The 57,471-nt window shown below is 60.6% G+C and carries 49 protein-coding genes and 1 pseudogene (1 of these 50 only partly in view); 21 read left to right on the top strand and 29 right to left on the bottom strand.

Going from position 1 to position 57,471, the window contains the following annotated elements; all coding sequences use genetic code 11:
* The 4 genes from ACIGDJ_RS11080 to speB all read right to left on the bottom strand — a co-directional run.
* Window positions 1-895, bottom strand: partial view of a sodium:solute symporter gene (locus ACIGDJ_RS11080; protein ID WP_101158584.1) — the 5' portion only. Its footprint begins 485 nt before the window's first position; 895 of the gene's 1,380 nt are visible here — the first part of the coding sequence; its start codon is at window positions 893-895; its stop codon lies off the left edge, out of view.
* A gap of 153 nt (window positions 896-1,048) precedes the next feature.
* Window positions 1,049-2,551: a cytosine permease gene (locus ACIGDJ_RS11075; protein ID WP_312996545.1), complete on the bottom strand. Its 1,503-nt coding sequence runs from the start codon at window positions 2,549-2,551 to the stop codon at window positions 1,049-1,051.
* Between the two features lie 51 nt (window positions 2,552-2,602).
* Window positions 2,603-3,025 (bottom strand): YybH family protein, encoded by a 423-nt coding sequence (locus ACIGDJ_RS11070; protein WP_397478389.1) that lies wholly within the window; start codon window positions 3,023-3,025, stop codon window positions 2,603-2,605.
* A 10-nt stretch (window positions 3,026-3,035) separates the two neighbouring features.
* A complete protein-coding gene (gene speB / locus ACIGDJ_RS11065) occupies window positions 3,036-3,986 on the bottom strand; it encodes an agmatinase (protein ID WP_101158587.1) in 951 nt (316 codons plus the stop codon).
* Between the two features lie 302 nt (window positions 3,987-4,288).
* Here speB and ACIGDJ_RS11060 point away from each other — a divergent pair, with 302 nt between their 5' ends.
* Window positions 4,289-5,182 carry a LysR family transcriptional regulator gene (locus tag ACIGDJ_RS11060; RefSeq protein WP_007956593.1) on the top strand — a complete coding sequence of 298 codons (894 nt, stop codon included), beginning with the start codon at window positions 4,289-4,291 and terminating at the stop codon, window positions 5,180-5,182.
* 6 nt (window positions 5,183-5,188) lie between these two features.
* The gene (locus tag ACIGDJ_RS11055; RefSeq protein ID WP_397478388.1) at window positions 5,189-5,785 is read left to right on the top strand and encodes a tRNA-uridine aminocarboxypropyltransferase; all 597 of its coding nucleotides are present in this window, start codon (window positions 5,189-5,191) and stop codon (window positions 5,783-5,785) included.
* A gap of 121 nt (window positions 5,786-5,906) precedes the next feature.
* On the opposite strand, the gene ACIGDJ_RS11050 is transcribed toward ACIGDJ_RS11055, so the two are convergent.
* The 3 genes from ACIGDJ_RS11050 to ACIGDJ_RS11040 all read right to left on the bottom strand — a co-directional run bounded on the left by ACIGDJ_RS11050 (window position 5,907) and on the right by ACIGDJ_RS11040 (window position 10,975).
* A complete protein-coding gene (locus tag ACIGDJ_RS11050; protein WP_101158589.1) occupies window positions 5,907-7,268 on the bottom strand; it encodes an HlyD family type I secretion periplasmic adaptor subunit in 1,362 nt (453 codons plus the stop codon).
* A 10-nt stretch (window positions 7,269-7,278) separates the two neighbouring features.
* On the bottom strand, window positions 7,279-9,438 hold the full coding sequence (locus ACIGDJ_RS11045) for a type I secretion system permease/ATPase (protein ID WP_397478387.1): 2,160 nt from the start codon (window positions 9,436-9,438) through the stop codon (window positions 7,279-7,281).
* A 178-nt stretch (window positions 9,439-9,616) separates the two neighbouring features.
* Window positions 9,617-10,975, bottom strand: coding sequence for a TolC family outer membrane protein (locus ACIGDJ_RS11040; RefSeq protein WP_039761048.1), 1,359 nt, complete (start codon window positions 10,973-10,975; stop codon window positions 9,617-9,619).
* A 530-nt stretch (window positions 10,976-11,505) separates the two neighbouring features.
* Here ACIGDJ_RS11040 and ACIGDJ_RS11035 point away from each other — a divergent pair.
* Window positions 11,506-19,362, top strand: coding sequence for a retention module-containing protein (locus ACIGDJ_RS11035; protein WP_397478386.1), 7,857 nt, complete (start codon window positions 11,506-11,508; stop codon window positions 19,360-19,362).
* Window positions 19,363-19,658: 296 nt separating this feature from the next.
* Here the strand turns inward: ACIGDJ_RS11035 and ACIGDJ_RS11030 are convergent, their stop codons facing one another.
* Complete coding sequence (locus ACIGDJ_RS11030) at window positions 19,659-20,054, bottom strand: YbaN family protein (RefSeq protein ID WP_312996593.1); 396 nt, start codon at window positions 20,052-20,054, stop codon at window positions 19,659-19,661.
* Window positions 20,055-20,064: 10 nt separating this feature from the next.
* Entirely contained in the window at window positions 20,065-20,652 is a 588-nt protein-coding gene (locus tag ACIGDJ_RS11025; RefSeq protein WP_101158594.1) for a YecA family protein, read from the bottom strand.
* Window positions 20,653-21,056: 404 nt separating this feature from the next.
* On the opposite strand from ACIGDJ_RS11025, the gene recQ reads away from it, so the two are divergent.
* The 3 genes from recQ to ACIGDJ_RS11010 all read left to right on the top strand — a co-directional run bounded on the left by recQ (window position 21,057) and on the right by ACIGDJ_RS11010 (window position 25,683).
* The gene (recQ, locus tag ACIGDJ_RS11020; RefSeq protein ID WP_397478385.1) at window positions 21,057-23,186 is read left to right on the top strand and encodes a DNA helicase RecQ; all 2,130 of its coding nucleotides are present in this window, start codon (window positions 21,057-21,059) and stop codon (window positions 23,184-23,186) included.
* Window positions 23,187-23,318: 132 nt separating this feature from the next.
* Entirely contained in the window at window positions 23,319-23,753 is a 435-nt protein-coding gene (locus ACIGDJ_RS11015; RefSeq protein ID WP_016771142.1) for a MarR family transcriptional regulator, read from the top strand.
* Between the two features lie 127 nt (window positions 23,754-23,880).
* The gene (locus ACIGDJ_RS11010) at window positions 23,881-25,683 is read left to right on the top strand and encodes a FimV/HubP family polar landmark protein (protein WP_397478384.1); all 1,803 of its coding nucleotides are present in this window, start codon (window positions 23,881-23,883) and stop codon (window positions 25,681-25,683) included.
* 103 nt (window positions 25,684-25,786) lie between these two features.
* Here the strand turns inward: ACIGDJ_RS11010 and ACIGDJ_RS11005 are convergent, their stop codons facing one another.
* Window positions 25,787-27,976 carry a patatin-like phospholipase family protein gene (locus ACIGDJ_RS11005; protein ID WP_101158596.1) on the bottom strand — a complete coding sequence of 730 codons (2,190 nt, stop codon included), beginning with the start codon at window positions 27,974-27,976 and terminating at the stop codon, window positions 25,787-25,789.
* 71 nt (window positions 27,977-28,047) lie between these two features.
* Here ACIGDJ_RS11005 and ACIGDJ_RS11000 point away from each other — a divergent pair, with 71 nt between their 5' ends.
* Window positions 28,048-28,335, top strand: coding sequence for a SelT/SelW/SelH family protein (locus ACIGDJ_RS11000; RefSeq protein ID WP_312996602.1), 288 nt, complete (start codon window positions 28,048-28,050; stop codon window positions 28,333-28,335).
* Here ACIGDJ_RS11000 and ACIGDJ_RS10995 read toward each other — a convergent pair.
* Together ACIGDJ_RS10995 and ACIGDJ_RS10990 are read right to left on the bottom strand one after the other, a co-directional pair.
* Window positions 28,329-29,222: a DMT family transporter gene (locus tag ACIGDJ_RS10995; protein ID WP_312996604.1), complete on the bottom strand. Its 894-nt coding sequence runs from the start codon at window positions 29,220-29,222 to the stop codon at window positions 28,329-28,331. The two genes, ACIGDJ_RS11000 and ACIGDJ_RS10995, sit on opposite strands and share 7 nt — an antisense overlap.
* 73 nt (window positions 29,223-29,295) lie before the next feature.
* A complete protein-coding gene (locus ACIGDJ_RS10990) occupies window positions 29,296-30,060 on the bottom strand; it encodes an AraC family transcriptional regulator (protein WP_397478383.1) in 765 nt (254 codons plus the stop codon).
* Between the two features lie 135 nt (window positions 30,061-30,195).
* Here ACIGDJ_RS10990 and ACIGDJ_RS10985 point away from each other — a divergent pair, with 135 nt between their 5' ends.
* Complete coding sequence (locus tag ACIGDJ_RS10985; RefSeq protein ID WP_397478382.1) at window positions 30,196-31,011, top strand: UDP-2,3-diacylglucosamine diphosphatase; 816 nt, start codon at window positions 30,196-30,198, stop codon at window positions 31,009-31,011.
* A 124-nt stretch (window positions 31,012-31,135) separates the two neighbouring features.
* Here ACIGDJ_RS10985 and ACIGDJ_RS10980 read toward each other — a convergent pair whose 3' ends face one another.
* Both ACIGDJ_RS10980 and ACIGDJ_RS10975 read right to left on the bottom strand, forming a co-directional pair.
* Complete coding sequence (locus tag ACIGDJ_RS10980; protein ID WP_397478381.1) at window positions 31,136-31,726, bottom strand: HD domain-containing protein; 591 nt, start codon at window positions 31,724-31,726, stop codon at window positions 31,136-31,138.
* A gap of 14 nt (window positions 31,727-31,740) precedes the next feature.
* Window positions 31,741-32,052, bottom strand: a complete 312-nt coding sequence (locus ACIGDJ_RS10975; RefSeq protein ID WP_101158602.1) for a DUF962 domain-containing protein — start codon at window positions 32,050-32,052, stop codon at window positions 31,741-31,743.
* Between the two features lie 165 nt (window positions 32,053-32,217).
* Between ACIGDJ_RS10975 and ACIGDJ_RS10970 the strand changes: the two genes are divergently transcribed.
* Window positions 32,218-33,279 (top strand): AraC family transcriptional regulator, encoded by a 1,062-nt coding sequence (locus ACIGDJ_RS10970; RefSeq protein WP_397478380.1) that lies wholly within the window; start codon window positions 32,218-32,220, stop codon window positions 33,277-33,279.
* On the opposite strand, the gene ACIGDJ_RS10965 is transcribed toward ACIGDJ_RS10970, so the two are convergent.
* Window positions 33,236-34,690: a TrkH family potassium uptake protein gene (locus ACIGDJ_RS10965; RefSeq protein WP_101158604.1), complete on the bottom strand. Its 1,455-nt coding sequence runs from the start codon at window positions 34,688-34,690 to the stop codon at window positions 33,236-33,238. The two genes, ACIGDJ_RS10970 and ACIGDJ_RS10965, sit on opposite strands and share 44 nt — an antisense overlap.
* 121 nt (window positions 34,691-34,811) lie before the next feature.
* On the opposite strand from ACIGDJ_RS10965, the gene ACIGDJ_RS10960 reads away from it, so the two are divergent.
* Window positions 34,812-35,378 carry a nitroreductase family protein gene (locus ACIGDJ_RS10960; RefSeq protein ID WP_101158605.1) on the top strand — a complete coding sequence of 189 codons (567 nt, stop codon included), beginning with the start codon at window positions 34,812-34,814 and terminating at the stop codon, window positions 35,376-35,378.
* A gap of 111 nt (window positions 35,379-35,489) precedes the next feature.
* Here ACIGDJ_RS10960 and ACIGDJ_RS10955 read toward each other — a convergent pair whose 3' ends face one another.
* Both ACIGDJ_RS10955 and ACIGDJ_RS10950 read right to left on the bottom strand, forming a co-directional pair.
* Complete coding sequence (locus ACIGDJ_RS10955) at window positions 35,490-36,830, bottom strand: ATP-binding protein (protein WP_397478379.1); 1,341 nt, start codon at window positions 36,828-36,830, stop codon at window positions 35,490-35,492.
* A gap of 176 nt (window positions 36,831-37,006) precedes the next feature.
* Entirely contained in the window at window positions 37,007-37,459 is a 453-nt protein-coding gene (locus ACIGDJ_RS10950) for a Spy/CpxP family protein refolding chaperone (protein WP_101158607.1), read from the bottom strand.
* A gap of 262 nt (window positions 37,460-37,721) precedes the next feature.
* On the opposite strand from ACIGDJ_RS10950, the gene ACIGDJ_RS10945 reads away from it, so the two are divergent.
* Window positions 37,722-38,195 (top strand): hypothetical protein, encoded by a 474-nt coding sequence (locus ACIGDJ_RS10945; protein ID WP_397478378.1) that lies wholly within the window; start codon window positions 37,722-37,724, stop codon window positions 38,193-38,195.
* A gap of 106 nt (window positions 38,196-38,301) precedes the next feature.
* Here the strand turns inward: ACIGDJ_RS10945 and ACIGDJ_RS10940 are convergent, their stop codons facing one another.
* From ACIGDJ_RS10940 to ACIGDJ_RS10925, 4 genes are all read right to left on the bottom strand, one after another.
* Complete coding sequence (locus ACIGDJ_RS10940) at window positions 38,302-38,979, bottom strand: response regulator transcription factor (protein ID WP_101158609.1); 678 nt, start codon at window positions 38,977-38,979, stop codon at window positions 38,302-38,304.
* Between the two features lie 7 nt (window positions 38,980-38,986).
* Entirely contained in the window at window positions 38,987-39,397 is a 411-nt protein-coding gene (locus tag ACIGDJ_RS10935; RefSeq protein ID WP_101158610.1) for a translation initiation factor 2, read from the bottom strand.
* 109 nt (window positions 39,398-39,506) lie between these two features.
* Window positions 39,507-39,806 (bottom strand): YciI family protein, encoded by a 300-nt coding sequence (locus ACIGDJ_RS10930; protein WP_016771127.1) that lies wholly within the window; start codon window positions 39,804-39,806, stop codon window positions 39,507-39,509.
* Between the two features lies 1 nt (window position 39,807).
* On the bottom strand, window positions 39,808-40,404 hold the full coding sequence (locus ACIGDJ_RS10925) for a septation protein A (protein WP_101158611.1): 597 nt from the start codon (window positions 40,402-40,404) through the stop codon (window positions 39,808-39,810).
* 87 nt (window positions 40,405-40,491) lie between these two features.
* Between ACIGDJ_RS10925 and ACIGDJ_RS10920 the strand changes: the two genes are divergently transcribed.
* From ACIGDJ_RS10920 to ACIGDJ_RS10890, 7 genes are all read left to right on the top strand, one after another.
* A complete protein-coding gene (locus ACIGDJ_RS10920) occupies window positions 40,492-41,355 on the top strand; it encodes a PHP domain-containing protein (RefSeq protein ID WP_101158612.1) in 864 nt (287 codons plus the stop codon).
* Window positions 41,356-41,368: 13 nt separating this feature from the next.
* Window positions 41,369-41,998 (top strand): L-threonylcarbamoyladenylate synthase, encoded by a 630-nt coding sequence (locus ACIGDJ_RS10915; RefSeq protein ID WP_397478377.1) that lies wholly within the window; start codon window positions 41,369-41,371, stop codon window positions 41,996-41,998.
* Window positions 41,999-42,121: 123 nt separating this feature from the next.
* A complete protein-coding gene (locus ACIGDJ_RS10910; protein WP_172828192.1) occupies window positions 42,122-42,820 on the top strand; it encodes a ScpA family protein in 699 nt (232 codons plus the stop codon).
* Between the two features lie 11 nt (window positions 42,821-42,831).
* Complete coding sequence (gene scpB, locus ACIGDJ_RS10905; RefSeq protein WP_101158613.1) at window positions 42,832-43,785, top strand: SMC-Scp complex subunit ScpB; 954 nt, start codon at window positions 42,832-42,834, stop codon at window positions 43,783-43,785.
* Between the two features lie 124 nt (window positions 43,786-43,909).
* On the top strand, window positions 43,910-44,101 hold the full coding sequence (locus ACIGDJ_RS10900) for a DUF1289 domain-containing protein (RefSeq protein ID WP_101158614.1): 192 nt from the start codon (window positions 43,910-43,912) through the stop codon (window positions 44,099-44,101).
* 142 nt (window positions 44,102-44,243) lie between these two features.
* Window positions 44,244-45,464 carry a 23S rRNA pseudouridine(2605) synthase RluB gene (rluB, locus tag ACIGDJ_RS10895; RefSeq protein WP_312996657.1) on the top strand — a complete coding sequence of 407 codons (1,221 nt, stop codon included), beginning with the start codon at window positions 44,244-44,246 and terminating at the stop codon, window positions 45,462-45,464.
* 817 nt (window positions 45,465-46,281) lie between these two features.
* Window positions 46,282-47,703, top strand: coding sequence for an amino acid permease (locus ACIGDJ_RS10890; protein ID WP_101158615.1), 1,422 nt, complete (start codon window positions 46,282-46,284; stop codon window positions 47,701-47,703).
* A gap of 524 nt (window positions 47,704-48,227) precedes the next feature.
* Here ACIGDJ_RS10890 and ACIGDJ_RS10885 read toward each other — a convergent pair.
* Window positions 48,228-48,947 (bottom strand): annotated as a pseudogene (locus ACIGDJ_RS10885) (DUF4225 domain-containing protein).
* Complete coding sequence (locus tag ACIGDJ_RS10880; protein WP_101158617.1) at window positions 48,944-49,429, bottom strand: Hcp family type VI secretion system effector; 486 nt, start codon at window positions 49,427-49,429, stop codon at window positions 48,944-48,946. The pseudogene ACIGDJ_RS10885 and the gene ACIGDJ_RS10880 overlap by 4 nt, the downstream one beginning before the upstream one ends.
* Before the next feature lie 203 nt (window positions 49,430-49,632).
* On the opposite strand from ACIGDJ_RS10880, the gene arfB reads away from it, so the two are divergent.
* The gene (arfB, locus tag ACIGDJ_RS10875; RefSeq protein WP_016771119.1) at window positions 49,633-50,046 is read left to right on the top strand and encodes an alternative ribosome rescue aminoacyl-tRNA hydrolase ArfB; all 414 of its coding nucleotides are present in this window, start codon (window positions 49,633-49,635) and stop codon (window positions 50,044-50,046) included.
* On the opposite strand, the gene ACIGDJ_RS10870 is transcribed toward arfB, so the two are convergent.
* From ACIGDJ_RS10870 to phhA, 6 genes are all read right to left on the bottom strand, one after another.
* Window positions 50,043-51,239: an MFS transporter gene (locus tag ACIGDJ_RS10870; protein ID WP_312996691.1), complete on the bottom strand. Its 1,197-nt coding sequence runs from the start codon at window positions 51,237-51,239 to the stop codon at window positions 50,043-50,045. The two genes, arfB and ACIGDJ_RS10870, sit on opposite strands and share 4 nt — an antisense overlap.
* A 103-nt stretch (window positions 51,240-51,342) precedes the next feature.
* A complete protein-coding gene (locus ACIGDJ_RS10865) occupies window positions 51,343-51,525 on the bottom strand; it encodes a hypothetical protein (protein WP_312997032.1) in 183 nt (60 codons plus the stop codon).
* Between the two features lie 70 nt (window positions 51,526-51,595).
* Window positions 51,596-51,727, bottom strand: coding sequence for a hypothetical protein (locus tag ACIGDJ_RS10860; protein WP_258450101.1), 132 nt, complete (start codon window positions 51,725-51,727; stop codon window positions 51,596-51,598).
* A 285-nt stretch (window positions 51,728-52,012) separates the two neighbouring features.
* A complete protein-coding gene (locus ACIGDJ_RS10855) occupies window positions 52,013-53,206 on the bottom strand; it encodes an amino acid aminotransferase (protein WP_397478376.1) in 1,194 nt (397 codons plus the stop codon).
* Window positions 53,206-53,562 carry a 4a-hydroxytetrahydrobiopterin dehydratase gene (locus ACIGDJ_RS10850; protein ID WP_397478375.1) on the bottom strand — a complete coding sequence of 119 codons (357 nt, stop codon included), beginning with the start codon at window positions 53,560-53,562 and terminating at the stop codon, window positions 53,206-53,208. Before ACIGDJ_RS10850 ends, ACIGDJ_RS10855 begins: the two co-directional genes overlap by 1 nt.
* Window positions 53,563-53,677: 115 nt before the next feature.
* Entirely contained in the window at window positions 53,678-54,469 is a 792-nt protein-coding gene (gene phhA, locus ACIGDJ_RS10845) for a phenylalanine 4-monooxygenase (protein ID WP_016771114.1), read from the bottom strand.
* A gap of 407 nt (window positions 54,470-54,876) precedes the next feature.
* Between phhA and ACIGDJ_RS10840 the strand changes: the two genes are divergently transcribed.
* A complete protein-coding gene (locus ACIGDJ_RS10840) occupies window positions 54,877-56,439 on the top strand; it encodes a sigma-54-dependent transcriptional regulator (protein WP_397478374.1) in 1,563 nt (520 codons plus the stop codon).
* Between the two features lie 272 nt (window positions 56,440-56,711).
* Entirely contained in the window at window positions 56,712-57,452 is a 741-nt protein-coding gene (locus ACIGDJ_RS10835) for a flagellar basal body rod protein FlgF (RefSeq protein WP_039761110.1), read from the top strand.
* Window positions 57,453-57,471: the final 19 nt, after the last annotated feature.

Genomic DNA, 57,471 nt, shown 5'->3' with positions numbered 1-57,471 from the left:
CTTTGACGATGGCGGCGAAGGCGTTGTTGACGTTGTCCAGATCCGGAATCAGCACATGCGCGGCCATGCCGATCAGCGCGCAAACCAGACCGTAGATGATGCAGTAGATCCCGGCCGAGGTGCCGGCGTACCTGGCGACCTTCTCGCTTTTGGCAGTGAACACGCGCTGCCAGATGTCCTGGCCGATGAGGATGCCGAAGAAGTAGATCATGAAGTAGGTGATGATCGTGTCCCAGCCGATGCTGGTGAAGTTGAAGCTGGCCGCCGGCAATTGCGCGACCAGTTGATCCCAGCCACCGACGCGGTACAGGCAAATCGGCAACAGCAGGAACATCAGGCCGACGGTCTGGATGCCGAACTGGACGATGTCGGTCAGGGTCAGCGACCACATGCCGCCAATCGTCGAATAGATCACCACGATACCGCCGCCCAGCAACACCGAAATCCAGAACGGCAGGCCGAACAACACTTGCAGCACGGTGCCGATCGCCAGGATCGAGGTCACGCCGATCATCAACGCGTAAGCAAGCATGATGGTTGCGCTGGCGGTGCGGGCCATCGGGTTGTAGCGCTTTTCCAGCACCTGGGTGACGGTGAATACCTTCAGCTTCAGTAGCGGTTTGGCGAGGAACAGGTTCAGCGCGACGATCCCGCAACCCAGTGCCGCGCACAGCCAGAACCCGGAGATGCCATGCACGTAACCCAGCCGCACGGTGCCGACGGTGGACGCGCCACCGAGGACGGTCGCCGCCATGGTGCCCATGTACAGCGAAGGCCCAAGATTACGCCCGGCAACCAGATAGTCTTCATGGGTCTTGGCCTTGCGCATGCCGTAGTAGCCGAGTATCAGCATCGCAGCGGCATAGATGAGTACGACGAATAAATCCAAAGCCATGATGGCGTGTCTCCAATTGTCTTTTTTATGGTGAGGCTGAGTTCAGATCCCGGTGGGAGAGGGCTTGCTCGCGAAAGCGGTGGGTCAGTCACATCAATGGTGGATGTGCTGCCGTCTTCGCGGGCAAGCCCGCTCCCACGGGTTCGAACTGCATCAGGCGGCCTGACGCAGTTCGGGTTTTATGGCGGCTTCGCTGCGCACATCCTTCGGCCCGAACACTTCTGCAGGTTCGGGAAACAGGCGCAACAGCGTCAGATACACCACCGACGCCAGGCCCAGGGTCACCGGCAAACTGACGTCGATGCCGCCGGCCAGTTCGCCCAGCGGACCGACGAACTGCCCCGGCAGGTTGACGAAGCACAGGCCCACCAGCGCACTCGGAATCCATGCGCCGAGACCGCGCCAGTTCCAGCCGTGGTTGAACCAGTAGCGTCCGCCCTGTTCGCCGCGGGTGAACACTTGCAGATCATCCGGGCAATAGAAGCCGCGCCGCACCAGCAGGCCGATGATCATGATCACCATCCACGGCGTGGTGCAGGTGATGATCAGCACGGCGAAGGTCGACACGCTCTGCACCAGGTTCGCAGCAAAACGGCCGATGAAGATGAAGGCAATCGACAGCACGCCGATCAGCAACGTCGCCTTGACCCGCGACAACACGCGCGGGAACACGCTGGACATGTCCAGCCCGGTGCCATACAGCGACGTGGTGCCGGTGGACATGCCGCCGATCACCGCAATCAGGCACACCGGCAGGAAGAACCAGCTCGGCGATACGGCCAGCAAGCCGCCGACATAGTTGTTTGCGGCGATGTAGTCCGGTGCCTTGATCGCGACGATGGTCGCGGTAGCGAGGCCGAACAGAAACGGGATCAACGTTGCCAGTTGCGCGGCGATCACCGCCAGCATGATCCGGCCTTTCGGTGTCTCACGCGGGATGTAGCGGGACCAGTCGCCGAGGAACGCGCCGAAGGAAATCGGGTTGCTCATCGCCACCAGCGCTGCGCCGATGAACGCTGCCCAGAACCCGGCCTGACCCAGCGCCACGCTGCCGGCGTACTGGCTGTCGAAGGCAGGGGCGAAGGCGAAGATACCCAGCAGGAACAACAGGCTCGCGGCCCAAACGGCGATGCGGTTGACCCACAGCATGATGCGGAAACCGTAGATGCACACGGTCAACACCAGCAGCGCGAACAGACCGTAGGCCAGGCCCAGGGTCAGGTCGGTTTCCGGCAAATCAACCAGGCGTTTGGCGCCGCCGACCAGCGCATCACCCGAGCTCCAGACTGACAGCGAGAAGAACGCAATCGCCGTCAGCAACGACAGGAACGAACCGACGATCCGCCCGTGCACGCCGAAGTGCGCACCGGAAGACACGGCGTTGTTGGTGCCGTTGAGCGGGCCGAACAGGCCCATCGGCGCGAGAATCAGCGCACCCACCACTACACCCAGAACAATCGCCCAGACACCGGCCTGAAACGACAGACCGAACAGCACCGGAAAACTGCCCAGCACCGCGGTGGCAAACGTATTGGCGCCGCCGAAGATCAAGCGAAACAGGTCGCTGGGTCGGGCGTCGCGCTCATGATCCGGGATCTGTTCGACCCCGTTTGTTTCGATGCTGCTAAGGCTTTTTTCGTTGTTGTTGTTATTCATGATCTGCTCCGATCATCAGGCGCGCTCATCGTGCGTGAGCGTCACCATTGGCTAAGGGGGTGGCAGCCCTTCCGGCATTGCGGACAAATGTTCGTGACAGGCCAGCCATAGGCCTTGTTGTTCTAGGCTCGACGCTTGTTTGCGGAAAACAATCGTCTCGCGCTCCTGGCTGAAGTGTTGCTCCCCTTGCATGCGCAGCTCGGTGGCCACGTCATGGATGAAAATCGCCACGTCACCCTGCAGGCTGACAAAGGCGTTGCTCGAGGTGCACGACAGCACCTCGAAACCATCATCGGCGCGCCAGCGATCCCACAACGCCTGATAGGCATCGCGCGACAGCAGTGGCTGTTCGAGGGTGTAGAAAACGAAGCTCGCATCGGCGCTGAATGCACCGAAGTAAGCTTCGCGATCGTTACGCGCAAACGCGGCAACCAACTCGGCGGCCGCGTGCAAAACCTGATCACGTGCGTGCATGACCGGCCCCTCAGCGGTGAACCACGCCAGGCAGTACGCAGAGCATTTCGTACAGCAGGTTGGCGGCCAGCAGCGAGGTATTGCCGGTGGTGTCGTAAGCGGGCGAGACTTCTACCAGATCGCAGCCGATCAGGTCGAGGCCCTGACAGCCACGGACGATTTCAATCGCCTGAATGGTGGTCAGCCCGCCGATTTCCGGGGTGCCGGTGCCGGGCGCCCAGGCCGGGTCGATGCCGTCGATGTCGAAACTCAGATACACCGGACCGCCACCGACTTTTTCGCGCACTTCGGCCATCAGCGGCGCCAGCGACTTGTGCCAGCACTCTTCGGCCTGGACCACGCGAAAGCCCTGGTCGCGACTCCAGTTGAAGTCGTCAGCGGTGTAACCCTGCGCACGCAAACCGATCTGTACCACGCGGTTGCAATCGAGCAGACCTTCTTCGACGGCGCGACGGAACGTGGTGCCGTGGGCGATTTTCTCACCGAACATGTGGTCGTTGACGTCAGCGTGCGCATCGATGTGCACCAGACCAACCTTGCCGTGCTTCTTATGAATCGCACGCAGGATCGGCAGGGTGATGGTGTGGTCGCCGCCCAGGGTCATCGGAATGACGTTGTGCTCGAGGATGTTGTCGTAGGCTTCTTCGATAATGCGCACGGCGTCGAGCAGGTTGAAGGTGTTGATCGCCACGTCACCGATATCGGCCACCGACAGCGAGTCGAACGGCGCGGCGCCGGTGGCCATGTTGTACGGACGGATCATCACCGATTCGGTGCGGATGTCGCGCGGCCCGAAGCGAGTGCCGGGGCGCAGTGAAGTGCCGATGTCCAGCGGCACGCCAACGAAGGCAGCGTCCAGACCGGCAGCGGTAGGTACATGGGGAAGTCGGAGCATGGTGGCGATGCCGCCGAAGCGCGGCATTTCGTTGCCGCCCAGTGGTTGGTGAAGAATCTTGTCCACGGGTAGGGCCTCATCGTCTTTGTTTTATTTATGCCGGCGCGCCGTGGAGCACAGGTTCGGACGCCGCTGTGGGGCCGATGATGCGAAATGTAGTGGCGGGGAAGAATCGCTACGGGCAAAAACTTAGTTCAGATTTTTCTAAACTAATGCCGAGGCCGGGGATAGACTCTTACGTACTGAAATATCCCTGTAGGAGCTGCCGAAGGCTGCGATCTTTTGATTTTGACCCTATAAACAAAGATCAAAAGATCGCCGCCTTCGGCAGCTCCTACAGGGGAGAAGTCCGATGTTTGGAGAGCCGCATGGCCAACGCTTTACCCGACCTGAAACTCCTGCGCATCTTCGTCAGCGTCGTGCGCCATCAGGGTTTTGCCAATGCGCAGCAGGAACTCAACCTGTCGACCTCGGCGATCAGCACTTACATGAGCCAGCTCGAAGCCGCGTTGGGTCTGGTGCTGTGCCATCGCGGGCGTGGCGGGTTCAGCCTGACCAGCAAGGGCGAGCTGTTCCATCAGGAAACCCTGCGCCTGCTCGCCGAGCTCGAAGGCTTCGAGCAATACGCCGCCGCGCTCAAGGGCGAACTGCGCGGCACGCTCAATCTGGGGGTGATCGATTCCACGGTCAGCGACAAGGCCCTGCCATTTGCCGAAGCCATCGGCGCTTACAGTCAAGAGCACCCGGCGGTGCATTTGCATCTGTCGGTGATGAGCCCTTATGAATTGCAGCTCGGCGTGCAGGACAATCGCCTCGATCTGGCCATCGGTGCGTTTTCCACGCGCATGAGCGGTCTGGTCTATATGCCGCTGTACCGCGAGCAGCACTGGCTGTATTGCAGCAGCCGCCATCCATTGTTCAACGAGCGGCGCATCCCCGAGCAGGTCATCACTCAGCAACGCATGGTCGGGCGCGGCTACTGGAGCCAGGCGGAACTGGCCCGGCACGGTTTCAAACACAGCGCCGCGACCGTGGAAAGCATGGAAGCTCAGCTGATTCTGGTGCTCTCCGGCGCGTACATCGGTTATCTGCCGGAACACTACGCGCAGGCCTGGGCCGACAAGGGTGATCTGCGTGTTTTGCTGCCGGCGACCTTCGGTTATCAGGCGCCGTTTTCGATGATCATGCGCAGGGGCCGCAGTCGCGAGCCGCTGATCCAGACCTTTCGCGATTTGCTCAAAGCGCAATTGAATCAGGCGTAACCCATCATGTCCCGAGCCCAATGCCCGCGCTGCCTGCGCCCCCAGACCCATTGCCTGTGCGCGCTGATTCCGCACCTCGACAGCCGCACCCGAGTATTGCTGCTGCAGCATCCGAGCGAGGTCAGTCACGCGCTCTATACGGCGCGACTGGCGGTGTTGGGGCTGAGCAATGCCGAGCTGATTGTTGGTGAGGTGTTCGACGATTTGCCGACGCTGTTGAACCGGCCGGGTTATCGGGCGCGCTTGCTGTTCCCGGCTGAGGATGCGCAGCCGTTGCAGGCTTACGATGAATCCGATGAACCGGTGTTGCTGGTGGTGCCCGACGGCACCTGGCGCAAGGCACGCAAGATGTTGCATCTCAACCCGCTGTTGGCCGCGTTGCCACGGGTGACTTTGGCTGAAGGCGGGGTGTCGCGCTATCGCTTGCGCAAGGCACCGGGGCCAGGGGCGTTGTCGACTATCGAGGCGATCGTGCAGGCACTGGAAACCCTTGAAGCGCCGTCGACGTTTGCGCCGTTGCTCAAACCTTTTGAAGCGCTGATCGACGGGCAGATTGCGGCGATGGGGGAGGAGACTTTTCAGCGCAATCATGGCGATAGATAGGCGTTGTCTGTGCTGGCCTCTTCGCGAGCAAGCCCGCTCCCACATGGATATGCATTCCCCTTGTGGGAGCGGGCTTGCTCGCGAAAGCGCCAGATCCATCACCCCAGCGTCCGGATGATGCCTAGCGCTCGCGCATCGCCTCGGTCCGCGCTTTCAGCACCGGTTTGAGCAGGTAATCCAGTACGCTTTTCTCGCCAGTAATAATGTCCACTGTCGCCACCATTCCCGGGATGATCAGCAGCGGTTTCACATCGCCCCCCAAGTGATTCTTGTCGGTGCGCACCTGAATCAGATAGAAGCTGTTGCCCTTGTCATCGGTAATCGTATCGGCGCCGATCAGCTCAAGTTTGGCGCTCAGCCCGCCATAAATCGTGTAGTCGTAGGCGCTGAACTTGACCATGGCTTTCTGGCCCGGATGCAGGAATGCCACGTCTTGCGGGCGGACCCTGGCTTCGATCAGCAGGTTGTCTTCCAGCGGCACGATTTCGACCATGTCGCTGCCCGGCTGGACCACGCCGCCGATGGTGTTGACCTTCATCTGCTTGATCACCCCGCGTACCGGCGAAGTCACCGTGGTGCGGCTGACGCGGTCATCGATGGCGATGCTCGAGGCGGTGATTTTCGACAGGTCGGTGCGTTTCTCGTTGAGCTCCTTGGCGGCCTCAGAGCGAAAGGTCTGTTCCGACTCGTCGATCTTGCTGCGGATTTCGGCGATGGCTGATTCGGCGCGGGGAATGGCCAGCGTGGTGGCGTTCAGCGAACCACGGATTTCCACCGCGCTGCGTCTGAGCCGGAGGATTTCCACTGGTGAAACCGCGCCGGTTTTCACCAGCGGTTCCGACATGTTCATCTCTTGCTGCAGCAGCGCCAGGCTGGAACTGAATTGGCCTTGCTTGGAGCGAAATTCCGCCAGCTCCTGGGTTTTCTGCCGCAGCTGTTCGCTGAGGGTGCGCTGTTCGCTGGCCAAGCGGCGTTGCCGTTGCTCGTACAGCGAGCGCTCGTCTTCGGCGACTTGCGGCGCCTTGGCGATGACTTCAGCGGAGAGCTTGAAGGGCCGCCCCTCGGCCTCCGCTGACAGCCGTTCGACTTGCGCGGTCAGCGCATACCGGTCGGCCTCACTCTCGCCCTTGTTCGAGCGAAAGCGCGTGTCATCCAGACGCAGCAGGGTGTCGCCCTTGCCGACCATCTGACCTTCGCGAACGAAAATCTCGGTGACGATGCCGCCCTCGAGGTTCTGGATCACCTGAACCTTGCTCGACGGAATCGCCTTGCCTTCGCCCATGGTCACTTCTTCGAGCACGGCGAATTTGGCCCATACCAGTGCTGCGATCAGCAGCGCTGCCGCCAGCCACACGGTAATTCGCGATTTGCGGGGCGAATCCTGCAACGCTGCGCCGGCGGTTTCCGGCATGAACTCGGCTTCGGCGCTTTTGCCGAAACTGTCGAAGTAACCGCGCTTGTTGCTATCGGAGGAAGCAGGCATGGCGTAACTCCTAGACCGCCGCCGAGCCGACACGGCCCTTGCGCAGTGCATCGATGACTGCTTCTTTCGGGCCGTCCGCGACGACCCGGCCGTTGTCCAGCACCAGCAACCGGTCCACCAGGCTCAGCATTGAGGTGCGGTGGGTGACCAGCAGCAGGGTTTTGCCTTGCACCCAGCCATGCAGTTTCTGCCGCAATGCATCTTCGCTGCTGTTGTCCATGGCGCTGGTGGGTTCGTCGAGCAGCATGATCGGCGGATCGAGCAGTAACGCCCGCGCCAGCAACACGGCTTGGCGCTGGCCGCCGGAAAGCAATTGCCCGCGCTCGCCCACCGGTCGGTCGAAGCCTTGCGGATGTTGCCGCGCCAGTTCGGTGACGCCGGTCAGTTCGGCAACCTCAAGCATGCGTGAGTCGCTGATGTAACGCGCGCCCAGGGTCAGGTTGTCGCGCAGGCTGCCGGCCAGCAGCGGCAAGTCGTGGGCGACATAACCGATCTGCTGGCGCAGGTCAGCCACGTCCAGTTGGCGCAGGTCGAGGCCGTCGAGCAGCAGTTGGCCTTGCTCCGCTTCGTAGAAACCCATGACCAGCCGCGCCAATGTGCTTTTGCCCGAGCCGCTGCGACCGATGATGCCGACCCGCTCGCCGGGTTTCAGGCTGAAGCTGACTTCGCACAGCGCCGGCGCATTCTGGCCGTTGTAGTGAAACGTCACGCCGCTGACGTCCAGTGCACCTTGCAACTGCGTGCGTTCCAGCGGCCGTTGTTTGCCGTCGCGTTCCTGTGGCAGGGCCATCAGCGCGTCGGTGCTTTTCATGGTCAGTTGCGCTTGCTGATAGCGGGTGATCAGCCCGGCGATCTGGCCGAGCGGGGCGAGTACGCGGCTGCCAAGCATGTAAGTGGCGACCAGCGCGCCGACGCTGAGGTTGCCGGCGATGATGCTGTAGACCCCGGCGACGATCGTCGCCATCCCGGAAAACTGCTGGATGAACAGCGTGCCGTTGGTGGCTAGCGCCGACAGGTTGCGCGCGTGGCTGTCGAGGCGGGTGAGGGCGCCGTGGGTGCTTTCCCATTTGTGCTGGCGCTCGCTTTCGGCGCCGCAGGCCTTGAGGGTTTCCAGACCGCCGAGGGTTTCGATCAGCACCGCCTGACGCTCGGCGCCGAGGCTCAGGCTTTTTTGCACGGTGTCACGCAGGCGCACCTGAATCGCCATGGCGAAGATGATGGTGATCGGAAACGCCAACAGAGGAATCACCACCAGCCAGCCGCCGAGCAGGCCGATCACTACCAGCATCAACACCACGAAGGGCAAGTCGATCAGACTGGTCAGGGTCACGGCGGTGAGAAATTCACGCAGGCCCTGGAAGTCGTGAATGCTCTGGGCAAAACCGCCGATGGTCGCCGGCCGCGCTTTCATCGACATGCCGGTGATGCGCTCGAACAACGTTGCCGAGAGGATCACATCGGTTTTCTTGCCGGCGGTGTCGAGCAGGTGCGCACGCACCACGCGCAGCACCAGTTCAAAACCGGTGCCGATCAACAGGCCGATCGACAGCACCCACAGCGTCGAGGTCGCCTGATTGGGCACCACGCGATCGTAGGTCTGCATGACGAACAGCGGCACCATCAGGCCCAGCAGGTTGATCAGGAAACTGGCGAGGATCGCATCGCTGTACAGCCATTTCGACAGTTTGAGAGTGTCGCGAAACCACGCGTTTACCCGTGGCACCAGCGGCGCGCGCAGGTCTTCGAGTTCATGGCGCGGGCGGGCGAACAAGGCCTGGCCGCTGTAGTGTTCGCTGAGCTCTTCGCGGCTGACCCATTGCTCGCCGCCGTCGGCTTCGCTGGGCAGCAGCAGGGCTTTGCCGTCCTCGCCAAAACGGCGCAGCACGGCGGTGCGGCCGTCGTTGAGCAGCAACAGGATCGGCAGGTTCAGCGGCGAAATGTCTTTCAAGTCACGGCGCAACAACCGCGCCTGCAAACCGGCCCGCGCTGCTGCGCGGGGCAGCAGATCGAGGCTCAGGCGTTGCTTGTTCAGGGGCAGCCCGGCACTCAGGCTGGCGCGACTGACCGTGGCGCCGTGCAGCTTGCAGAGGATCAGCAGGCCGTCGAGTAACGGGTCGTCGAAGCTCAGGCGCGGATCGACCCCGGTAACGCCGGGTTCCATGCTGGTCATAGTGATTGCCTCTGTTGAACGGGCTCGGTTATCGGATCGTTCCCACGCTCCCGCGTGGGAATGCAGCCCGCGACGCTGCGCGTCACTGGACGCTGCGCGTCACTGGACGCTGCGCGTCCCTTGAGGCATTCCCACGCAGAGCGTGGGAACGATCAAGTGTCCACGGCGCCCATGTGGGTTACTTCAGCTCAGGCAGGCGCGCCTGGTTTTTCACTTCGGTGGTGGCAATCGCATCAGCCGGCAACACCACGCGTTGTTTGCTCAGCAGTTGGCCCATGTTCGCCAGCACGCGGTACATCGAGTATTCCTCGGTGTAGCGGATTTCGGTGTAGCGACGGTTGGCGTTGTACAGCTCGTTTTCGCTGTCGAGCAGGTCGAGCAGGGTGCGCTGGCCGAGGCCGAACTGGTCCTGATAAGCGGCGCGCACGCGTTTGGTGGTTTCGGCGTATTCGCGGGCGGTCGGCGTTTGCTTCTTGGCGTTTTCCATGGCGTTCCAGGCCAGGCGAATATTCTCGTTGAGCTGGCGCAAGGCGTTGTTGCGGATGTCCATCGCCTGGTTGATGTCGTGGGCATTCGCCGCCAGACGAGCCTTGTCGCTGCCGCCACGGAACAGGTTGTAGTTCATCACCACGCCGACACGCCATTCGTTGTCGTGACCTTCGTCGCCCTGCACGTTGTTGTTGGCGCCGACCGCCGCTTCCGCGTCAAAGCGTGGGTAGAACGGCGACTTGGCCACTTCGTACTGGCTCTCGGCGGACTGCACGTCAGCCTGGGCCGATTTCAGGTACGGGTTGTTGTCGACCATGCTCTGCTGCGCTTCACGCAGGTCCGGCGGAAGTTCGCCACGGGTCGAGGCCGGGGTTTCCAGCTCGTCGGGCATGCGTCCGACCACGCTGTAGAAATTCGATTCGGCGTCGGCCAGATCAACTTCGGCGGTGTCGAGGTTGTTCTGCGCCAGTGCACGACGGGCGACCGATTGGTCGGAGTCGGCGGTGCTGCCGATGCCGCGCTCGGTGCGCAGGCCGATCTGATCGTTGACGCGCAAGTGCGCCTGCAGGTTGTTCTTGGCCAGCGTCACCAGTTCACGACGCTTGAGCACTTCAAGGTAGACCTCAATGGTGCGCAGGGCCAGATCCTGCGCGGTGCCTTGCGCGTAGTAGGCGCGCGAGTTGGACACGCCCTTGGTGCGCTCGACCTCGTTGGCGGTGTTGAAGCCGTCGAAGATCATCTGCCGCAGGCGCAGCTCGGACTGGGTGTAGTTGAGAATCTCGGTGTTGTGATTACCGAAAGCGCGAGTGTTGGTGTTGTCGCTGTAGCCGCGACCATAGGCAGCGTTCAAATCGACCGAGGGATAGAACCCGCCCTTGGCCACTTTCACTTGTTCGTCCGCTGACAGGCGCGCGTCCACCCGCGACGCCAGTTCCGGGTGAGTGGCGATGGTGCTTTGGATCGCCTCGGTGAGGTTCATCGCCTGGGCTTGGGAAGTGCAAGCCATGGCCAGCAAAACCGCGCTGCAGAGGGGGGTCAAAACGCGCATGGGTGCATCTCCCTGGATCTCAATGTTGTGTTACCGTCGCCAAATATTTGACGTAATTTTAGGGTGTAAGCGTTTCACTCTTGTAACAACAGAGCTAAGAACATCCTAGAGCGTAGCCAAGAAAAAATTTTCATAAGCCTTATTCCAAAAAAAACTTATGCGGTTTTTCAAAAGCAGCACATTGTTCAGCTCGAAAGCCTTTGTTTTATGCGCTTTAGGGAGCTCCAAAAGGCTTGAGGAAAGTTCCATTCACTTTGCGAGACACTGCGAAGTACTGCTGAAGGGGAGGGACGCGTCACGGCAAATGAGCGACAGATTTTTGTCACTCTGGTGATTCACCGCCGTTACGTAGCGCTAGTGGGTCGATGAATCGAACAGGGTTGGCAAGTGCTTGATAGCGCTGGTAATTCTCTTGATCCGACCTGCGAAACGAACTGCCGAGGGTGCGAGCGTCGCCCCCGGCAACCCGATTGAGCCATGGGCTGCTTCGCGAACCTGTGCCGACGGTGGTCGGCAGCGGAGGATTTCACATGGCAGCGCTCATCGGTACGGTCACAAAAGTCATTGGTCAGGTGTTCGCCCAGGCGGGCGACGGCATCAAGCGTCCGCTGTTCGAGGGCGATCGCCTGTACGGCGGCGATCAACTGATCACCGGCGCGGAAGGTGCGGTGGCGGTGAAACTGCAAAACGGCGAGCAATTGACCCTCGGCCGGGGCAGCAGCATCACCATGACCGGGCAATTGCTGGCCGACCAGGCGGTGCCGGTGAACGTCGCTGAAGCGCAGACCCCGAGCCAGGCGCAACTGACCGATGTCGAGCAAATCCAGAAAGCAATCGCCGCCGGTGAAGACCCCAGTAAAACTGCCGAAGCCACCGCTGCCGGCCCCAACGCGCCGACCGGCAATACCGGTGAACTGGGCGGCGGGCACAGCTTCGTGCTGCTGACCGAAGTCGGCGGCCGAGTCGATCCGAGCATCGGTTTCCCCACCGCCGGCTTCAACGGCATTCCCGAATTTCCCGAGTATCGCCGCGATGCGGACAACGACAATGGCGACGACACGCCGGCGCCGGTCGTGGTGCCACCGACGCCGGTGAACAACCCGGTCATCCTCAACGGTCTCGAAGGGGCGGGCGGCGAGCTGAACCTCAATGAAGCCAATCTGCCTGACGGTACAGCGGCCAATCCGGGCGCGCTGACGCAAAGTGGCAGCTTCACCGTCTCGGCAGCGGATGGCTTGAACAGCCTGAGCATCGGCGGCATCAACGTGATCGTTGGCGGCGTGCCGATCGGCTTTCCCCAGTCGATCACCACGCAACTGGGCAACACCCTGACCATCACCGGTTACAACGCGGCCACTGGCACGGTCAGCTACAGCTACACCCTCACCGACAACGAGACCCACGCGGCCGGCGACGGCGTGAACAACCTCAGCGAACAGTTCACCGTGATCGCCACCGACAGCAATGGCGACAGCGCCACTGGCACGCTGGACGTGAATATCACCGACGACGTGCCCAAAGCGTTTGATGACGCCAACGGCGTTGCCTCGGAAACCGTGCTGACCCTGACCGGCAATGTCCTCACCAATGACATCCAAGGCGCTGACCGCGTACCCACCGGACCGGTCACGCCCGGTACATTCACTGGTACTTACGGCACGTTGATTCTGAACGCCGACGGCACTTACACCTACACGCTAAATACCAGCGACGCCGACTTCAAAAACTTGACCGGCGGCGGCAACGGCACCGAAACCTTCGCCTACACGATCACCGATGCCGACGGCGATACCAGCACTGCCAATCTCGTTTTGCGGATCCACAACAACGACGATCCAGTCACCATCGACGGCCTGAACGTCGCCGGTGGCGAGTTGACGATTTACGAAAAAAACCTCAGCGACGGCAGCGTCCCTGACGCTGGCGCACTGACGCAAAACGGCACGTTCACCATCACCGCGCTGGACGGCGTGACCACGCTGACAGTCGGCGGCATCGCCGTGGTCACCAATGGCGTTGCCGCAGGCTTCCCGCAATCGATCACCACGCCACTGGGCAGCACGCTGACCATTACTGGTTTCAACGCTGCAACCGGTGTGGTCAGTTACAGCTACACCCTGGCCGACAACGAAACGCATCCGAACGCCAATGGCGCGAACAGTCTGCCTGAGCAGTTCGCGGTTACCGTCATCGACGACAACGGGACAACGGCCACCGGCACCCTCGACGTCAACATCGTCGACGACCTGCCGAAAGCCAACGATGACAGCAACGGCACCGCCTCGGAAAATCAACTGACCCTCACCGGCAGTGTCCTCACCAATGACATACAAGGCGCCGACCGCGTACCCACCGGACCGGTCACGCCGGGCACTTTCACCGGTACTTACGGCACCTTGGTTCTGAACGCCGACGGCACCTACACCTACACGCTAAATACCAGCGACGCCGACTTCAAAAACTTGACCGGCGGCGGCAACGGCACCGAAACTTTTGCCTACACGATCACCGATGCCGACGGCGATACCAGCACTGCCAATCTTGTTCTGCAGATCCACAACAACGACGATCCAGTCACCATCGACGGCCTGAACGTCGCCGGCGGAGAGTTGACGGTTTACGAGAAAAACCTAACTGACGGCAGCGCCCCGGATGCTGGCGCGCTGACGCAAAACGGCACGTTTACCATCACCGCGCTGGACGGCGTCAGCACCCTGACTGTCGGTGGAATTGCCGTGGTGACCAATGGCGTGGCCGCAGGTTTCCCGCAATCGATCACCACGCCACTGGGCAGCACGCTGACGATTACTGGTTTCAACGCTGCGACCGGCGTGGTCAGCTATAGCTACACCCTGGCCGACAACGAAACGCATCCGAACGCCAATGGCGCGAACAGTCTGCCTGAGCAGTTCGCGGTTACCGTCATCGACGACAACGGGACAACGGCCACCGGCACCCTCGACGTCAACATCGTCGACGACCTGCCGAAAGCTAACGATGACAGCAACGGCACCGCCTCGGAAAATCAACTGACCCTCACCGGCAATGTCCTCGCCAATGACATACAAGGCGCCGACCGCGTAGCAACAGGCCCGGTTACACCCGGCACTTTCACCGGCACGTTCGGTACCTTGGTTCTGAACGCTGACGGCACCTACACCTACACGCTGAACACCAGCGATGCCGATTTCAAAGCCTTGACCGGCGGCGGTAACGGCACCGAAACTTTTGCCTACACGATCACCGATGCCGACGGCGATACCAGCACTGCCAATCTTGTTCTGCAGATTCACAACAACGATGATCCGGTGCTGCTCAATGGCCTCGACGTCAACGGTGGCGAACTGACGGTCTACGAAAAAAACCTCAGCGACGGCACCAGCCCCAACACCCCGGCGCTGACCCAGAACGGCACTTTCACCGTCAGCGCTCTCGATGGTCTGCAGACCCTCACAGTCGGTGGCATTGCCGTGATCACCAATGGCGCGGCCGCAGGGTTTCCGCAATCAGTGATCACGCCGCTTGGCAGCACCTTGACCATCAGCGGTTATGACCCGGCGACCGGCGTGGTCAGCTACAGCTACACCCTGGCCGACAACGAAGCTCATCCAACCGCCAACGGCGCCAACAGCCTCACTGAGAACTTCGACGTCGTCGCGACGGACACCGATGGCAGTACCGCCAGCGGCCAGATCAACGTCAATATCGTCGATGATTTGCCGACCGCGCATGCGGACGCGGCTTCGGTGGCGGAGGGCGGTACTGTCAGCGGTAACGTACTCAACAACGATGTCGGCGGCGCGGATGGCCCGGCGATTACCGGCGCAGTGGTCGGCGTGCGCGCCGGTGCCGACACCTCGACTTCGGCCATCGGCGGGCTCAATTCGCAGATCAACGGCACCTACGGCTACCTCACGCTTGATGCCAACGGCAACGCCGTTTATCACAGCAATCCCAACGCGGTGAACGGTCCGGGTGCGGTGGATGTGTTCACCTACACCGTGCGCGATTCCGATGGTGATGAAAGCACCACGACGATCACCATCGACGTCTATAACAGCTGCCTGAAAGCGGTCAGCGACACTGACGTCACCGTCTACGAAAAAGCCCTCGACCTGAACCAGGATGGCCAGGATCTGGCAGCGGGCAGTGTGGTCGGCAGCGATCCGAACAGCACTGGCGAAACCGCTTCCGGCACCCTGGTCGGCTCGGTTACCGGCGCGGTCGGCGCGATCAGTTATGCGCTGGTCGGCAGCGCCACCGGCAATTACGGGCAGATCGTGCTCAACGCCAATGGCACTTACACCTACACCCTGACCTCGCCGGCGACCACCACGCCGCACGCCGACGACGGCGCCAACAGCCTGAGCGAAACCTTCACCTATCAGGCCACCGATTCGCTGGGCAATGTCGTCACCAGCAGTATTGTCGTGAGCATCGTCGATGACGTGCCGAAAGCGCTGAACGACAGCAATGCCGACAACGCGACCGAAGCGCAATTGACCCTGACTGGCAATGTCCTCGACAACGACGTGCAAGGCGCCGATCGCGTCGCCAGCGGCCCGGTGACCGCCGGTACTTTCACTGGCACTTACGGCACGCTGGTACTTAACGCCAACGGCACTTACACCTACACGCTGGACGTTAACGACGCCGACTTCAACAACCTCCACGGCGGCGGCAACGGCACTGAAACCTTCGCCTACACGATCACCGACTCCGACGGCGACACCAGCACCGCCAACCTTGTGCTGAACATTCACAACAACGACGACCCGGTGTGTCTCGACGGCCTCAACGTGAAGGGCGGCGAACTCACCGTCTACGAGAGGAACCTCAGCGACGGCAGCAGCCCCAACACCTCGGCGCTGACCCAGAGCGGCAGCTTCACCGTCACCGCGCTTGATGGCCTGCAAACATTGACGGTCGGCGGCATTGCCGTGGTCAGCAATGGCGTCGCCGCCGGTTTGCCACAGTCGGTGGTCTCGCCGCTGGGCAGTACGTTCACCATCACCGGTTACGACCCGGCCACCGGCGTGGTCAGCTACAGCTACACCCTGGTCGACAACGAAGCCCATCCAGACGCCAACGGTGCCAACAGCCTCAGCGAGAATTTCGCGGTGGTCGCCACAGACACCGACGGCAGCACGGCCAGCGGTCAGATCAACGTCAACATCGTTGATGACCTGCCGACAGCGCACGCAGATGCCACTTCGGTGGAGGAGGGCGGAACCGTCAGTGGAAACGTGCTCGAAAACGATATAGGCGGGGCTGACGGCCCGGCAGTTTCCGGTGCCGTGATCGGCGTGCGTGCCGGCGCCGATACGTCTACTTCTGCCATTGGCGGTTTGAACTCACAAATCAACGGCAGCTACGGCTACCTCACCCTCGATGCCAACGGCAACGCCGTTTATCACAGCAATCCCAACGCGGTGAACGCCCCGGGCGCGGTTGACGTATTCACCTACACCGTGCGCGATTCCGATGGCGACGAAAGCACCACCACCCTCACCATTGATGTGCACAACAGCTGCCTGGTCGCCGTCGGCGACACCGACGTCACGGTTTACGAAAAAGCCCTCGACCTGAGCAAGGATGGCGCCGATCTGGCTCCCGGCACGGTCACCGGCAGCGAACCGGGCAACACCGGCGAAACCGCCAGCGGCACGCTGGTGGGTTCCCTCAGTGGCGGCAGCGGCGCGATCACTTATACGTTGGTCGGCAACGCCACCGGCAGCTACGGACAACTGCAGCTCAACGCCGACGGCACCTACACCTACACGCTGACCTCCGCGCCGAAAACCGCGCCGAACGCCAGCGACGGGGCCAATACCCTCAGCGAAACGTTCACCTACCAAGCCACCGATGCACTGGGCAACAGCACCACCAGCACCCTTGTGGTCAACATCGTTGACGATGTACCGAAAGCCGTTGCTTCGGATCGCTCGGTGACGGCGGTGGAGATCGATTCCAACGTGCTCATCGTCCTCGACATTTCCGGCAGCATGGCCGATGCCTCTGGCGTGCCGGGCCTGTCGCGGCTGGCGCTGGCCAAGCAGGCGATTGGTGCCTTGCTCGACAAGTACGATGATCTGGGCGATGTGAAAGTGCAGTTGGTGACATTCAGCAGCAATGCTGCCGACCGCACCACCGTGTGGGTGGATGTGGCCACCGCCAAGACGCTGCTCGCGGGTCTGAATGCCGGCGGCGGCACCAACTACGACGCCGCCGTGGCGGTGATGCAGACCGCGTTCAACACCTCCGGCAAACTCACCGGGGCGCAGAACGTCGGCTACTTCTTCTCCGACGGCAAGCCCAACGAGGGTGACATCGGCACGGCTGACGAAGCCGCGCTGAAAAACTTCCTCGACGCCAACAACATCAAAAACTACGCCATTGGACTGGGCAGTGGCGTGAGCAACGCCAACCTCGATCCGCTGGCCTACGACGGCATCAATCACACCGACACCAATGCGGTGGTGGTCACCGATCTCAATCAGCTCAACTCGGTATTGTCCGGCACCGTGCAGGGCGCGCCGGTCACCGGTTCGCTGCTGGGCGAGGGCGGTTCGTTCGGTGCCGATGGCGGTTTCATCAAGTCCATCGTCGTCGACGGCACCAGCTACACCTACGATCCGAAGGCCCTCAGCGGCCAGGGTTCGTTGACCGCGAGCGGCGGCGCCAACCACGGCACCTTCAACACGGCGAACAACACGGTCAGCATCGCCACCAACAATAGCGGCACCTTGGTGGTCAACCTCGACACCGGCGAATACAGCTACACCTCGCAGAAAACCACGGCGGTGGTGATCACCGAAAACATCGGTTTCACCGTCAGTGACAACGACGGCGATCTGGCCAGCTCCACGCTGACGGTGAAAGTGATCCCCAACGCGCCGCCGGTGGCGATGGACGATCACGTCATCACCAATGTGCTGTCCGGCAACATCGTGGTGCCGGGCGAGCTGCTGCTTGCCAATGACACCGATCCGAACGGCGATGCACTCAACGCCACGCCAACCAGCTTCAATACGGGCTGGGTATCGAAAGCAGCGGACTTCACCGGCACCGGTCTGATCGGTTTCACCGGGCAGCCCAATAATGCGGCCAACCAGAACCTGGCCAACGTGCGCAGCGCCTTCAGCGCCAATGCCGCGACGATGACCGCCGTGCTGGTAGTCAGCGGTTATCTCGGCATGGTGAGCAACAGCAATGCCAATGATGAAGATCGCATCACCGTCAATCTGCGTCAGGGCGAAACCCTCAATCTGGATCACAATCTGAGTGCCGGCAAGATCAGCATGGAGTACTCGCTCAACGGTGGCGCCTACGCCGCGCTGGCGGACGGGCAAACGCTCACCGCCTCGGCGGACGGCATCTACCAGATCCACATCACCAATATTGGTAACGGCGGCGGCAACCCCAACGCCGCAGAGAACTACCAACTGACAATGACCCTTGACTACGCCGGGGCCCACGACATCACGCCGGACTACCATGGCACCTACACCGCCAACGACAACCACGGCGGCAGCGATACGGCCAGTCTCAGCATCAGCTATCAGGACGGCCACACCCTGACCGGCACCGCCAGCGACGATGTGCTGGTGGCGGGCAGCGGCAATAACGTGATCAATGCCGGCGACGGCAATGACGTGCTCAGCGCTGGCTCCGGCAATAACGAAATGCACGGCGGCGCCGGCAACGATTTGCTTTACAGCGGCGCCGGCAATGATCTGCTCGACGGCGGCACCGGCAGCGACACGGCCAGCTACGCCCATGCCACAGCCGCGGTCACCGTCAACCTCGGCCTGCTAGGTGCGCAAAACACCCTCGGCGCCGGCACCGACACCCTGACCGGCATCGAAAACCTGCTCGGCTCGAACTTCAACGACAGCCTCACCGGCGACGCCAACAACAACGTGATCAACGGGGGGCTCGGCAACGACTTCCTCAACGGTGGCGCCGGCGATGACTTGCTGATCGGTGGCATGGGCAACAACACTCTGACCGGCGGAGCAGGGGCGGACACCTTCCAGTGGCTCAAGGGCAACAGCGGCCACGACCTGATCACCGATTTCACCCCCGGCACCGACAAGCTCGACCTGTCGCAACTGCTGCAAGGCGAAAATGCCAGCACCGCGTCGCTGGATGACTATTTGCACTTCACTGTCAGTGGCAGCGGCGCCTCGGTGATGACCAGCATCGACGTCAGCGCCATGGCCGGCGCCACGCCGAACCAGACCATCGATCTCGCTGGCGTCAACCTTGCCAGCCACTACGGCGTGACCCCGGGCGCAGGCGGCATGATTGCCAGCGGCCACGACACGGCGACGATCATCAGCGGCATGCTCAATGATCATTCGTTGAAAGTCGATACCGTTTGATCTGAAGTCTGAAACAGCAAACCCGCCGCCCCGGTTGGAGGGACGGCGGGTTTTTTCTGTGTGTAGGCATGTATTGCCTGTCAGTCAGCCTTCGCGGGCAAGCCCGCTCCCACGGAGATGAGCGGCGGCCACAAATCTTTTGTCACACCACAGAACCTGTGGGAGCGGGCTTGCCCGCGAAGAGGCCGGAATTGACACCGCAGGACTCAGCTGACTGTCATCCCGATTGCGGCAACTCCAGATTATCCAGCACCCGATTCACCGCCAGTTCGCCAAGCATGAGCAACTGCGATTTATCAGGATTTACGCAATGTCTTCTGCCGCAAAATATAAACCGTTACCAACACCGCACTGGTCAGCATGAACCCCCGCGCCCACATCAACGGCACCAGATAACACGAGAACAGAATGCTCACCCACATCAGCCCGATCGCGTAGACCTTGCCTTTGAGCGGAATGCCGTTGCCTTCGAGGTAGTCGCGAATCCATGGCCCCAGTCGTGGATGCTCGACCAGCCAGCGATAGAAGCGCGGAGAGCTGCGCGCAAAGCAAGCTGCAGCAAGCAGAAGGAAAGGAGTGGTGGGCAGGACCGGCAGGAAGATGCCGATCACCCCCAATGCCACGCTGAGCCAGCCGATGGCCAGCAGGGCGTAGCGCAACATCAGGGGGCGGTTGCCTATGGGATTGTCCATAGGCCGGATCTTAGTGGTGGCGTGGCTTGAGGATCGCCGGTTTTTCGTCGGGCGCCTGGCACAGCAGGTACAGCGCGGTCAGGGCTTCCGGGATCTGTACGATCATGTCGTCCATCAGGTTGGCGTCCTTGGCGATGTCCTCGAACTCAGGCTGCTCGTCGAACAGACCGGAACCGACCATGATCGGCAGGAGCATTTCGCTGACTTCTTCTTCGGCGGTTTCGAACCAGGCGGCTTCGCGCAGGAACACACCTTCCATGAAACCGATGCACCAACCGCGCAGTTCGGAATCGTCCGGCTCTTCGCCCAGATCCAGTTCGCAAGGCAGTTCGAATTCTTCATCCGAGGCCAGTTGACGAGCGATATGCGCTTTGAGGCCGATCAGTGTGGCTTCGATTTCGGCACGCTGGGCTTCGTCGGCGTAATGCGGCTCTTCGGCGAACAGCGCGTCGATCCACTCGCGCTCCGGGACGTCTTCGGAGCAGATCGACAGCGCGGTCAGGTAACCGTGGGCGGCGACGTAATCCAGCGCCTCGTCGTGCAGCTCGTCGGCGTCGAGGAAGACTTGCAGGCGGGTCAGTTGCTCAGCGAAGGACATTACGGGGCTACCTTGGGGAATAAACAATGCGGGAATTCTAGGCCTTCTTGCGCGCTCTAGCCAGCCGCTTGGCAGATTTGCCCAATTACCGGACTTACTGGAAAGGGTGAATAGCCTGTGGGAGCGGGCTTGCTCGCGAAGACGGTGTGTCAGGCACTTTTGCATCGACTGACCCGCCGCTTGCGCGAGCAAGCGCGCTCTCACCGGGTTTTGTGCGTGGCAGGTTTATCAGTGTCTTCTCAGCGGCACCCTCTGCGGCAAAGGCCTCGGGTATACTGCCGCGTTTTGCGATCCCTGCTGGCGCTGCGCTGGTCATGCAACGTGTTCTTACGTTTTGTTTAAGCAGCCGAGGCTGCTCTGAACCAGCCTGAGCAGGGATGTATCGGTAGATTTTTGGAGTTTTTATGCTCGAACAGGCTCAACGCGTCCTCAAGGACATCTTCGGCTACGACAGTTTCCGTGGCCGTCAGGGTGCGATCATTGAGCGCGTGGCCAGCGGCGGTGATGCGCTGGTGCTGATGCCTACCGGTGGCGGCAAGTCCTTGTGCTTTCAGGTGCCGGCGCTGCTGCGCGAGGGTCTGGCGGTGGTGGTTTCGCCGTTGATCGCTCTGATGGACGATCAGGTCGCCACCCTTGAAGAACTGGGCGTGGCCGCTGCCGCGTTGAACTCCACGCTGAGCGCTGAACAGCAGCGTGATCTCGCTGTGCGGATCAAGCGCGGCGAAGTGAAAATGCTCTATCTTGCCCCCGAGCGTCTGGTCCAGCCGCGCATGCTGGCGTTCCTGCAAAGCCTGGAAATCGCTTTGTTCGCCATCGACGAAGCGCATTGCGTGTCGCAATGGGGCCACGACTTCCGCCGCGAATACCTGCAACTGGGCCAATTGGCGGAACTGTTCCCCAACGTTCCGCGCATTGCCCTGACTGCGACCGCCGACAAGCGCACCCGCGAAGAAATCGTCGATCGCCTGCACCTGCAGAATGCCGAGCGCTTCCTGTCGAGCTTCGACCGCCCGAACATTTTCTACCGCATCGTCCCGAAAGAGCAGCCGCGCAAGCAATTGCTGGCGTTCCTCGCCGAGCGGCGCAGCGACGCCGGCATTGTTTATTGCCTGTCGCGCAAGAAGGTCGAAGAAGTTGCGGCATTCCTCAGCGAGCAGGGCTTCCCTGCGCTGCCGTATCACGCCGGTCTGCCGAATGATCTGCGCGCCTACCATCAGAAGCGCTTCCTTAACGAGGAAGGCCTGATCATGGTCGCCACGGTGGCGTTCGGCATGGGCATCGACAAGCCCAACGTGCGCTTTGTCGCGCACCTCGATCTGCCGAAATCCCTCGAGGCGTATTACCAGGAAACCGGACGTGGCGGCCGTGACGGTCTGCCGGCGGACGCGTGGATGGCCTACGGCCTGCAAGACGTGGTGATGCTCAAACAGATGCTGCAGAACTCCGAAGGCGACGAACGGCACAAGCGTCTGGAGCAGCACAAACTCGACGCCATGCTCTCGCTGTGCGAAGAAACCCGCTGCCGCCGGCAGGCATTGCTGGCCTATTTCGACGAAGACATGCCCGAGCCGTGCGGGCATTGCGACAACTGTGTCGACGGCGTGCAGACCTGGGATGCCACCGAGCCGGCGCGCCAGGCCTTGTCGGCGATTTTCCGTACCGGCCAGCGTTACGGTGTCGGCCATCTGGTCGATGTGCTACTGGGCAAGGACAACGAAAAGGTACGCAGCTTTGGCCACCAGCACCTGTCGGTGTTTGGCGTGGGCAAGGCGTTGAGCGAGAGCGAGTGGCGCTCGCTGTTCCGCCAGTTGGTGGCGCGTGGGTTGGCCGATGTCGATCACGAGGGTTATGGCGGTCTGCGCTTGAATGACAGTTGCCGGCCGCTGCTCAAAGGCGAAGTGAAACTGGAACTGCGCCGCGACCTGAAACCACAAGTCACCGCCAAAACCGGCAGCAAGAGCCAGGCCAGCCAACTGGTGCGCGGCGAGGAACGCGAACAGTGGGAAGCCTTGCGCGCGTTGCGGCGCAAGCTCGCCGAAGAACACGGCGTGCCGCCATACGTCATCTTCCCCGACTCGACCCTGTTGGAAATGCTCCGCAGCCAGCCAACCTCGCTGGCGGAAATGGCCACGGTCAGCGGCGTCGGCGCGCGCAAGCTGGAACGCTACGGCGAAGCTTTCCTCGAAGTGCTCGGCGGCGAGGCCGAAGCGCCGAAAGTGGTGGCCGACGTCCGTCACGAACTGATCACCCTCGCGCGCGCGGGCATGACGCCGCTGCAGATCGCCGGGCAACTGCAGTGCTCGGAAAAGAACGTCTACGCGATGCTCGCTGAAGCCATCGGCAAGCAGCAATTGTCGCTTGAGCAGGCGTTGGACTTGCCTGAGGAACTGATGGGCGAAGTACAGGACGCGTTTCTCGATGGCGAGGGCGAGTTGCCGTCCGTCGCCGAAGTGGCCGAGTTGTTCGCCGGGCGCGTGCCGGAAGGTGTGCTTTATTGTGTGCGGGCGGCGTTGCAGTCTGAATTCGAGATGTGAAGCGACGTTTGCGCCAAGCCCCGTTCAGTTGTAACGATTCAGTACAGAGCCACCCTTGCCTATAACTGCCGCTCATGCTTAGCTGACTAATAATTAGATTTTCCGTATTTTCAGTCTAACCGTGAGTGTTTTATGCCGTTAACCGATCAACATCGCTTTGGTATGCAACTGGCCCAGATGTCCCGTGGCTGGCGTGCCGAACTGGATCGTCGTCTCGCCGGGCTGGGCCTGTCGCAGGCGCGCTGGCTGGTACTGCTGCATCTGGCGCGCTTTGAAGAGGCGCCGACCCAACGCGAACTGGCGCAAAGTGTCGGCGTCGAAGGTCCGACTCTGGCGCGCTTGCTCGATAGTCTGGAAAACCAGGGACTGGTGCAACGCCAGTCAGTGATGGAAGACCGTCGGGCGAAAAAAATCGTGCTCTGCGCACCCGCTCTACCTCTGATCGAACAAATCGAAACGATTGCCACGCAACTGCGCCACGAATTATTCGAAGGCGTCGACGAGGCGGATTTAAAGGTGTGCATGCGCGTGCACGGGCACATTCTGGCCAATCTGGAAAAATCCTGAGGCACATCCCAACGCCGATTTTTTGAGAGATCGCTCTGAGCCGACTATAAGAACTACTGGGCAATATCGTGTTCGTACCGGATGTGCGAACGCATAGAAACCGGTTTTGCTTATTTAAGGGATGCTCATGCTCGCAAGTCGGCAAGTGCTGTGCGGGGGCGCCAAATGGCTGCTCGCTGCCGGTCTATTCAGCTATTCGACCTGGTCGATGGCGTTGGGGTTGGGCGAAATCACTGTTCATTCGGCCCTGAATCAGCCGTTCAAGGCCGACATCGCGCTGGTCGATGTCGGCACGTTGACGCAAAACGATCTCTCGGCCAGCCTGGCCTCGGCAGATGAATTCGGCCGGGCCGGCGTCGAGCGGGTGTTCTTTCTCAACGACCTCAAGTTCACCCCGATCCTGCATGGCAATCGCCAGATGATCCGGGTGACCTCGAACAAGCCGGTCAACGAACCCTTCCTCAACTTCCTCGTGCAGCTCGATCAGCCCAACGGCCGCCTGCTGCGCGAGTACACGGTGCTGATCGACCCGCCAGGTTCGCCGGGCATCGTGCCCGCCGCCGACGAGCCGGATCCGCGCCCGCAATCCTCCGAATTCCCAACCGTCGAACCGGTTACCGCACCGCCCCAGGCTGCCCAAGGCAAACGCACTGCCGCGCCCCTACCGCCAACGCCAGCGGCACCTGCCAACGATGCGCAGGCCGAGCAACTGGCTGCCAGCGTGTTGCTGACCCAGCAGCTGCAAAAGACCCTCGACGAACAGAACCTCAGACTGCAAGAGCAGCAATTGCAAATAGCCGACGGCAAGAAGCAGATCGAAGATTTGCAAACCCGTCTGGCCGAAGTGCAGAGAGCTCCGCCACCGGCCGCGGTCGCAGCTGTTCCGGCGGCCGTTTCGGCCCCCGTCGAGGCGACAGACGACGGTTTGAACTGGCCACTGCTCGGCGGGCTGATCGTGCTGCTGGGTGCGCTGGCGGCATTGTTTCTACGCCGCCGTCAGCAACGTTCGACAGCCGATGGCACGCCGCTGCCGCTATTGCCGGTGAGCGCCGAAGATGACGTCGATGAGCCAGAACTTCAACAATCTGTCGGTTCGCACGCGGCCACTGATCATCGCGACGAACCCGGTGCCGGCGATGTGCTGGAAGCCGTGGGCATTTATCTGGCCTATGGCCGGCTCAACGAAGCGGCCGGGCTGCTGCGCGATGCCTTGTACAAGGAGCCTGAGCGCACCGATCTTGGTTTGCAGTTGCTGGAAGTTCTTGGGCGCCAAGGTGACAGCGCCGCCTATGAACAGCAGGAGGAACACCTGCGGGCACTCGGCGTTGATGACCGCACACTGGTTGAGGCGCGTGCTCGCCATCCAAAACTGGCAGGCGCCGCACCGGCGGCATTCGCAGCAACGCCGATCGCAGCCGAATTGCCCTTGGCCACAGCGGCGACCGTTTCGGTGCCCCTCGCATCGACGCTCGGCGCTCCCGAGGATGATTTCGAATTGAATCTGAGTGAGCTGTCGATGGATTCAAACTGGGATCTCAACGACAGCCGCACCGATTCCGCCGCACCGCCGATTGATGATCCGGAGTTGGGCACAAGCCTGTCCGTGCTGCCGGTCGACTTCGAGCTGCCACAGGCTGCATCTGGGGAAGAAGCCGAACTTGAATGGATCCCCGAACCCGACGCCCAGCCGCTCGACGATGACTTCCTCAATGCGTTCGGCGATCCCGAGCCGTCGCCGGCATTGGAGCCTCTGGATCTGCAATTACCCGAGTCCAGCGAGACCGAGGCTGCTGGCAAGCTCGAACAGGCCCAAACCTGCATCGACGACGGCGACATCGACAGTGCGATCGCGCTGCTCAACGAATTGCTCAAGGAAGGGGATGAGCCATTGCGGCAAACAGCGAGGACGTTGTTGGCGGGGATTCGTTGACTGCCGACGGATTACAGGTTTCTCCAGGACCGCTTTCGCGAGCAGGCTCGCTCCCACCATGAAATGAGTTGTCCTTGTGGGAGCGAGCCTGTTCGCCAGGACGTCAGAACGTCTGCCCCAGATTCAGATAAACCGCCTGCTCATCGGCATCATTCAATCCATAAGTGAAATTCAACGGTCCCAGCGGCGTGTCGAAGCCGATAAACACGCTCGCGGCGTTGATGTAGCCGCTGTCAAATGCGTTGTCGTTATTCCACGCCCGACCGCGTTCCAGCGAGGCGCCGGCGTACAGCGGGAAATCCAGCGGCAGATACGAGCGCGGCGTCAGGCGGCGGTAGTACACGGCGCGCATCAAGCTGACGTTCTGCCCGGACAACGCGTCCTCACGGAACCCCGACAACTGCCGCGCGCCGCCAAGCAGGAAGCTTGAAGTCACCACATTGGCATTGTCCAGCGTGCGGCCGTAGCGCCCGCCGAGTATCAGCGTATCCGGGCCGTGGCTCATGGCCTTGTCGAAATTCAACTCCCACTGGCGATAGCGGGTGTCTGAGCTCAGTCCCGGTTCGAACTGGGTGAAGGTCAGGCTCACCTCTTTGCCCGTATGTGGAAAGTAGACGTTGTCCAGCGAGTCGTACGAATACTTCACGGTATAGAAGCCTTCGTTGAAGCTCTCGCTCGGCAAATCCTGATCGCCGATGCGCACGTCAGCCTCGCCCCAGGCCTGGCCGACGCCAAGCCGCACTTCGCCGTTGTTGCCGATCTGCCGGCCAAGGTTGAGGCCAAAACCGTAGCGCTCGACGCGATATTGGGCGATCGGATCGTTATCCAGCACCGAGTCGACGTTCTGCGCCTCGAACGACGCATACGGCGCGACGAAATAGCGCGAGCCGACATCCAGCGGCTGATAGAACTCGCTGTACAGCTCCTGCTTGTCGCCGATTTGCGCCCGGGTCAGCCATTCCGCACCGAGTCGGTTGATGCCGTTGACGCGATAGCTGGCGCCGAGATTGAAAGCACTGTCGCCGCGCATGTCGTCCGACAGGTTGAGGCCAACCCGCAAGTAATCGGTGCCGCTGCGCTTGCCGCTGGCACTGATGACCAGGGTGTGATCCTGGCCTTTGTGCACCACGCGGTAACGCACCTGATCGAAGTAATCGAGGCCGTACAACGTGCCCATGTCCGAATGCAGGCGGCCCAGATCCAGCGGCGCGCCGATCGGCTGGCGGATGTAATAGCGAATCACGGCATCGTCGACTTTCGAGTCGTTTTCGACGCGGATGGCCGTGATGATCGGCGTGCGCTGTCCCGGTTGGCGGGCGGCGTTGAGTTCGGCGTCCTGGGTTTCAGTTGGCTTCAGTTGTGCCAGCCGCGCATCGAGGATTCGGGTGGCGCGGTAACCGGCATCGATCATCTCCTGAGCCTTGCCGAAATCGGTCACGCCGAACGCGGCCAGCGCGGGTTGGATCAATACGTCATCGGCATGCAGAGCTGCCAGTTGCTCTTCGGAGTTGCGCCGGGTCATCAGGGTAATCGACTGATTGAGCACATCCACCACCGTGGTCAACTGCTTGCGGTTGCGCAGCGGCGTGCCGATGTCGACGACGATGGCGATGTCGACACCCATTTCCCGTGCGACGTCCAGCGGGATGTTGTCGGTCATGCCGCCGTCGACCAGCAGGCGGCCGTCGAGCTCGACCGGGGCGAACACAGCGGGGATGGACATGCTCGCGCGGATCACCTGCGGCAGGTGGCCTTTGCGGAACACCACTTTTTCGCCATTGGCGATGTCGGTGGTCACGGCGCGAAACGGGATCGGCAGTTTGTCGAAGTCGCGGGTGTCGCTGGTGTGGGCCAACAGGCTTTCCAGCAGCAGCGCGAGATTCTGGCCCTGAATCACCCCCAATGGCAGGCCGAGGCTGCCGTCGTCGCGGAAGCTGAGTTTCTGCTTCACCAGAAAGTCGCGGTCGTCCTGCTTGCGTCGAAATGGCACGTCCTCACGCGGCGGCGCGTCGGACAGCGCCGCTTGCCAGTCGATGCTCAGGGCGAGCTTTTCCAGTTCATCGACCTTGTAGCCCGAGGCGTACAGGCCGCCGACCACCGCGCCCATGCTGGTCCCGGCAATCGCGTCGATCGTGATGCCTTGTTCTTCCAGTGCTTTGAGCACGCCGATGTGCGCCAGCCCGCGCGCGGCACCGCCGGACAACACCAGACCGACTTTCGGTCGTGGCGCTTCACTGGCATGAAGCAGCAGGGGAAGGAAACCAAGCAGCAGGCAGAACAGCAAACGGCGCATTGTGAGTCTCTGGGCAAGCGGTAAAGCCGGCTATTATAGCGGCGCCCTCTGTCTCAGGAGTTTCAGCGATCATGACCGTCGCCAAAGCCGAAGTTGTCATCACCTATTGCACCCAATGCCAGTGGCTGCTGCGCGCGGCGTGGCTGGCCCAGGAACTGCTCAGCACCTTCGCTGACGAGCTGGGCAAAGTATCACTGGTGCCGGGCAGCGGCGGGGTGTTTCACATTACCTGTGGCGGCGTGCAGATCTGGGAACGCAAGGCCGACGGTGGGTTCCCCGAAGCCAAGGTTTTGAAGCAGCGGGTGCGCGATCAGATCGATCCTGACCGCGACCTCGGTCACAACGACCGCGCTCAGTGAGAGGCGGCCTCGGCGGCGACGGTTTTTTTGTCGCTGGCGCCTGACATCCGCGCCGACACCACGATCGCCACGATGATCAGCGCGCCACCGATGAGCATGCGCAGGGTCGGGGTTTCACTGAACAGCAGCCAGGCGAGGGTGATGCCGTAAACCGGCTCCATGGCGAATACCACCGCCGCCGTGCGCGCCTTGATCACTGCCAGACTGGCGACGAACAGGCTGTGCGCCACGCCTGTGCAGAACACTCCGAGCAGGGCGATCCACAACCAGTCCAGCGCGCGCACCGCACTCAACTGCGGCGCTGCAACCGGCAACAGACACAACGCCACGACAACGTTCTGGCACAACGCCGCCTGCACCGCCGGGATGCGTCCGGAACTGGCGCGGTTGGTCAGCGACAGCAGGGAAAACAGCAGGCCGGACAACACTGCCCAAAGCAAGCCGACTGTCGCGCCGCTGCCCAGATCGAACGCCGGAGTTACCAGCCCCAGACCGATGGTTACCAACACGACCAGGACGATTTCATTGGCACGGATGCGTTCGCGGAAAATCAGCCCTTCGAGTATCACCGTAAACGCCGGGAAGCTGGCAAAGCCCAACGTGGCGATGGCCACTCCGGCGATCTTCACCGATACGAAAAAACTCACCCAATGTCCGGCCAGCAACACCCCGCTCAGCGCCAGGCGTCGCCAGTCGACTGCTTGCAGTTTTTGCCAGCCGCTCTGGCTGGCGAATCGAGCGAAGAAGGCCAGGGCAAGCACGGCGAAAGCGGCGCGCCCGAACACAATGACCGCCGGCGACGCGGCAGCGAGTTTGCCGAACACACCGGTCAGGCCGAACATCAAAGCGCCGATATGCAGGGCGCCGAGGGCGGTACGCGGAGTCATTGCAATCCTTTTATCTCAAACACAATCTCAACTGCATATTGAACCGGGGGATGGCCAGGAGTCTGTCGCGAGGCTAGCGATTTTTGTCGCAGGAGTCGCGCCGCAACTGGCGCGGCGAGGCGCGGAACTCACGCAGCATCGCCGCAGAAAAAGCGCTTTGCGATGAATAACCGACACGGCTGGCGATTTCACCGATCGGCAGCGACGTGTCGCGCAACAGTTGCACGGCCAGATGCAGGCGCCGACTGCGGATATAGTCCATCGGCGTCTGCCCGCACTCAGCCATGAAGCGTGCGTGCAGTCGCGCACTCGACAACCCGGCGACCCGCGCCAGGTCGGCGACTTGCAGCGGATACGCAGCGTTTCGCTCGATGTGCGCGTCCAGCACGACATAGGGCAGACGGCGAGCAGCGACTTCGGCAGGCCGCGCGTGGTTGAGGCTGGCCAGCAGCAGCACCGCGCCTTGCTGTGCGATCACCGGGTCGCTGACCGGGCTGTTGGCCAACCAACTGATTAATTGGCTCTGCTGCGCATTCAGCGATAACCGCCCCGCCTGATCGAACAGTCGGCGACTGGCGTCGGCGTGATCGCCCAGAGCGTTCGTCAGCCACTGGTCGTCGGGGATATCCAGCACCAGACACTGGCTGCCTTCGGGACTGCCGCACGCATGGTGGGCACCGGACGGGATGACTACGAAACTGCGTTGACGGACCTGACTGCCGCGCCCCTCGACCTCGAAATCCAGCGCACCGGACAGCCCGAACACCAATTGCGGGTGGTTGTGGCTGTGGGCGATCAGGTCGTGATTGTACTGTCGCAGGGTAAGGATCGGTCGCATGGCAGGTTGTCTCCGAAGTGGTCGCCAGTCTACACCGGTGCGCACAGGCTGCACTGTCACACGACTGACGCGCGCCTGTCATGGTCGATTAACCGGGCGCGCGCAAGCTGGCGAAAACATCGCAGAGGGTTGCCCATGACCAGCGCCGAGCTCGCCCGCCCCAGTCGCAAACAACGGGTGCGAACCCTGTGGATCTCCGATGTGCACCTTGGCACGCGGGATTGTCAGGCCGAGCATTTGTCGCAGTTTCTCAAGGGCTACCACGCCGACAAGGTCTATCTGGTCGGTGACATCATCGACGGCTGGAAACTGCGCAGCGGCATGTACTGGCCGCAGGCGCACACCAACGTCATCCGCCGGCTGCTGACCATGAGCAAGCGTGGCACCGAGGTGATTTATGTCACCGGCAATCATGATGAATTTCTACGGCGCTATTCCAGGCTGATTCTGGGCAATATCCAGTTGGTCGACGAGGCGGTGCATGTCACGGCCGATGGCCGGCACCTGCTGGTGATTCACGGCGATCAGTTCGATGTGATCACTCGCTATCACCGTTGGCTGGCGTTTCTCGGCGACTCGGCCTACGAATTCACCCTGACGCTCAACCGCTGGCTCAATCACTGGCGCGCCCGTTATGGCTACGGTTACTGGTCGCTGTCGGCCTATCTGAAACACAAGGTGAAGACCGCCGTCAGTTTCATCAGCGACTTCGAAGAAGCCATTGCCCACGAATGTGTGAAGCGCGAATTGCACGGCGTGGTCTGCGGGCATATTCACCATGCCGAGATTCGCAAGGTCGGCGAGGTGGACTATCTCAATTGCGGCGATTGGGTCGAGTCGTGCACGGCGTTGATCGAGCATTGGGACGGCACGATCGAGTTGTATCGGCTGGCGGATGCGCAGGCACGGGAGGCGGAGTTGAAAGCGGCCAACGTTGCCGAGATCGCCTGAACCACGCAGATCCAAATGTGGGAGCGGGCTTGCTCGCGAATGCGCGGTGTCAGCCAGAAAATCGCTCACTGGCACATCGCATTCGCGAGCAAGCCCGCTCCCACTTTAAGAAATGTGTGTGTTTTCAGGCCGGGCTGTGCTCTTGCATCGCGGCTTTGTAAATCGAATTTTTCGGCTGCGCAAACAGCCTTTCCATCATCGGCTCGAAGAAACTCAGCGGTAACGTGTCATACGCTGGATCAAACGCCGCCGCATCGTATTTGGCGCAGAACTCGGCAGTCGCCTGAAACTGCGGATGTTCCTTGAATTGCTCGCGCAAATGCCGATCCATGCCCAAGTGATGAAAGAAGTAATAGCCCTGAAAGATGCCGTGCTTCTCCACCATCCACAGATTTTCCGCACTTACGAACGGCTTGAGAATCGCTGCAGCAATGTCCGGGTGATTGTACGAGCCCAGGGTGTCACCAATGTCATGCAGCAGCGCGCAGACGACGTATTCCTCGTCACGGTCGTCGCGAAAGGCCCGTGTCGCGGTTTGCAGCGAGTGGGTCAGGCGATCGACCGGGAAACCGCCGAAATCGCCTTCAAGCAGTTTCAGGTGCGTGACAATTCGCGACGGCAGCTGTCTGGCATAGGCACTGAAGTCAGCGGCGATGATCGCCCAGTCTTCCTCGGTGCCGTCCTTCATGTGGGTGAAACGAGCCTGGACATTCATGGGCAGATCCTCATTCAGAACGCCACGCGACCGAGAATCATGTCGCGGTACATGACGAAATCGCCGAGCAGGCTGTACAGCGGATGCTGAAAGGTCGCAGGACGGTTCTTCTCGAAAAAGAAATGACCGATCCAGGCGAAGCTGTAACCGGCCAGAGGCAAAGCCAGCAACAGCAGCCAGGCGCCCTTGGCGATGCTCAGGGCGAGAATGAAGATGACCAGGGAAGTGCCGATGAAATGCAGACGGCGGCAGGTGCTGTTGTTGTGTTCGGCGAGGTAATACGGATAGAACTCGGCGAAGCTGTTGAACTGCTTGAAATTTTCCACGACCGCGCTCTCTGTGGTGATTGTTCTGGCGTCAAGTTGTTCGGCGGGCAGCTTATTTGAGTCTAGAGTGATCAGGGGTGTGGGCCAGTGACAATCGGCGCCACTTTAGTATCCTTCGCAAATAGGGCGGTTACCTGCAGCCCGTCATGTAAAAGAATAACAACCATGAGCGAACGAACGACTTCTGCAAGCTGGGCGATGGGGATTGTCAAAGCACTGGAGATGGACGGCCTGGATTGCCGGGTTCTGTTCAAGCAACTGGGGCTGGATTTCAGCGCCCTCGAAGATCCGGATGCGCGCTTCCCGCAAGACTCCATGACTCGGCTCTGGCAACGCGCGGTAGAGGTCTCCGGCAACCCGGCGATCGGCCTGAACATGGGCAAAGTGGTGCGACCGGCCTCGTTCCATGTCGCCGGCTACGCACTGATGTCGAGCAATACGCTGGCTGAAGGCTTCCAGCGCCTGGTGCGCTATCAACGCATCATTGCCGAAAGCGCCGACTTGAGTTTTCGCCTGCTCGACGAAGGTTACGCGCTGATTCTCACCGTGCACGGCGATCACTTGCCGCCCACCCGGCAGAGCGCCGAGGCGTCACTGGCCTGCGCTTTGGCGCTGTGCGGCTGGTTGACCGGGCGCCCACTGCATCCGGTCAAAGTGCTGATCCAGGGCGATCAGCCAACCCATCTGCAACCCTATAAAGAAGCCTTCCACGCCCCGCTGGTATTCAATGCCCCTTACGATGCGTTGATCTTCGAACGTGCCGATATGGAAGCACCATTGCCCACCGCCAACGAAGCCATGGCGTTGCTGCATGACCGCTTCGCCGGCGAATATCTGGCGCGGTTTTCCGAAACTCGCGTGACGCACCGGGCACGTCAGGTGCTGTGTCGTTTGCTGCCTCAGGGCGAGCCCAAGCGCGACACTGTCGCGCAGACCCTGCACCTGTCGCAGCGCACTTTGCAGCGCCGGTTGCAGGAGGAGGGCACCAGTTTCCAGCAGTTGCTCGATGACACCCGGCGTGAACTGGCCGAGCAATATCTGGCGCAACCGAGCATGACCTTGCTGGAAATCGCTTACCTGTTGGGATTCGCCGACCCGAGCAACTTCTTTCGCGCCTTCCGCCGCTGGTTCGACGCCACGCCCGGCGAATACCGCACGCGCCTTTTACAGGTGCCGGACGCGGTCAATGACGCCAGAACGCCGGAATACACAGCACAAACACCGTAATGATCTCCAACCGGCCGAGCAGCATGCCGAACGACAGAATCCACTTCGCCGCATCCGGCAGGGTAGCGAAGTTGCCCGCCGGGCCGATGGTTTCGCCCAGACCCGGGCCGACGCCCGACACGGTGCTGGCGGCGCCGGTCAGCGCGGTCATCCAGTCGACCCCGAGCAGCGACAGCAGCAGGGCGATCACGCAGATGGTGATAGCGAAGAAGAACGAGAAGGTCAGGATCGAACGGACGATTTCTTCGTCGAGACGATGGCCGTTGTACTTCTGCTTGATCACCGCGCGCGGGTGGATCAGTTGATTGAGGTTGGCCTTGAGCAGAATATAGGCGACCTGGAAACGAAAGATCTTGATCCCGCCCGACGTCGAGCCGGAGCAACCGCCGACAAAGCCCAGATAGAAAAACAGCATCAGCGAGAAGTTGCCCCACAGGCTGTAATCGCCGAGGGCAAAACCGGTGGTGGTGACTATCGACGTCACGTTCAGCGCCACGTGCCGCAGTGCTTCGAGCCAGTGCAGCTTGGTGGTCCACCAATACCAGGTGCCCAGCACCAGCCAGGTCACCAGTAACATCGCCAGCAACCCCTGCACTTGCTGATCGCGGATCAGAGCTTTGCGATTGCCGCGCAACGTCGCCACGTACAGGGTGAACGGCAGGCTGCCGAGAATCATCACCACGACCGCCACCCAGTGCACCGCCGGCTGCGACCATTTCGCCAGCGACTGGTCGGAAGTCGAAAAACCGCCGGTGGAAATCGCCGACATTGCGTGGTTGATTGCATCGAACAGGCTCATTCCCGCCCACCAGAACGCCAGGCTGCCAAGGATGGTGATGCCGACGTAAGCCGCCACGATCAGCCGCGCCACCATATGCGAGCGCGGCATGACCTTTTCCGAGCGGTCCGAGGATTCGGTCTGGAACAGCCGCATGCCACCGATACGCAGCAGCGGCAGAATCGCCACCGCCATGCCGATGAAGCCGATGCCGCCGATCCAGTGCAGCATCGAGCGCCACATCAGGATGCCCGGCGACATGTTGTCCAGGCCGTTGAGTACGGTAGAGCCAGTGGCGGTGATGCCCGACATGCTTTCGAAAAACGAGTCGGTGTAGCTGATGTGCTGGGTCAGCAGAAACGGCAGCGCGGCGAAAATGCACACCACCAGCCAACTGCTCACCGTCAGCAGATACATGTCACGCGGGCGTAAATGAATGTGTTCGGGACGTCCAGGGATCACCAGCGCCAGGCCTGCAACGAAGGTGATCATGCTCGCCCAAAGGAACGAAGGAAGATCGCTGGTGCGCTCGAAGATCACCAGCGTGGCCATCGGCACGACCATGGCCACCGCCAGGGTGATCAAAAAGATGCCGATGATGAAACCAATGATCCGTAAGGTCGGCAACGCCATGAAATCCGCTCGGGCTGATGGGGGAAGGGCGCCATTCTACCCGTGGGGCAGGGCATGTAAACCGGCAGGCGCTGCGCAGTTAAAGCTAGAATAGCCGCACATTTTTCAAAGGAGGTGGCCGATGCAGGCTCTCGACGCGTTGCTCAACCGTGTTTCCGTTCCCCGCCTGGTCGAACCGGCCCCCACTGCCGAGCAGCGTGAGGCGCTGTTTGGCGCGGCCTTGCGTGCTCCGGATCATGGGCATCTGCAGCCGTACCGCTTTTTGACCGTCGAAGGCGCGGCGCGTGAGCAAATGGGCGAGCTGCTCGCCGAGGCGGCTCGCCTGCAGGGCGGCGAAGTCACCGAAGCGATGATCGACAAGGCCCGCAACGGCCCACTGCGCGCTCCGCTGGTGGTTGTGGTGATCGCCAGGTTGCAGGAACACGTGAAATATCCGAAGGCTGAACAGTTGCTCACGGCGGGCTGCGCGGCACACGGGATTTTGCTCGCGGCGTACGCGCAGGGGATTGGCGCGGTGTGGCGCACCGGGGATCTGGCGTATTCCAGGCATGTGGCCGAAGGCCTGGGGCTGGCGGAAGGCGAAGAGGTGATCGCGTTTCTCTATCTCGGCACGCCGCAGAAAGAGCCGCGAGTGGCGGAGAAGGTTGATCTGAACGAGTTCGTCAGCGTCTGGCCCGGTAAAGCCTGACCTCACAGAATCACGTGTGGGAGCGGGCTTGCTCGCGAAAGCGCTGGCATGGTCAACATCTTGTTTGACCTGTACGACGCTTTCGCGAGCAAGCCCGCTCCTACATTTGCATCATGGTTGTACCGTCACACCGGGTAAGAGCGGCAATTCCAGACTCGCCACAAACCCACCTTGCGCATGATTGGCCAACACCAGACTGCCGCCATGCCGCTCCGCCGCCCGTTTGGCAATCGCCAGCCCCAAGCCATGCCCCGCTGCCGTCTGCCCCGGCGCCCGGTAAAACGGTTCGCCCAACTGGCTTAGATGCTCCGCCTGCACCCCCGGCCCATGGTCGCGCACGCTGATAATAATCCGCTCTCCCTGCCGCGCAGCCTGCAGTTCGATCGGTTGCTCCGGCGGATTGAAGCGCTGGGCGTTGCGCAGCAGATTATCCACGGCGCGCTCGATCATCGTCGGCCAGCCTTTGAGATTCAGTTGTGGCTCAGCTTGCAGGCGCACGGTCTGCTCGGGGGAGCCGAGCTGCGCATCCCTTTGCAGCGTGGCGAGCAACGCATTCAGGTCCACTTCTTCAGCGCTGGCGTTGTCGGCATCGACTCGCGCCAGCACCAGAATTTCACTGATCAACGCCTCCAGCCGGTCGCATTCGCGGGTCAGGCGTGGCCACAGTTTTTCCCGTTCTTGCGGGTTGGCGCGCTCGGCCAAAGCCAGCGCGATGCGCAGGCGCGCCAGTGGTGAGCGCAGTTCATGGGAAACATCGCGCAGCAGCTGCCGCTGACTGCCGATCAGGCTTTGCAGGCGCGCGCCCATGCGGTTGAAATCCGTGGCGAGCACGCCGAATTCGTCACGGCGGTTGGCCAGTTTCGCCAGGCTGTTCTGCTGATAAGTGGTCTGCCCCAGATCATGCACCGCTCCGCGCAAACGGCTGAGCGGGCGGGTGATCGAGAAAGTCACCAGCAGACTGAACAAGGTCAGCACTACCAGCGCAATGCCCAGCGCACTCAGCGGCCAGAGCAGGCTTTCGCGGTGCCAGGCGTCGAGTTCCGGGTGCGGGATGCGATAGATGAACAGATAGGTGTCGCCGGTCTTTTCACTGGTGATCTCGTCAGTCAGGCGCCGCCACGGCAAGCGGCGGTCGTCGTTGTGCTGCCGCGCTTCAAACGCTGCGGCGCGACGCGGGAAAGTGCCGCGGACCACCGGGTCGCCGGTTTCATTGAGCACCTGAACGTCGATGTGATACTGGCGTTTACGTTGTTCGAGAATGTCCTGCGCGGCCTCTTCGCCCTGGGCTTCGTAGGTTTGCGTCCATTCATTGGCCAGCGTATTGAGGCCGGGATGACGGCTGAGGATCCACGCGTCCTGATTGAGCATGTGCCCGAGCAGAATTGACAGGCCGGCTACCAGAGCGATGGCCAGCCAGAAGCTCGCAAGAATCCGCCAGAACAGTGAACGCACAGAAACTCCTCGAAAATCACACTGTTCAAATGTGGGAGCAAGCCTGCTCGCGAAGGCGTAGTGTCAGTCAGTCCATCGCTGGCTGATACACCGCCTTCGCGAGCAGGCTCGCTCCCACATTCGATTTGAATGGAACAGGCCCGACGAGGTGAGTCGTCGGGCCCAGGGTCAAGCCATTATTGCGCCTTTTGCGCCTGCTGCGCTTTCCAGGCCTTGAACTCGGCCCATTCGGCGCGGCGTTCGGCGCGCTTCTTCTGGATCTCGTCGAACTGCTTCTGTTGCTCGGGTTTGAGCAGCGCGCGGACATCGGACTCGGCTTTCTTGTGGTTGGCCGCGATCTCGTCCTTCATGGCTTTCTGATCGGCCGGCGAGAGTTTTTCCAGGTATTTGTCGACCACCTGCTTACGCTCGTGCATTTGCTCGCCCATGATCTTGCGGATCTGCTCGCGCTGTTCGCGGGTCAGATCAAGCTGGCTGTACGGGCCTTTGCCGTGCATGCCGCCGTGCATCTGACCACCGTGGCGCGGACCGTCGAGCGGGCCACCCATCGGGCCGCCATCCTGCGGCATGGCCATGGCCACGGTTGGCAGAGCGGTAGCGAACATCAGAGCGATAAGAGTCTTGCGCATGGTGTATCTCCTTGTCTCGTTCCCGGTACGTTCCGGATGAGTGCAGATTACGCAGATCAAGGTCAGCGGCGGTCAGCGCAGCGTAAAGCTTGGGTAAAGACGCTTCACTCCCGGCCTTACACATATCCTGTGCAGGAGGTGCCGGTGGCTGCAATCTCTTGGATAATGCACGCGCCGAGGCGGTGATCGCTCATTTGGACGGTATTGCCGCAGCGAAAGAACAACGGCTGCGTGCCTAAACAAAGCCAATACCGAGATCCGTATGACAAGGAAAACGTTTATCAGGCAACTCGGCCCATGGCTGATGGCAGCTTTATCGATCAATGCGGTTTTTTTGGCTTTGCTGATTTTTGATCACGGTTCGAAAGGACACGATATGAAGATGATCAAAACGAAAGAGCCATTGCTGATCGAGGGCCCAAATGGCGGCGAGAATTACTACGTGCTGCCGCAGGGTACGACGCTATATCGCGATAAAAGCTTTCCTGAAGGGCATGATCGTTATGTGGTGTATTTCAACCATAAAGGTCCGGTTGCTTACGAAGAAGTAGCCATGAAACCTGAATATGGCGGTCCTTTCATTGACCCGCTCTGGCTGGCAGATGTTGATGCGGACACTTTGAGGGAAATCTTCAAGCGTTTCCCACTGTCCAAAAAAGACGTTGCTGCCGCCATCAGTGCCAGGGAAATAACCAGGAATGATTTGGCCGACATTATTCGTTCGATGCCCGAATGATCATTAAAGAGCCACCGAAGGCTGTGATCTTCAGACGATGGGACGCGGAGCGTACCTGGCTGCATTCCCACACAGAGCGTGGGAATGATCAGGGCAGGGAAGAGATTCAGAGGCTGTAGTAATAACCACGGCTACGCAGGGCAACGATCCGCGGGCGTCCGTCCGGGTGGGGGCCGATTTTTTTTCGCAGGTTGCTGACGTGCATGTCGAGGCTGCGGTCGTACAGGGTCAGCTTGCGGCCGAGGGCCAGTTGCGCCAGTTCCTGTTTGTCCAGCGGCTCGCCGGGTTGCTTGAGCAGGGCTTCGAGCAGGCGGCTTTCGGAGACAGTCAGGGTCAGTTCTTTTTCGTCGATGCTGACTACGCCGCGCACCGGGCTGAAACTCAGATCGCCCAGTTCCAGTTGCGTCGACACGGCGGCGGGATGGCTGCGACGCAACACCGCACGCAGGCGTGCAGTCAGTTCGCGCGGGTCGCAAGGCTTGGCCAGGTAATCGTCGGCGCCCAGTTCGAGGCCCAGGATACGGTCCAGCGGTTCGCCGCGCGCCGAAAGCATCAGCACCGGCAAGTCGGCGTGGTCGTTGCGCAGTTGCTTGAGCAATTCCAGACCGCTGCCGTCGGGCAGCATCACGTCCAGCACCACCGCCGCCGGCGCGGCTTCGGCTAACGCCTTGCGCGCGCTCTGGCCGTCGTGGCAGGCGCGCACCTGGAAGCCTTCCTGGCTCAACCAGCTACTCAGGAGTTCGCACAACTCCTGGTCATCATCAATCAATAACAGCTCGCTCATGACTCACTCAATTTAGCCATTGCCGACGTTTTCGGCTTGCACCACTGGCAAAGATACCGCAGAGCAGCGCCAATAGCGCTACCCCGGCGCCGGTGACGAACCACTGCTGTTGATCGGTCAGCAAACGCGGCAACGGGCTGGCCTGGGCTTCCTTGAGTTGCAGCTTCAGGCGCTGGTTCTCCTGGCGCAACCGGGCGAGCTGGGTGCTTTCACGCGCGTTGTCGGCATTTTGCAGTTGTTTGTTCAGTTCTTCACGCTGCTGTTCACTGGCCTTGAGCCGCTGTTGCAGTTCGGTGATCTGGCTGCCGGCGCTCAGCGACAATGGCGTGGAGCTGCTGCCTTCGGTGGTTTCCTCACCATGGGCGGGCGCCATGATCGACAACGTGAGCAACATCAGACACAACGGACCCTTGCGCATCGCGACACCTGTTTTCCAAATGGATATTGGGCAGGTTGTCGGCAGGCAAACGAGAATAATGAGCGATTGAGAGCGCGATGAACCGAGAAGGTTCATCGCGTGGCAGGACTTAAGGCAGGACTTGCTTGAACGGCTTGACGATCACATTGGCATAGACGCCGGCTGCGATGTACGGATCGGCGTCGGCCCAGGCTTGAGCGGCGCTCAGGGAATCGAATTCGGCGACGATCAGGCTGCCGGTGAAACCCGCTGCGCCCGGATCATTGCTGTCGACGGCCGGGTGCGGACCGGCCAGCACGATGCGGCCTTCGCCCTTGAGCGCTTGCAGGCGTTCCAGGTGCGCCGGGCGCGCGGACAAGCGAGCTTCGAGCGAGTTGGCAACGTCGGTGGCGATGATGGCGTAGAGCATGTCAGTCCTCGGTTTTTGGCGTTGTGGTATCGGTGTCATGCAAATGGCGCGACAAGTAGATGCCCTGTGCAACCAGGAACAGTACGGTCATGCCCAGGCTGCCGAACACCTTGAAGTCGACCCAGATGCTCTGGAAGGTGAAGGCGACGAACAGGTTGGCGGCGCCGCAGAACAGGAAGAAGCCGATCCAGGCGATGTTCAGGCGGGTCCAGACCGGGTCCGGCAGGGTCAGCGCATGGCCCATGATGCGTTTGATCAGCAGGCGGTCACCGATGAAGTGGCTGCCGATAAACGCTGCTGCAAACAACCAGTTGACCACCGGCGCTTTCCATTTCAGGAAGGTTTCGCTGTGGAATGCCAGCGTCAGGCTACCGAATACCAGACAGGCGATCAGCGTCAGCCATTGGCTCTTTTCCAGCTTGCGCTGCTTGATGAACAGCGCGCCGTACACCACCAGCGAGCTGATGATCAGCATCGCCGTGGCGCTGTAAATACCGCCTACGGTCACTTGCTGGCCGGCAATGTCGACGACCCGCGGATCAAGTTTGTAAACGATGAAGAACAGCAGAAGCGGGATGAAATCGATGAATTGTTTCACAGTGAGAGCCAGAAGCTGGATGTGGCGGCATAATAACAAACATATGGGCGCGCGATAGCGCCAGCTGATTTGAGGTTACAACTCCCCGTGAATGTTGATTTGCACTGCCACAGCACGGCCTCCGACGGCGCCCTGGCGCCTGCGGTTCTGGTTGCGCGTGCGTTCGAGAACGGCGTGCGGGTCCTGGCGTTGACCGACCATGACACTCTCGAGGGGCTCGCCGAGGCGCGAACTGCCGCCACCGAGTTGGGCATGCAACTGGTCAACGGCGTCGAATTGTCCTGCACCTGGGGCGGTGCGACCATTCATGTATTGGGCTACGGTTTCGACGTCAACGCCGCGCCGTTGGTCGAAGCGATCGCTAAATTGCACGATGGCCGCTGGCTGCGGTCGGAAGAAATAAGCCGCAAGCTCGCCCTCAAGGGCATGCCCGGTGCCCTCGACGGCGCCCGGCAGCTCCAGCAGGAACTGGGCGACAGCGGCAACGCGCCGGCCCGGCCGCATTTCGCTGACTGGATGGTGCGTGAAGGTTATGTAAAGGATCGCGCCGAGGCGTTTCGCAAATGGCTCGGCGCCGGCAAGCTCGGCGACGTCAAGCTGCACTGGCCGACCCTGGAAGACACCGTCGGCACCCTGCGCGCCGCCGGTGCCTGGGTCAGCCTGGCGCATCCCTGGCACTACGATTTCACCCGTAGCAAACGCCGAAAGCTGATTGCCGACTATATTCAAGCAGGCGGGCATGCTATCGAGGTGGTCAATGGCCATCAGCCCGCAGAACAGGTGGGCAGCCTGGCGATCCTTGCCCGTGAGTTCGGTCTGCTGGTCAGCGCCGGCAGTGACTTCCATGGCCCTGGCGGCTGGTCCGAGATCGGCCAGTACCGGCCGGTTCCCGAGGACCTTCCACCCCTGTGGTGTCGGTTCAAACATGACACAGATATTGCCGCCGTCTGAACAGGTAGAGAACGTGAGTCAATTTTTCCAGATACATCCGGAAAACCCGCAAGCGCGCCTGATCAAACAGGCAGTCGAGATCATCCGCAAGGGTGGGGTGGTGATTTATCCCACGGACTCGTCCTACGCCATCGGTTGCCAGATCGGCGACAAAACCGCCATCGAGCGCGTGCGCCGTCTGCGTCAGCTCGATGAAAAGCACAACTTCGCGCTGATCTGCAGCGACCTGTCGCAGCTGGGCAATTACGCCAAGATCGACACTGGCACCTTCCGTATCCTCAAGGCGCACCTGCCGGGTCCTTACACCTTTATTCTCAACGCCACCCGCGAAGTGCCGCGCCTGTTGCTGCATCCGAAGAAACGCACCATCGGCCTGCGCGTGCCGAGCCATCCGATCGCCCTGGCGCTGCTGGCCGAACTCGGCGAGCCGCTGATGAGCGTGACGCTTATCATGCCCGGCGACGAAGATCCACTGAGCGATCCGTATGAAATGCGCCAGTTGCTTGAGCATCAGGTCGACCTGATCATCGATGGCGGTTTTGGCGGTATCAAGGCCTCGACGGTGATTGACCTGACCGGCGACGACCTGGAAGTGGTCCGCGTCGGTTGCGGCGATCCGACGCCGTTCATGGTCGAGGCCTGAATGTCGGCAGTGGAAACCGTGGTCGATCCCCAGGCCGGCGCCCAGCAGGAACTGCCGTTTGCCATGGTCTATGGCCAGGCGGTCATGGAAATGCCGCTGGACCTGTACATCCCGCCGGATGCGCTGGAAGTCTTCCTTGAAGCCTTCGAAGGCCCGCTCGACCTGCTGCTGTACCTGATTCGCAAACAGAACATCAATATCCTCGACATTCCGGTGGCAGAAATCACCCGCCAGTACATGGGCTACGTCGAGTTGATGCAGTCGGTGCGTCTGGAACTGGCCGCTGAATATCTGGTGATGGCGGCGATGCTCGCCGAGATCAAATCGCGCATGCTCCTGCCGCGCGCCGAAACCGTCGAAGACGAGGAAGACGACCCGCGCGCCGAACTGATCCGTCGCTTGCAGGAATACGAGCGTTTCAAGGCTGCTGCTGAAGGCATCGACGGCCTGAGTCGGGTCGGTCGCGATGTGATCGTGCCCAAGCTCGATGCCCCGGAGGCGCGGGCGCGCAAGCTGTTGCCCGACGTGGCGCTGGAAGAGATTCTGATGTGCATGGCCGAAGTGTTGCGCCGTGGCGACATGTTCGAAAGTCACCAGGTCAGCCGCGAAGCGCTGTCCACCCGCGAGCGCATGAGCGATGTGCTGGAACGGCTCAAGGGCGGCGGTTTCGTGCCGTTTGTCGAGCTGTTCACCGCCGAAGAGGGGCGCTTGGGTGTAGTGGTGACCTTTATGGCGATCCTTGAACTGGTCAAGGAATCCTTGGTCGAGCTGGTGCAGAATGAGCCGTTCGCCGCGATCCACGTGCGAGCCCGAGCCGAATAACGAGTCCCTGTATGAACCTGACTGAACCCCGCGAGCTGGCGCCCCTGCTTGAAGCCTTTCTGTTGGCCTCGGGAAAGCCGCAATCACTTGAGCGCCTGTTTGAACTGTTCGAAGAAGGCGAGCGGCCGGAGCCGGCGGTCTTCAAGAAAGCCCTGACGCTGCTCGGCAAGTCCTGCGAGGGCCGTGCCTTCGAGCTCAAGGAAGTCTCGTCGGGCTATCGCTTGCAGATCCGCGAGAAGTTTTCACCCTGGGTCGGCCGTCTCTGGGAAGAGCGCCCGCAGCGCTATTCCCGCGCGTTGCTGGAAACCATCGCATTGATCGCCTATCGCCAGCCGATCACCCGTGGCGAAATCGAAGACGTGCGTGGCGTCGCGGTCAACAGCAACATCGTCAAGACTTTGCTCGAGCGTGAGTGGATTCGCGTGGTGGGTTACCGCGACGTGCCGGGCAAACCGGCTATGTTCGCCACGACCAAGGCGTTTCTCGATCACTTCAACCTGAAAAATCTCGAAGACCTGCCGCCGCTGGCCGAACTGCGCGAAATGGAAGCCGAACCGGTGCTCGACTTCGACGATGCGCCGGTGCCGCAGAGTCTGCAGGAACTGGCCGACGCCAGTGCCGAGCCGGAGGAGGAGAAGGAAGAAACCAGTTTCCATTCGTTGCTGCTGGAGCTGGACAGCATGGAAGAGGGCATCAAAACCGACTTCGACGACTTGCTGCGTGATGCGGTGGATGGCGCAGCGCCGGTCTCTGAGCCTGAGATTATCGAGCCGACTGTTGAAGTTGAACATGAAGCCGCGCCTGATGCCGAACCGGAAGAAGACATTCTCGGTGTCGCCGAAGCCCGCGAGAAACTCTTGGCCGCCGTTGCCGCCCTCGAACAGCCGGAACTCAGCGAAGAAGAAGCCGAGGCTCGCGCATTGGCCGAAGCGATCGAAGCCGAACGGCGTGAGTTCGGCGACTGACCCAGACCCTGTGGGAGCGGGCTTGCTCGCGAATGCGTTGTGTCAGGGCATGCAGTCACGTCGGATACACCGCATTCGCGAGCAAGCCCGCTCCCACATTTCCACGTAAAAGCTGGAGAGGATGATGAGTTCAACCAAAGACCCCTGCATCAGCCTCTGCAAATTCTCCGACGACATCTGCCTCGGCTGTGGCCGCAGCAAACGCGAGATAAAGGCCTGGAAGAAACTCGACAAGGACGACAAGCGCACCGTGCTGGCGCAAGCCGCGTTGCGCCTGATCAAACTCGGCGGTGCCGGTCGGCGGAAAAAGAAATAACCGGCAATCGATCAGCTAGTCTCTGATGCGCGACGGCGCACATCCGCGTATGATTCGCGACCCTTCGCCGATCCCTTCGGCCGAATACCAGATTCCATTGCTTCAGGCGCCGCCTGAACAGACCACACCGGGAGGTGCCCAGATGAGTGACATCAATCAGAAAGACGACCAGGAAATCGGCCCAGCAGGCGAAAAGCTGCAGAAAGTCCTCGCCCGTATCGGCGTCGGCTCGCGCCGTGACGTCGAAGCCTGGATCAGCCAGGGCCGCATCAAGGTCAATGGTAAAGACGCCACCCTCGGCCTGCGTGTCGACATGCACGACGCCATCACCATCGATGGCAAGGTGATCAAGCGCGAAGAGGCTGCCGAATCGGTGCGCCGCGTGATCATGTACAACAAGCCCGATGGCGAAATCTGCACCCGTGACGACCCGGAAGGCCGTCCCACCGTGTTCGACAAGCTGCCGCGTCCGAAAGAAGGCCGCTGGATCAACATCGGCCGTCTCGACATCAACACCACCGGTCTGCTGATGTTCACCACCGACGGTGAATTGGCCAACCGCCTGATGCACCCATCCTACGAGATGGACCGCGAGTACGCCGTGCGGGTACGCGGTGAAGTCGATGACGAAATGATCGAACGCCTGAAGGCCGGCGTGGTGCTGGAAGACGGCCCGGCGCGTTTCACCGACATTCAGCAGGCGCCGGGTGGTGAAGGCTTCAACCACTGGTACCACTGCGTGGTCATGGAAGGGCGTAACCGTGAGGTTCGTCGTCTGTGGGAATCGCAGGGCCTGGTGGTCAGCCGTCTGAAGCGTGTGCGTTTCGGTCCGGTGTTCCTCAACTCCGACCTGCCGATGGGCCGCTGGCGCGAAATGAGCCAGTACGAAGTCGACGTGCTCAGCGCCGAAGTCGGCCTGACGCCAGTGGCAATGCCGCAGCTGAACGCCAAGAGCAAGGACAAACTGGAACGCATGCAGCGTAAATCGTCGCGGCCGATGGCCAAGACCGAGCGCGTGCGCACCCTGCGTCCTGCCGCTGGTGCACCGACCGGGCCACGCCCGGGCCGTGAGCCGCAGATCGAAGGCGAGCGTCCAGGTCGCAAGCCGGTTGCCCGTGACGGCGAGCGCGCTCCGCGTCCAGCCAATGGCCGTACCGAGCGTGGCGAACGCGGCGCTCCTGCCGGTCGCGGTACGCCAGTCGCGGATCGTCCAGCCGACACCAACAACAAGCGTCCGGCCAAACCGGCGCCGAAGCGTCCGGGGATCAAACTGGTCGACGGCGACAAGCCTTCGGGCAAACGCCGCGGCGCCCCGGCCGGCTCCGGTCAGCGCCCAGGGTTTGGTCGCAAGAAGCCTGAATGAGGCAGCCTTGAGCTGCAAGTTCTAGCTGCAAGCTGAAGCAGAAACGCCAATCTTGGGATTGGCGTTTTTTTTCGTCTGGTGAAAGTGGTTTTTTTGTCTGGCCGTCCTCTTCCCGAGCAAGCCCGCTCCCCGCCGATAGGCAGACGTCCTTCAGAAATTACTGATTCGGAAAGTTTACGTTACAGGTTGTAAAAAAAAACTGACGAAACGGCGCAGCTGACTGGGTGATTTCTTCCATGCCACCTGACTGTAAGGAAAAGCTTCCGAAACCAGCCATACCGGTCGCCAGGCAAGGCTCTGGCGCGCTTGTTTCCGAGGATCAGGCAAGGTGTGATGCGCGGTATGCCTGTCGTGCAGGCCCATAACAAGAAGGAGGCGCAATGAACGCCGCGACTGATTTCCACTTCTCCCCGTGGGACGGTTTTCTCCTCGTCCCCGTCGATGGCCTGCAAAGGCCTGACTCACATTCTGCAGCCGCTCGAGACTGTCGAGGCGGACACGCGCAATCCCGGCAACCGACACGCTGATCAGGCGGGTCTGGCAGCAGGGGGTTAGCGGTGTACAATGCGCCGCGTTTTAACTGTGACCCTCTGCGTAATCGCAAAAATCCCGAGGCTATCCGCCTTGCTCACTCCGCCGCGCCACAAGCGTGCCGGGTTCGATTTCGTCACAGATAAAAACAAACAGGTGACGCATGACCGTTGTAAATGAGCTGAACTCCTGGTGCCTGCGCTGGGGTTTGATCGGGGCTGCCTGAAATCGCAACCTTGCAGCAACGTCTACTGAACATCATCAAACCTTGCGTGAGACCTTTTTCATGAGTGGACAACCCTCGCAATCAGGCGAGCTTAAGCGCGGCCTGAAAAATCGCCATATTCAACTGATCGCCCTCGGTGGTGCGATCGGTACCGGATTGTTCCTCGGTTCTGCCGGGGTGCTGAAATCCGCCGGCCCGTCGATGATCCTAGGCTATGCCATCTGCGGCTTCATCGCCTTCATGATCATGCGCCAGTTGGGTGAAATGATCGTTGAAGAGCCGGTGGCCGGCTCCTTCAGCCACTTCGCGCACAAGTATTGGGGCGGTTTCGCCGGTTTCCTTTCCGGCTGGAACTGCTGGATTTTGTACATTCTGGTGGGCATGTCCGAGCTGACAGCGGTCGGCAAGTACATCCATTACTGGGCGCCGGACATCCCGACCTGGGTCTCCGCTGCGGCCTTCTTCGTACTGATCAACGCGATCAATCTGGCCAACGTAAAAGTTTTCGGTGAAGCTGAATTCTGGTTCGCGATCATCAAGGTCGTGGCCATCGTCGGCATGATTGCCTTGGGCAGCTACCTGCTGGTCAGCGGCCATGGCGGCCCGCAGGCTTCGGTGAGCAACCTGTGGTCGCACGGCGGTTTCTTCCCCAACGGGGTGAGCGGTCTGGTCATGGCCATGGCGATCATCATGTTCTCCTTCGGCGGTCTGGAAATGCTCGGTTTCACCGCAGCGGAAGCCGACAAGCCGAAAACCGTGATCCCGAAAGCGATCAACCAGGTGATCTACCGTATCCTGATTTTCTACATCGGTGCGCTGGTGATCCTGCTGTCCCTGACTCCGTGGGACAGCCTGTTGGAAACCCTTAACGCGTCGGGCGATTCCTACAGCGGCAGCCCGTTCGTGCAAGTGTTCTCGATGCTCGGCAGCAACACCGCCGCACACATCCTCAACTTCGTCGTGCTGACCGCCGCGTTGTCGGTTTACAACAGCGGCACCTACTGCAACAGCCGCATGTTGCTGGGCATGGCCGAGCAGGGCGATGCACCGAAAGGCCTGGCGAAGATCGACAAGCGCGGCGTGCCGGTGCGTTCGATCCTCGCGTCGGCAGCGGTGACCCTGGTCGCGGTGCTGCTCAACTACCTGATCCCGCAACATGCGCTGGAACTGCTGATGTCGCTGGTGGTTGCGACACTGGTGATCAACTGGGCGATGATCAGCTTCTCGCACTTCAAGTTCCGCCAGCACATGAACCAGACCAGACAAACGCCACTGTTCAAGGCGCTGTGGTACCCGTACGGCAACTTCGTCTGCCTGGCGTTTGTGGTGTTCATCCTCGGCGTGATGCTGCTGATTCCGGGGATTCAGATCTCGGTGTACGCGATTCCGGTGTGGGTCGTATTCATGTGGGTCTGCTACGTGATCAAGAACAAGCGCAATGCTCAGCCCGCGTTGAACGCGGCGGGTTCGGCCGCGAAGTAAACAAGACGTAGAGACAACAAACCCGGCCAAGTGCCGGGTTTGTTGTTTGGAAGTGTGGCTCTCAAGTGAAATCAGATTCTGTGGGAGCGCTGCGGCTGGTTCGATGAGAGGGACTGTGTTTCTGGCGGGGCTTGGGCTCTTGGTATGGATTGTCACTGGTGCTGCCTGAGCGCTGTCGACTCGTGATCGACGAGATTGATTCGTTACTAATGTAGCTACTTGAGAATCAGTGTTATTGATTTTCTTTGCTTGGTGTGCAAAGCGTTTGAAGTATGGCGCTTACAAAGGCAATCCATCGAATTAGGTAGTTGTTTTCAATAGTGTCTTTGGATGAAGGGATAAACAGAATGTAGCCATGGCGAGCGACGTTAAGTTGTATTGCTCCGCCAAGTATGATCAATGCAAAAAAGAACCAAAATATTCCGGGTTTCAGATTTGGGCCTGAGATTTTTTTTGCTGTTGAGTAATAAAGCCAAAATATTGTTAGAGAAGCAAGCAGGTATAGCGTTGTTGTAAGTCCTTGGTCACTCGTCACTGATTTTTTTCTCTTTGTATATTGAGTTTATTGTTATTGCGTTTGAGGTGGCCTCAAAGGTCAGTGCTGATTTAGTTGCTTTTTCATACCTGCGTACGTAATCGGCTCGTACATATCTAAACAACCGCCATGCATCAGGCTTTAAAACCTGACCGGCAACACCATATACGGAAAGCCCTAAATCAACTGCTCCATATGCCACATTTCCCTAAGATTTTCCGCTGCCTATCAACTTTGCAGCCTCTTGGTAACCTTTTCTGACTGGCCCATGTGTATCGGAGCGGCCTTCCCACAAATTTCGCCCATTCTCATATACGTTGTTCGCCCCATGAAGCATCAAAGGTGAACCTGCCAGTAGACAAAGTGTGCCTGCGGAGCCGTAGCAAATTCCAGCCCCTGCTGCGAACTGAAATGCTCCAGCGATTACTCCAACACCTTTTTGAGCAATCTCCATTGACTGGCTTAAAAGGCTGCTCTGTTCGTTCTTGAGATCATTCAGAGCCTGCTCCGGACTTTTTTCACCTTGCGCAACCGCATCAACAATACTTTTGGCGTAGTAAGAAACCTCTCGGCCAAATTGCAAACGTAGCGTGCCGTCCTTGATGTACCTGGCACCCAGTGTGCAGGCTTGGCTTCCAAGTCTTCTTGCAGCTTCGCTGACAAGCCAATAATCGCAACTACCGGGTTTGCATTCACTTATCGGTTTCATGTCTCGTTTCCCCAGGTGCTGTGGCCGCTGGTTCCAGCTGAGTGGTGCACCCAAGTGATCTCCCTGTAGCGAATAGCCAGGTGTTCCTGCGGCTCTGCATCGTTTTGCAAGATCGAGTGAGGCATCTCAAGCGTCAGATCGGCAATAACACCGCCGGTAATCGAGATGGAATAAAATTTTTCCTGTATGCCAAACGAGGACACGCGATAAAAGTTAATCGTACAGTCTATTTTTTCTCTGGTTGACAGTGCTTGAGCGAGAAGTGGTGAAGATTTGTCGATGTTTTTAGTTATGATGAGAGGGCTGTGTGTCGGCTTGTCAATGTTTCCTATATTGGCCATGTTGTGGCTGTAAGACAGCACCATAACTTCGTCTGTATGTCCTGCCTGATATTTATTGCCAACAGAGTCTGCACTTGAGCAGCCCGCTGAAATTAACCCCTGAGTTTTACCTGTGATGGACATATATCCGTGGTTGGCCATTTTTGACACTCCTTTAGTTGACCTGAAATTCTATAACAGGGATTTGAGGAGCTCTGTAGGGCGCTTCTGAAAAGCAGGTTTGTGCCTGCCGGACGGCGCTATCGTGCGCTCAGGCCTTCGTCAATCAGGTCTACTATGGTTCCCGCTCAGGCTTGGTATCGGTTTCGCGGTATCCTGTACCCTCTGATTACGGATGCTTTTCCATGCTGGTGATTTCCAACAACGTGCATCTGCCGGATGCCGAGATCGAGTTGACGGCCATCCGTGCGCAAGGCGCGGGTGGGCAGAACGTCAACAAGGTTTCCAGCGCCATGCACCTGCGCTTCGACATTCCCAACTCATCCCTGCCTGAGTTCTACAAGGAACGCCTGCTGGCACTGCGTGACAGTCGCATCACCAGCGACGGCGTGCTGATCATCAAGGCTCAGCAATACCGAACCCAGGAAGCCAACCGCGCCGATGCGCTGGAGCGGCTGGTCGAGCTGATTCTCAGCGCCACCAAAGTCGAAAAGAAACGCCGCCCGACCAAACCGACCCTCGGTTCGAAAAAGCGTCGGCTGGAGTCGAAAACCAAGCGCGGCAGCATCAAGGCTGGGCGCGGCAAGGTGGATTTTTAAACCTCGCGGTATTTTGTCGTGTGCTTGTACAGATAAATGCTTAAACCGAGCCCGCTCAACGCGGCGAATGCGGCGAACAGAAAGATCGAAGCGAAACCGAACCCGGCGGCAATTGCCCCGGCCAATGGACCGGTGATGCCCAGCGACAAATCGATGAACAGCGAGTAAGCACCGACCGCTGCGCCCCGGCTCGAGGCTGGCACCAGATTCACCGCCTCCACGCCCAATGCCGGGAATACCAGCGAAAAACCAAAGCCGCTCAGTGCCGCGCCGGCCAATGCCCAGTGCGCATCCGGTGCGATCCACAACAGCAGCAACCCCAACGTTTCGACCGTCAGGCAGGCAATCGCCACGCGGAAACCGCCGAGGCGGTTGATCAGGTTGCCGAACAGCAGCCGCGCGCCAATGAAACTGGCGCCGAACAGGCTCAGGCACAGCACGGCGTTATCCCAATGCCGGGTCGCGTAATACAGGGTGATGAAAGTCGCGATGGTGCCAAAACCGATCGAGCCCAGCGCCAGCCCGCAGCCATGCGGGAAGACTTTGCCGAGCACATGCATGAACGGCAGGCGTTCGCCGGCGACGATCGGCGCGGCGGTTTTCGGCCATGCCAGCGCGAGGCCTAGCAGGGCGAGGAGGATGATGCTCACGCCCATGCTCCACAAGCCCAGTCGGCTCACCAGCCAGACGCCGAACGGCGCGCCGATCGCCAGGGCACCGTAACTGGCGATGCCGTTCCAGGAAATCACTTTCGCCGTATTCGCCGCGCCGACCCGGCCGATGCCCCAGCCAATCGAACCGGAACCGACCAGGCTTTCCGCACTGCCCAGCACCAGGCGGCCGATCAACAGGCTGATCAGACTGAGCAGCGGCAGGTTCGGCGTCCACGCGGAAATCAGCATGAACACACCGCTCAAGCCACAGCCAGCGAGGCCGATCATCACTGCGCGTTTGCTGCCCTGGTTGTCGATGATCTTGCCCGCGTACGGGCGACTGAGCAGGGTGGCGAGGTATTGCACGCTGATCACCAGCCCGGCGATCACCGCGCCGAAACCGAGATCGCTGTGGACATAGCCCGGCAGCACGGCGAGCGGGATGCCGATGTTCAGGTAACCGATGAAGGTGAAAAGGACGATGGAGACTACTTGCAGCGTAACCGCCAGCGGACGCTGGGGCTCGGATAAAGACGACATGGGTAACGATCCACGGGAGCAGCAGATTAGATAGGCTGCTCATGATACCGGCGTGAACCGTTAAGGGGCGGGGAAAAGTAAAACTATTTGCCGGGCGGCGCTTTCAGGATTTCGCCGGAGCGACCAGTTGCGTGGTGACGAGGGCGGCGAGGGCGTTTTCTTCGCTGCCGAAACGCTTGAGCAGGGCGGCCTGTTTCTCGGGTGAGAGGCGATTCCAGATCTCGATCATCTTCTCGGTGGCGCCGATCAGCACGGCAGCTTGGCTTTCGGAGAATTCATCGGTCATGGCGGGCTCGGGTTTCAGGCAGTGTGGAAAGCGCATGTTAGCGCTTTCCACACGGTCTGTACGGCGGGTCTTACGCTTCGCTGTCGGCTTTGCGGCTGTCAGCGGCTTCTTGCGGCTCGGGCTTTTCAGCGCCGGCGTGTTGCGGGGTCGTCTGCTCAGGTACGTGCAGGCTTGGGAAGGGGAGATTGGGAATCTCGTGCATGGTTGCGCTCCTCGCTAAGTCTGTTGATAGATCAGGTGCTCCGCGCTTTTACAAAGCCTGCGCAGGATACAGCAGGAAAAATGACAATCAGACTTTTAATTGAAAATAATGCGACAGATGGCCGCAGGGCGAGAGAGCGCGGTGTTATTGATCGTTCCCACGCTCTGCGTGGGAATGCAGCCCGGGACGCTCTGCGTCCCTTTCAAAGCCGAACGCGGAGCGTCCGAGGAGGCGTTCCCACGCAGAGCGTGGGAACGATCATTCACAGGTTATTGCAGTGTCTGACTACTTGCAGACGTCAGCGATGGCGTCAGCCAGCGATGCGAGGCGGGTGGCGTCGATGCCGGCGACGTTGGCCCGGCCGGAGCTGACCATGTACACGCTGTGCCGTTCGCGCAGATTCTTCACCTGCTCCGGCAACAGGCCGGTGTAGGAGAACATCCCGCGTTGCACGCCAATGTGCGCAAAACGCTCGCGTAGACCATGCGGTTCCAGCGCCTCGACCAGACCGCTGCGCAGCTGCGCGATCCGCAAGCGCATGGCTTCCACTTCATCGGCCCAGCGCGCCTTCAGCTCTGGATCGGCGAGGATGGTCGCGACCACCGCCGCGCCGTGATCCGGCGGCGTCGACCACAGGTTGCGGGCGATGTTGGCCAGTTGGCTGCGGATGTCGATGAGTTTTTCAGCGCCTTTCGTGCAGACGATCAGCGCGCCGGTGCGGTCGCGGTACAGCCCGAAATTCTTCGAGCAGGAACTGGTGATCAGCAGCTCCGGCACTTCGGCTGCGTAGAGGCGAGTCGACCATGCATCCTGTTCCAGCCCATCACCAAACCCCTGATAAGCGAAGTCGATCAGCGGTAACAGATCGCGGCTGCGTACGACGTCAAGCACGCGCTTCCAGTCGTCATGGCTCAGGTCGAAACCGGTCGGGTTGTGGCAGCAAGCATGCAGCAGCACCACGTCGCCCTTCGGCACTTCCCTGAGCACGGCGAGCATCGCTTCGACGTCGAGGCGGTTATCACTGCCCACGTACGGGTAGTGGCTGACCTTGACCTTGGCGGCGGCGAAAATGGTTTCGTGGATCGGCCAGGTCGGGTTGCTGAGCCATACGCCTTTGCCTGGCAGGCACTGGGCGATGAAATCAGCCGCCAGGCGCAAGGCACCGGTGCCGCCCGGCGTCTGCGTGGCGCCGGCGCGTTGTTCGGCGATCAGTGGTGAGTCGGCACCGAGCACCAGCTCATTGATGACCTTGGCGAACAGCGGATTGCCGTGGCCGCCGATGTAAGTCTTGGTGTCCTGGCTTTCGACCAGCCGCGCTTCGGCGATTTTCACCGCTTCGGGGATCGGCGTCAGGCCCTGAGCGTCCTTGTAGACGCCAACGCCGAGGTCGAACTTGCGCGGATTGGCATCCTGCGCATAGGCCTCCATCAACCCGAGGATGGGGTCGCCGGGGACCCGGCCGATGGCGTCGAAGTGCATTACTTGCGTCCTTCTGCGGTCTTGGCTACTGCGTCAGTGCGCGCCGCCATGATGAAGTCGTTGCGGTGCAAGCCTTTGATCGAGTGGCTCCACCAGGTCACGGTGACTTTGCCCCACTCGGTCAGCAGGCCCGGGTGATGACCTTCGGCCTCGGAGATCTCACCCACGGCATTGGTGAAGGCCAGGGCATGTTTGAAGTTCTTGAACAGGAAAATTTTCTCGAGCTGCATGACGCCATCGCGTACTTCGATGTTCCAGTCAGGGATCTGCTTGATCAGGATCGGCAGCTCTTCGTCGCTGACTTGTGGCGCATCGGCGCGGCAGGCTTCGCAGTGGGCTTGGTTCAAAGTCGACATGGTGTATTCCTGAATACGAGTGTGTTTTTTATTAAAGCGCATAGGCCGTCAATGCCGTCACGCTAAAGCAAAGTGGCGGCGACGCACAGACGCAATTGTCAGCAAAAGTCGCGGTTCAGGCGGCTTTGGGTTTCGGCGGAAATTTCGGCGCGTGCAAGCCCAACTGCATGCCCTGGCGGACCATGGCCATGATGTCTTCATGGGCCACATCGAACAGGCGCTTGAGGTTGGGCAGGACAAAGTAAAGCGGTTGCAGAATGTCGATGCGATACGGCGTGCGCATGGCTTCCAGCGGATCGAAGAGCTGATGCTCGGGCTCGTCCGACAGGCAGTAAACGGTTTCTTTCGGCGAGGACAGAATCCCGCCGCCGTAGATGCGCTTGCCTTGCGGGGTGTCGACCAGGCCGAATTCGATGGTCATCCAATACAGCCGCGCCAGGTACACGCGTTCTTCCTTGGTCGCTTGCAGGCCAAGCTTGCCGTAGGTGTGGGTGAATTCAGCGAAGTACGGGTTGGTCAACAACGGGCAGTGGCCGAAGATCTCGTGAAAAATGTCTGGCTCTTGCAGATAGTCGAGTTCTTCGCGGGTACGGATGAACGTCGCGACAGGAAATTGCTTGCTGGCGAGCAATTCGAAAAAGGTCTGGAAGGGAATCAGCGCCGGCACCCGGGCGACCTGCCAGCCCGTGGTCTCGCCGAGGACTTTGTTGATCTCGGCCAGTTGCGGGATACGGTCGTGGGGCAGACCGAGTTTTTCGATACCGTCCAGGTATTCCTGGCACGCGCGACCTTCAATCACCTTCAACTGGCGAGTGATCAGCGTGTTCCACACCGCATGTTCTTCGGCGGGGTAGTCGATAAAACCTTGCGCATCGGGCTCGCGAGCCACGTATTGCGTCTGCTTCATGCTGCTCTCCTGCTAAGGGATTTGGTTTTTGTTATATCCAGCGATGGGAAAAGGAATACCGGAGAGTGGCGGGGCGTGCAGCATGTTGAAGCGCGTACACGTAGGAAAATTCGGCGACTTTCGTAAAGTTATCGTTACGCTTTGTCGGGTAATGCGCATTTGCGGCGATTAGCGGGTTTGAAAAGCGCGGGGGCTGTCACATAATCTTGACAATTATCTGCGTGCCTCGGCAGAAAAGCCTCGGCAGCGCACACCATTCGGCCCGGCATTATCCCTTGGGGACCGGGCTTGCTCGCGAATGCGGTGGGTCAGTTACATAAATGTCGACTGACAGGGACTCTTCGCGAGCAAGCCCGCTCCCACAGCGGTGCGTGCATGGCACTTCATTTTCTATCGGGCCTTTTTCTATGCGCATCAAAGTCCATTGCCAGAACCGCATCGGCATCCTGCGCGACATTCTCAATCTGCTGGTCGCGTACGGCATCAACGTTGCGCGCGGCGAGGTTGGCGGTGAGCACGGCAATGCGATCTATCTGCATTGCCCGAACCTGATCAACATCCAGTTCCAGGCGTTGCGCCCCAAGTTCGAGGCAATTGGAGGGGTCTTCGGTGTCAAGCGCGTCGGCCTCATGCCTAGCGAGCGTCGACACATGGAGTTGAACGCGTTGCTCGGTGCACTGGAGTTTCCGGTGCTGTCGATCGACATGGGCGGCTCGATCGTCGCGGCCAACCGCGCGGCGGCGCAGTTGCTCGGGGTGCGCGTCGATGAGGTGCCGGGGATTCCGCTGTCGCGCTACGCCGAGGATTTCGACCTGCCGGAACTGGTGCGCGCCAACAAGTCGCGAATCAACGGCATGCGAGTCAAGGTCAAGGGCGATATCTTTCTCGCCGACATTGCGCCGCTGCAATCGGAGCACGACGACAGCGAAGCCATGGCCGGCGCAGTGTTGACGCTGCACCGCGCCGACCGCGTCGGCGAGCGTATCTATAATGTGCGCAAGCAAGAGTTGCGCGGCTTCGACAGCATCTTCCAAAGCTCAAAAATCATGGCCGCCGTGGTCCGCGAAGCGCGACGCATGGCGCCGCTGGATGCGCCGCTATTAATAGAAGGCGAAACCGGCACCGGCAAGGAACTGCTCGCGCGCGCCTGTCACCTCACCAGCCCGCGTGGCCAGTCACCGCTGATGGCGCTCAACTGCGCGGGGCTGCCGGAGTCGATGGCCGAGACCGAATTGTTCGGCTACGGCCCCGGCGCGTTCGAAGGTGCGCGGGCCGAAGGCAAGCTTGGTCTGCTGGAGTTGACCGCTGGCGGTACGTTGTTTCTCGACGGCGTCGGCGAGATGAGTCCGCGCTTGCAGGTCAAGCTGCTGCGCTTTCTTCAGGACGGTTGCTTCCGTCGCGTCGGTAGTGATGAAGAGGTCTATCTCGACGTGCGGGTGATCTGCGCCACCCAGGTGGACTTGTCCGAACTATGCGCGCGGGGCGAGTTTCGTCAGGATCTTTATCACCGCTTGAACGTGCTGTCGCTGCACATTCCGCCGCTGCGCGAATGCCTCGACGGTTTGACGCCGCTGGTCGAACATTTCCTCGATCAGGCCAGTCGGCAGATCGGCTGTCCGCTGCCGAAACTGGCCCCGGCGGCGATGGATCGTCTCAGCCATTACCACTGGCCGGGCAATGTGCGGCAACTGGAGAACGTGCTGTTCCAGGCGGTTTCCTTGTGCGACGGTGGGAAGGTCAAGGCCGAACATATCCGCCTGCCGGATTACGGCGTGCGTCAGCCGCTTGGCGATTTTTCCCTGGACGGAAATCTCGACGAGATCGTCGGGCGCTTCGAGAAAGCGGTGCTGGAAAGGTTGTATTCCGAGCATCCGAGCAGTCGGCAACTGGGCAAGCGGCTGGGTGTTTCGCACACGACTATTGCCAACAAGTTGCGTGAGTATGAGGTGGGTAAAGACAGCGGAGCTTAAGATCAAAAGATCGCAGCCTTCGGCAGCTCCTACATTTGGAACGCGGTTTCCTGTAGGAGCTGCGGAACGCTGCGATCTTTTGATCTCTTGCCGCGAAGCGGCATGACACCGCCGGTTTTTCGTCTTCTGCACATTTCAAATTCCCTTCGTAATTCGCTAAAGCCCTTTGTTTACCGGGCCTTCGCCTGCTAATAAAAAGTTGGTCTGCAAATTGCTTATGGCTGAGCAGTACAGCGGTGGGCGGCAAACGTCCGGCATGCAGAGGAAACAGTGTGGACAAGTACCTTTATGTGGCAATGACCGGCGCCAGCCAGAACGCACTGGCGCAGCGGGCGCATGCCAACAACCTGGCGAACATTTCCACCAACGGCTTCCAGCGCGACCTTGAGCAGGCGCGTTCGATGCCGGTGTTTGGTGACAGCTTTCCGGCGCGCGCGTTTGCCATGAGCGAACGTCCTGCCACCGACTTCACGCCGGGCTCGCTGGTGCAGACCGGGCGTGAACTCGACGTCGCAGTATCCGGCAACGGTTTCATCGCCGTGCAAAACCCCAACGGTGGCGAGAGCTACGTGCGCACCGGCAGCCTGAACATCGACGCCCTCGGCGTACTGCGTGCCGGCAACGGCATGCCAGTCATCGGTAACGGCGGCCCGATCGCCGTGCCGCCGGAGCAACAGGTCGAAGTCGGCGAAGACGGCACCATCAGCATTCGCGCGATGGGCGAAGGCCCGCGTGTCATGGCCGAAGTCGACCGGATCAAACTGGTCAACCCGGACATCAAGAACATGAACAAAGGTCTCGACGGTTCGATTTACACCAAGGACGGCCAGCCGGCGCAAGCCGACGCCAACGTCAAACTGGTCTCGGGTTTCCTCGAGTCGAGCAACGTCAACGCCGTGGAAGAAATGACCTCGGTGCTGGCCCTGGCCAAGCAGTTCGAGTTGCACGTCAAGATGATGAACACCGCCAAAGACGACGACCAGGCCATGGCTCGGGTCTTGCAGATCAGCTAATTATCAGAACGTCGCGCCG

This window comes from Pseudomonas sp. NPDC079367 (genome assembly GCF_044542195.1).
Lineage (GTDB): Bacteria > Pseudomonadota > Gammaproteobacteria > Pseudomonadales > Pseudomonadaceae > Aquipseudomonas.
Note: the sequence above shows the minus strand (reverse complement) of the source record. Positions and strands in the feature narration are given on the sequence as shown.

What these genes read in the sequence shown, in the direction of transcription:
- ACIGDJ_RS10935 (WP_101158610.1), bottom strand. Translation starts at nt 39,397, where the DNA reads ATGCGCAAGGGTCCGTTGTGTCTGATGTTGCTCACGTTGTCGATCATG.
- ACIGDJ_RS10970 (WP_397478380.1), top strand. Translation starts at nt 32,218, where the DNA reads ATGAGCGAACGAACGACTTCTGCAAGCTGGGCGATGGGGATTGTCAAA.
- ACIGDJ_RS10945 (WP_397478378.1), top strand. Translation starts at nt 37,722, where the DNA reads ATGACAAGGAAAACGTTTATCAGGCAACTCGGCCCATGGCTGATGGCA.
- ACIGDJ_RS10870 (WP_312996691.1), bottom strand. Translation starts at nt 51,239, where the DNA reads ATGTCGTCTTTATCCGAGCCCCAGCGTCCGCTGGCGGTTACGCTGCAA.
- ACIGDJ_RS11045 (WP_397478387.1), bottom strand. Translation starts at nt 9,438, where the DNA reads ATGACCAGCATGGAACCCGGCGTTACCGGGGTCGATCCGCGCCTGAGC.
- ACIGDJ_RS11035 (WP_397478386.1), top strand. Translation starts at nt 11,506, where the DNA reads ATGGCAGCGCTCATCGGTACGGTCACAAAAGTCATTGGTCAGGTGTTC.
- ACIGDJ_RS10940 (WP_101158609.1), bottom strand. Translation starts at nt 38,979, where the DNA reads ATGAGCGAGCTGTTATTGATTGATGATGACCAGGAGTTGTGCGAACTC.
- ACIGDJ_RS10980 (WP_397478381.1), bottom strand. Translation starts at nt 31,726, where the DNA reads ATGAATGTCCAGGCTCGTTTCACCCACATGAAGGACGGCACCGAGGAA.
- ACIGDJ_RS11010 (WP_397478384.1), top strand. Translation starts at nt 23,881, where the DNA reads ATGCTCGCAAGTCGGCAAGTGCTGTGCGGGGGCGCCAAATGGCTGCTC.
- ACIGDJ_RS10965 (WP_101158604.1), bottom strand. Translation starts at nt 34,690, where the DNA reads ATGGCGTTGCCGACCTTACGGATCATTGGTTTCATCATCGGCATCTTT.
- ACIGDJ_RS11060 (WP_007956593.1), top strand. Translation starts at nt 4,289, where the DNA reads ATGGCCAACGCTTTACCCGACCTGAAACTCCTGCGCATCTTCGTCAGC.
- ACIGDJ_RS11030 (WP_312996593.1), bottom strand. Translation starts at nt 20,054, where the DNA reads ATGGACAATCCCATAGGCAACCGCCCCCTGATGTTGCGCTACGCCCTG.
- scpB (WP_101158613.1), top strand. Translation starts at nt 42,832, where the DNA reads ATGAACCTGACTGAACCCCGCGAGCTGGCGCCCCTGCTTGAAGCCTTT.
- ACIGDJ_RS11040 (WP_039761048.1), bottom strand. Translation starts at nt 10,975, where the DNA reads ATGCGCGTTTTGACCCCCCTCTGCAGCGCGGTTTTGCTGGCCATGGCT.
- ACIGDJ_RS11015 (WP_016771142.1), top strand. Translation starts at nt 23,319, where the DNA reads ATGCCGTTAACCGATCAACATCGCTTTGGTATGCAACTGGCCCAGATG.
- ACIGDJ_RS10855 (WP_397478376.1), bottom strand. Translation starts at nt 53,206, where the DNA reads ATGCACTTCGACGCCATCGGCCGGGTCCCCGGCGACCCCATCCTCGGG.
- ACIGDJ_RS10860 (WP_258450101.1), bottom strand. Translation starts at nt 51,727, where the DNA reads ATGCACGAGATTCCCAATCTCCCCTTCCCAAGCCTGCACGTACCTGAG.
- rluB (WP_312996657.1), top strand. Translation starts at nt 44,244, where the DNA reads ATGAGTGACATCAATCAGAAAGACGACCAGGAAATCGGCCCAGCAGGC.
- ACIGDJ_RS11055 (WP_397478388.1), top strand. Translation starts at nt 5,189, where the DNA reads ATGTCCCGAGCCCAATGCCCGCGCTGCCTGCGCCCCCAGACCCATTGC.
- ACIGDJ_RS10865 (WP_312997032.1), bottom strand. Translation starts at nt 51,525, where the DNA reads ATGACCGATGAATTCTCCGAAAGCCAAGCTGCCGTGCTGATCGGCGCC.
- recQ (WP_397478385.1), top strand. Translation starts at nt 21,057, where the DNA reads ATGCTCGAACAGGCTCAACGCGTCCTCAAGGACATCTTCGGCTACGAC.
- ACIGDJ_RS10900 (WP_101158614.1), top strand. Translation starts at nt 43,910, where the DNA reads ATGAGTTCAACCAAAGACCCCTGCATCAGCCTCTGCAAATTCTCCGAC.
- ACIGDJ_RS10930 (WP_016771127.1), bottom strand. Translation starts at nt 39,806, where the DNA reads ATGCTCTACGCCATCATCGCCACCGACGTTGCCAACTCGCTCGAAGCT.
- ACIGDJ_RS10890 (WP_101158615.1), top strand. Translation starts at nt 46,282, where the DNA reads ATGAGTGGACAACCCTCGCAATCAGGCGAGCTTAAGCGCGGCCTGAAA.
- phhA (WP_016771114.1), bottom strand. Translation starts at nt 54,469, where the DNA reads ATGAAGCAGACGCAATACGTGGCTCGCGAGCCCGATGCGCAAGGTTTT.
- ACIGDJ_RS11070 (WP_397478389.1), bottom strand. Translation starts at nt 3,025, where the DNA reads ATGCACGCACGTGATCAGGTTTTGCACGCGGCCGCCGAGTTGGTTGCC.
- ACIGDJ_RS10850 (WP_397478375.1), bottom strand. Translation starts at nt 53,562, where the DNA reads ATGTCGACTTTGAACCAAGCCCACTGCGAAGCCTGCCGCGCCGATGCG.
- ACIGDJ_RS10840 (WP_397478374.1), top strand. Translation starts at nt 54,877, where the DNA reads ATGCGCATCAAAGTCCATTGCCAGAACCGCATCGGCATCCTGCGCGAC.
- ACIGDJ_RS11075 (WP_312996545.1), bottom strand. Translation starts at nt 2,551, where the DNA reads ATGAATAACAACAACAACGAAAAAAGCCTTAGCAGCATCGAAACAAAC.
- arfB (WP_016771119.1), top strand. Translation starts at nt 49,633, where the DNA reads ATGCTGGTGATTTCCAACAACGTGCATCTGCCGGATGCCGAGATCGAG.
- ACIGDJ_RS10960 (WP_101158605.1), top strand. Translation starts at nt 34,812, where the DNA reads ATGCAGGCTCTCGACGCGTTGCTCAACCGTGTTTCCGTTCCCCGCCTG.
- ACIGDJ_RS10950 (WP_101158607.1), bottom strand. Translation starts at nt 37,459, where the DNA reads ATGCGCAAGACTCTTATCGCTCTGATGTTCGCTACCGCTCTGCCAACC.
- ACIGDJ_RS11050 (WP_101158589.1), bottom strand. Translation starts at nt 7,268, where the DNA reads ATGCCTGCTTCCTCCGATAGCAACAAGCGCGGTTACTTCGACAGTTTC.
- ACIGDJ_RS11005 (WP_101158596.1), bottom strand. Translation starts at nt 27,976, where the DNA reads ATGCGCCGTTTGCTGTTCTGCCTGCTGCTTGGTTTCCTTCCCCTGCTG.
- ACIGDJ_RS10985 (WP_397478382.1), top strand. Translation starts at nt 30,196, where the DNA reads ATGACCAGCGCCGAGCTCGCCCGCCCCAGTCGCAAACAACGGGTGCGA.
- ACIGDJ_RS10995 (WP_312996604.1), bottom strand. Translation starts at nt 29,222, where the DNA reads ATGACTCCGCGTACCGCCCTCGGCGCCCTGCATATCGGCGCTTTGATG.
- ACIGDJ_RS10880 (WP_101158617.1), bottom strand. Translation starts at nt 49,429, where the DNA reads ATGGCCAACCACGGATATATGTCCATCACAGGTAAAACTCAGGGGTTA.
- ACIGDJ_RS10990 (WP_397478383.1), bottom strand. Translation starts at nt 30,060, where the DNA reads ATGCGACCGATCCTTACCCTGCGACAGTACAATCACGACCTGATCGCC.
- ACIGDJ_RS11000 (WP_312996602.1), top strand. Translation starts at nt 28,048, where the DNA reads ATGACCGTCGCCAAAGCCGAAGTTGTCATCACCTATTGCACCCAATGC.
- ACIGDJ_RS11025 (WP_101158594.1), bottom strand. Translation starts at nt 20,652, where the DNA reads ATGTCCTTCGCTGAGCAACTGACCCGCCTGCAAGTCTTCCTCGACGCC.